This is a genomic window from Rhodococcus sp. KRD175 (assembly GCF_017168275.1).
Taxonomy (GTDB): domain Bacteria; phylum Actinomycetota; class Actinomycetes; order Mycobacteriales; family Mycobacteriaceae; genus Rhodococcoides; species Rhodococcoides fascians.
The window spans coordinates 57,672-105,977 of the sequence record NZ_JABFAQ010000025.1; the positions used below are offsets into that span (position 1 = coordinate 57,672).

At 66.5% G+C, this 48,306-nt stretch carries 8 protein-coding genes, 1 tRNA gene and 1 pseudogene (1 of these 10 cut by a window edge); 4 read left to right on the forward strand and 6 right to left on the reverse strand.

The features are described 5' to 3' along the window. Positions 1-4,383 (forward strand): annotated as a pseudogene (locus J1M81_RS27075) (amino acid adenylation domain-containing protein) (its annotated part extends 5,082 nt beyond the left edge of the window); the annotation flags it as partial. A 358-nt stretch (positions 4,384-4,741) separates the two neighbouring features. On the opposite strand, the gene J1M81_RS24135 reads toward J1M81_RS27075, so the two are convergent. Beyond that, positions 4,742-4,848 (reverse strand) — tRNA-OTHER (locus J1M81_RS24135). Between J1M81_RS24135 and J1M81_RS24140 the strand changes: the two genes are divergently transcribed. The 3 genes from J1M81_RS24140 to J1M81_RS24150 all read left to right on the forward strand — a co-directional run bounded on the left by J1M81_RS24140 (position 4,801) and on the right by J1M81_RS24150 (position 43,484). After that, positions 4,801-15,705, forward strand: coding sequence for a non-ribosomal peptide synthetase (locus J1M81_RS24140; RefSeq protein ID WP_283348281.1), 10,905 nt, complete (start codon positions 4,801-4,803; stop codon positions 15,703-15,705). The two genes, J1M81_RS24135 and J1M81_RS24140, sit on opposite strands and share 48 nt — an antisense overlap. Before the next feature lie 53 nt (positions 15,706-15,758). Further along, the gene (locus tag J1M81_RS24145) at positions 15,759-37,514 is read left to right on the forward strand and encodes a non-ribosomal peptide synthase/polyketide synthase (RefSeq protein ID WP_206499000.1); all 21,756 of its coding nucleotides are present in this window, start codon (positions 15,759-15,761) and stop codon (positions 37,512-37,514) included. A 111-nt stretch (positions 37,515-37,625) separates the two neighbouring features. Further along, positions 37,626-43,484 carry a non-ribosomal peptide synthetase gene (locus J1M81_RS24150; RefSeq protein WP_206499001.1) on the forward strand — a complete coding sequence of 1,953 codons (5,859 nt, stop codon included), beginning with the start codon at positions 37,626-37,628 and terminating at the stop codon, positions 43,482-43,484. Positions 43,485-43,554: 70 nt separating this feature from the next. Here J1M81_RS24150 and J1M81_RS24155 read toward each other — a convergent pair whose 3' ends face one another. The 5 genes from J1M81_RS24155 to J1M81_RS24175 form a co-directional block, all read right to left on the reverse strand. Further along, positions 43,555-44,490, reverse strand: a complete 936-nt coding sequence (locus tag J1M81_RS24155; protein WP_032365693.1) for a triacylglycerol lipase — start codon at positions 44,488-44,490, stop codon at positions 43,555-43,557. A gap of 148 nt (positions 44,491-44,638) precedes the next feature. Then, complete coding sequence (locus J1M81_RS24160) at positions 44,639-45,493, reverse strand: glycosyltransferase family 2 protein (RefSeq protein ID WP_176458062.1); 855 nt, start codon at positions 45,491-45,493, stop codon at positions 44,639-44,641. A gap of 81 nt (positions 45,494-45,574) precedes the next feature. Next, positions 45,575-46,429 carry an ABC transporter permease gene (locus J1M81_RS24165; protein ID WP_032365640.1) on the reverse strand — a complete coding sequence of 285 codons (855 nt, stop codon included), beginning with the start codon at positions 46,427-46,429 and terminating at the stop codon, positions 45,575-45,577. A 10-nt stretch (positions 46,430-46,439) separates the two neighbouring features. Continuing rightward, positions 46,440-47,297 (reverse strand): ABC transporter permease, encoded by an 858-nt coding sequence (locus J1M81_RS24170; RefSeq protein WP_032365639.1) that lies wholly within the window; start codon positions 47,295-47,297, stop codon positions 46,440-46,442. Continuing rightward, positions 47,294-48,265, reverse strand: coding sequence for a daunorubicin resistance protein DrrA family ABC transporter ATP-binding protein (locus tag J1M81_RS24175; RefSeq protein ID WP_027496305.1), 972 nt, complete (start codon positions 48,263-48,265; stop codon positions 47,294-47,296). The genes J1M81_RS24170 and J1M81_RS24175 overlap by 4 nt, the downstream gene beginning before the upstream one ends. Between the last annotated feature and the right edge of the window lie 41 nt (positions 48,266-48,306).

The following is a 48,306-nucleotide window of genomic DNA, read 5'->3' on the forward strand; positions in this document are numbered from 1 at the left end:
GACGACGTGTGGACGATGTTCCATTCCTACGCGTTCGACTTCTCGGTGTGGGAACTGTGGGGTCCGTTGCTGTACGGCGGCACTCTGGTGGTCGTCGACTACTTCACCTCGCGCTCACCCGAGGCGTTCCATCAGCTGCTCGTGGACGAACGAGTGACGGTGCTCAACCAGACTCCGTCGGCGTTCTACCAACTGTCCGAGGCCGATCGCACGGCGGCGTCGACCGGCACCGAGCTGTCTCTGCGCTACGTGATCTTCGGCGGCGAGGCCCTCGAACAGCGTCGATTGAGCGGCTGGTTCGAGCGGCACGGCGATCGTGCACCGCAGCTGATCAACATGTACGGCATCACCGAGACCACGGTGCACGTGTCGTATCAGGCGCTGGGCTCGGCGTCCGTCGCAACGACCGCATCGGTGGTCGGCAAGCCGATCGCAGGGCTGCGCGTCTTTGTTCTCGATACCCGGCTCCATCCGGTCCCGGTCGGGGTGCCCGGCGAGATGTACGTTGCCGGTGGACAATTGGCGCGCGGATACCTGGGACGCGCACCGCTCACCGCGGTGCGGTTCGTGGCCGATCCGTTCGCCTCCGGCTCCGATGCCGGGTCGTTGCTGTACCGCACCGGCGATCTGGCGCAGTGGAACGCGTCGGGCGAACTCGAATATCTGGGCCGCTCCGACGATCAGGTCAAAGTGCGCGGCTTCCGAATCGAGTTGGGCGAGGTCGAGGCCGCGGTCACCGCGCACCCCGCCGTCACCCAGGCCGCCGTCGTCGTCCGTGAGGATTCGCCCGGGGCGGCCCGGTTGGTCGCCTACGTGGTCTCGGCGGTGGCGAACGGTCGGCCGACCCTCGACCTCGAAGATCTGCGAACCGGTATCGCCGAACTGTTGCCGGAGTACATGGTTCCGTCGGCGTTCGTTGCGCTGGAGACGATTCCGCTGACGGTCAACGGAAAGCTGGACCGGCGCGCACTGCCTGCGCCGGTGTTCGAGGTGCGAGATTTCCGCGCACCGACGACACCGATCGAAGAGATCGTCGCCGACGTCTTCGCCGAGGTCCTCGGCGTCGAGCGGGTAGGACTGGACGACGACTTCTTCGAGCTCGGCGGTAACTCGCTGATCGCCACCCAGGTGGTCTCGCGGCTCGGAGTGGCGCTCGACGCCACCGTGCCGGTGCGCATGCTGTTCGAGGCGTCGACGGTTGCACTGCTCGCGGTGCGCGTCGAACAGGCGGCGGGGGAGGGCGGCCGGACTGCACTCGTCGCGACCGTCCGTCCGGAGCGCATCCCGTTGTCTCTTGCGCAGCAACGCATGTGGTTCCTCAACCGGTTCGACGTCGACTCCGCCGCATACAACATTCCGTTCGCGCTGAAGCTGACCGGCGACCTGGATGTCGCCGCGCTGCAGGTCGCCATCATGGATGTGATCGACCGGCACGAGTCGCTGCGCACCGTCTATCCGGACACCGCGCACGGACCGCAGCAGTCCATTCTCGACGCCGCTCAGACGGTGCCGAACCTGATGCCGATTCCGACCTCGGCAGCCGACATTCAGCGACAGGTCTTCGCGCTCGCGTCGACGACGTTCGACGTGACCGTCAACGTTCCGATCCAGGCGCGACTGTTCGAGATCGGCCCACGCGAACACGTGATCGCCATGGTGGTGCACCACATCTCGGCTGACGGCTGGTCGATGGGACCGCTGGCCCGAGACATCATGATCGCCTACGCCTCGCGCACCGCGTGGGAGAACCCGGCCTGGATGCCGTTGGAAGTGCAGTACGCCGACTACAGCCTGTGGCAGCGTTCGGTTCTGGGCTCCGAGGACGATCCGCAGTCGCTGATCTCCGGTCAGGTGAACTACTGGGCCGACATCCTCGCCGGCCTACCCGACCAGCTCGATCTGCCGACCGACCGGCCGCGCCCCAGTCGCCAGTCCTACCAGGGCTCCTCCATCGGATTCGACGTGCCTGCCGATGTGCACCAGGGCCTGTCCGCTCTGGCGCACACCCACAACGCATCGCTGTTCATGGTCGTCCACGCCGCACTGGCCGTGCTTCTGGCCCGACTGTCGGGCACCGAGGACATCGCCATCGGTACTCCGGTCGCCGGCCGCGGTGACGCAGCGCTCGACGACGTCGTCGGCATGTTCGTCAACACGCTCGTTCTGCGCACCGACATCGACTCCGGACGCACGTTCTCCGAACAGATCGGCCGCGCGCGCGAAGTCGCGCTCGGAGCCTTCGGCCACGCCGATCTACCGTTCGAGCGTCTGGTCGAGGTCCTCAACCCGTCGCGGTCGCAAGCTCGACACCCGCTGTTCCAGGTCATGCTCTCGTTCGAGAACCTCACCCGAACACACGTCGACCTGCCGGGCCTGTCGGTGGACAGCGTCGCCCTCGATGCCGAAATCGCCAAGTTCGACCTGCAGCTCACCGTGACCGAGTCGATCGGACTGGACGGCCGCGGACAGGGCATGGCCGCCGAACTGACCTACGCGACAGACCTTTTCGATGCCGAGACCGTTCGCGGGTTCGCCGACCGGTTCGTACGGATGCTCACGGCCGTGGTGGCCGATTCGTCGGTGGCCGTCGGCGACATCGATCTGCTCGACGACGGCGAGCACGACCGCGTGGTGGCCGAATGGAACGACACCGAACACGAGGTCCCCGCCGACATCACTCTGGTGGACCTGTTCGACCGACAGGTCGCCCTGACCCCGGACGCAACTGCGCTGGTCTTCGAGGGTGAGCGGCTGACGTACGCCGAGTTCGATGCACGCGTCAACCGTCTTGCGCGCCATCTGGTCTCGCTGGGCGTCGGGCCCGACACGTTGGTCGGCCTCGCGATCGCCCGCAGCCTCGACCTGTTCGTCGGCATGTACGCGATCGTCAAGGCCGGGGCCGGATACGTGCCGATCGACCCGACCCAACCGGCGGATCGCAACGACTACATCGTGGCCACCGCGGCACCGATCCGGGTGTTGTCCACCGTGCGCGATCACGTCGAATTCCCCGACGTCGACACGATCGACATCGACACGCTCGACACTTCGAACCTGTCCTCGGAACCGTTGCGCGACAGCGACCGATGCGCCCCACTGCGTTCGCTGAACCTCGCGTACGTCATCTTCACGTCGGGTTCGACGGGCCGTCCCAAGGGTGTCGGGGTGTCGCACGACGCGATCGTCAACCGACTGCTGTGGATGCAGGGCGAATACGCCCTGACTCCACGCGACGTGGTGCTGCAGAAGACGCCGTCCACTTTCGACGTGTCGGTGTGGGAGTTCTTCTGGGCGCTTCAGGTCGGTGCCTCGGTGGTGATCGCCGTTCCCGACGGTCACCGAGATCCCATCTACTTGCTCGATGTCATTGCACGCGAACGCGTTTCGGTGGTGCACTTCGTGCCGTCGATGATGTCGGTGTTCGTACCCGAAGTCGAGCGGCGTCGCAGCGCGGGAGCCTCGCTCCGGCTGATGTTCGCCTCCGGCGAGGCGCTACCACCGACCACCGCTCGCGCACTGCGGCGTGCGGTCGCGTCGGTGGAACTGCACAACCTGTACGGACCGACCGAGGCTGCCGTGGACGTGACGTACCACGCGGTCACGGATTCGGACTCCGACGTCATGCCGATCGGTGCTCCGGTGTGGAACACCGCTGTCTACGTACTGGATTCGCGACTGCATCCCACCCCGGTCGGTGTTGCAGGTGAGCTCTATCTCGCCGGCACCCAGCTCGCGCGCGGCTATGTGGGACGCCCCGACCTGACCGCGGACAGGTTCGTCGCTCACCCGTTCGCCGATGGCGGCGCGCGGCTGTACCGCACCGGCGACGTCGTGCGCTGGAATCGCGACGGCGAGCTCGAATACGTCGGACGTTCCGACTTCCAGGTCAAGTTGCGCGGCCTGCGCATCGAACTGGGTGAGATCGAAACGGCGCTGCTCGCGCAGCGGTCGGTCTCTCAAGCCGTAGTCGTGGTCCGCCGCGACCAACTCGTCGGATACGTGGTCCCTACGGGGGTGTCGGTCGACACCGGAGCCGTTCTGTCGGCGCTACGCGGCCGTCTGGCGGAGTACATGGTTCCGTCGACACTGATAGTGCTGCCCGAGTTCCCGCTCGGCGCCAGCGGAAAGCTCGACCGAAAGGCGTTGCCCGACCCCGCATTCGAGGTCACCGAGTACCGCGAACCGACCAACGACATCGAACGCACCGTCGCCGAGGTGTACGCCCAGGTGCTGGGCGTCGAGCGCGTGGGTCTCGACGACGACTTCTTCGAGCTGGGCGGAAACTCGCTCATCGCAACGCAACTCGTGTCCCGACTCGGCGTCGCGCTGGACACCCGGATCGCCGTTCGCGAACTGTTCGACGCGTCCTCGGTGGCCGACCTCGCAGCCAGACTGGGCACCCTGGTCGCCACCGGCAGCAGGCCGCCGCTGGTACCGCAGCAGCGTCCGCAGCACATTCCGCTGTCACTGGCGCAACAGCGGATGTGGTTCCTCAACAAGTTCGACGTCGAATCGGCGGCCAACAACATCCCGATCGCCGTCCGGTTGTCCGGTCTGCTCGACCGCCGGGCCATGCAGATCGCGGTCGCGGACGTCGTCGCCAGGCACGAGTCTCTACGGACGGTGTTCCCGGAGACCGACGGCACGGCTCATCAGGTGATCGTCGACGCGCAGACGGCCACACCGGAATTGACGCCGATCGAAATTTCCGCGCATCAGGTGGCCGATGCCATGCGCGAGCTGGCGACGACAGGATTCGACCTGTCGAAGGACCTCCCGTTCCGTACCCGGTTGTTCGAGGTGAGCCCCACCGAGCACCTGCTGGTGTTCGTGGTGCACCACATCGCCGCCGATGGTTTCTCGCTCGGCCCACTCACTCGCGACGTCATGAACGCCTATGCGGCGCGGTCGATGAACCAGGAGCCGTACTGGACTCCGCTTCCGGTCGACTACGCCGACTACAGCCTGTGGCAGCGCGAGGTGCTGGGCTCCGAGGACGACCCCACGTCCGTGGTCTCGCAGCAGATCGACTACTGGACGACGACGTTGGCCGGTCTGCCCGATCAGCTCGATGTGCCCTCCGACCGTCCCAGGCCGGCGGTGGCGTCGAACAGCGGTGCGCTGGTGCGTTTCTCGATCGACGGAGAACTGCATCGCGCTCTGATCGAGGCGTCCCGACGTGAGAACGCGTCGCTGTTCATGCTGGTGCACACCAGCCTCGCGGTACTGCTGTCGCGGCTGTCCGGCGAGACCGACATCGCGATCGGCACACCGGTCGCGGGCCGCGGTGAGGCGGCGCTCGACGACCTGATCGGCATGTTCGTCAACACCCTCGTGCTCCGAACGGAGATCGACACCGCGCGCAGGTTCGACCAGGTACTCGCCGATGCTCGCGAGACCGATCTGTCGGCGCTGGCACACGTGGACGTTCCGTTCGAGCGTCTGGTGGAGATCCTCAACCCGGTACGTTCCACGGCACGTCATCCCCTCGTGCAGGTGGTGCTCGCGTTCCAGAACCTGGGGCAGAAGGATCTCGAACTACCGGGACTGTCGGTCTCGGGCGTCGACTTCGAGACCCTGGTTGCACTGTTCGACCTGCAGTTCACGTTCGTCGAATCGTTCGGACCCAGTGGCGCGGCGCAGGGTATGACGTTCGAGGTCACCTACGCCACCGACCTGTTCGACGAGTCCACGGTGGTCACCCTGGGTGAGCGCCTGATCAAGGTCCTCGAATCCGTCGCCGACAACCTCTCGACCGTCGTGGGCGACATCGAACTGCTCGACGACGTCGAGTACAAGCGCGTGCTCGACGACTGGAACGACACCGACCACGACGTCGACCGGTCACAGACGCTGGCCTCCCTCGGGCGGTCGGTCGAATCCGACGGAACCGCACTGGTATTCGGTGACGAGTCGGTGTCCTACGGCGAGTTCGACGCACGGGTGGCTCGTCTTGCCCGGTACCTCGTCGATCGTGGTGTCGGGCCCGAGACCACCGTGGCGATCGCCGCCCGTCGTTCGGTGGAGCTCCTCGTCGGAATTCACGCGATCGTCGCGGCGGGCGGTGCCTACGTACCGATCGACCCGGATCAGCCTGCCGAGCGAATCGCGCACATCCTGCGCACCGCGGCACCGGTGTGCGTACTGAGCACGTCACGAGACTCGGTGGATGCCGACGGGCTCGACGTGATCGACATCGACGTTCTCGACCTGTCGGGCGTCTCCGATGCACCGATCACCGACGCGGACCGAATCGGTGCACTCGCCCCGACGAACACCGCATACGTCATCTTCACGTCCGGGTCGACCGGGCAGCCGAAGGGCGTGGCCGTCACACACGAGGCAATCGTCAACCGTCTGCTGTGGATGCAGTCGGAGTACGAGCTCGCCGCCGACGATGTCGTGTTGCAGAAGACCCCCGTCACGTTCGACGTGTCGGTGTGGGAACTGTTCTGGCCGTTGCAGATCGGGGCGACGCTGGTCATCGCGAAGCCGGACGGGCACCGAGACCCGCAGTACCTGCTCGAGACCATCGAGGCGCAGTCGGTTACGACCGCGCACTTCGTGCCGTCGTTGCTCGAGGTCTTCGTCTCCGTCGTCGCAGCCGAGTCGTCGTCCGCAGCCGCGTCGCTGCGGACTCTGTTCGCCTCCGGTGAGGCGCTGCCCGCCGAGGTCGGCGAACGCGTCCGACGCGTCCTGCCGGGCGTGGCGCTGCACAACCTCTACGGACCCACCGAAGCGGCTGTCGACGTCACCTATCACGAGGTGTCCGAGGCGGACGTCGACCTGGTTCCGATCGGTGTTCCGGTGTGGAACACCAGAACGTACGTCCTCGACTCCCGACTGTCCCCGGTTGCTCCCGGAGTCGCAGGTGAGCTCTATCTCGCCGGAGTCCAACTGGCCCGCGGCTACCTCGGCCGAGTGGATCTGACGGCAGATCGATTCCTGCCGGATCCGTTCGGCGAACCGGGTTCTCGCATGTACCGCACCGGCGATCTGGTGCGCTGGCGGGAGTCCTCGTCTCACACCGGGCGTCTGGAGTACTTGGGCCGCACCGACTTCCAGGTCAAGTTGCGTGGTTTGCGCATCGAACTCGGGGAGATCGAGACCGTGCTGCGCCGGCACCCGTCGGTGGAGTCGGCCGTGGTGCTGGTTCGGCAGACGGCCGTCGCCGGAGATCAACTGGTCGCCTATGTGGTCCCCGCCTCCGGTGCGACCGTCGACGTGGCCGACCTGACGGCGTTCGCCGCCCGCTCGCTCGCCGGGTACATGGTTCCGGCTGCGACCGTCGTGCTCGACGCACTTCCGCTGACCGCCAACGGCAAGCTCGACCGGCGCGCGCTCCCGGCACCGGATATCGAGCAGCGTGCCTTCCGCGCTCCGACGACCACGTCGGAAATCGTGGTGTCGCAGGTGTTCCGCGACGTGCTCGGCGTCGACGTCGTCGGAGCCGACGACGAGTTCTTCGCTCTCGGCGGTAACTCGCTCGTGGCGACCAGGGTGGCGTCGCGCATCGGTGCCGCGACAGACACCACGGTCAGTGTTCGGACCATCTTCGAGGCGTCGACGGTGGCGGCTCTCGCGGCGAAGCTGGACGAACTCTCGGGATCGGGACGAAAGATTCCTCTCGTGCGCACCGAGTTGCCGGACTTCGTTCCGCTGTCGCTCGCCCAGCGCCGGATGTGGTTCCTCAACCGTTTCGACGTCGATTCGGCAACGGAAAATCTGCCCGTCGCCATCGAACTGATCGGTGACCTCGACGTCGCCGCGCTGCGCTCTGCCGTGGCCGACGTCATCGAACGGCACGAATCGCTGCGCACCGTCTACCCCGAGGTGGACGGGGTGGCGTCTCAGGTCATCGTCCCCGCAGCGCAGGTAGCTCCGGAGCTGGCACCGACGAAGGTCACCGCCGACGACGTCACCGCCGCCCTGGCCGAGTTCTTCGTGCAGGGTTTCGACGTCACGGCCGCACCCCCACTCCGCGCCATCCTGCTCGAGCTCGACTCGAACCGGCATGTGCTGGCCTTGGCCACACATCACATTGCCGCAGACGGTTTCTCGATCGGACCGATGACTCGCGACCTCATGATCGCGTACGCGGCCCGGAGTGCAGGAAGCGAACCGGGTTGGGCACCGCTCGCGGTTCGCTACGCCGACTACACCCTGTGGCAGCAGACCGTGCTCGGTTCCGAGAGCGATCCCGATTCACCGGTGTCCGGCCAGATCCGACACTGGACGCGAACGCTGTCGGGACTGCCGGACGAGAGCACGTTCCCCGGCGACCGAGTGCGTCCCGATCGGTCGTCCTACCGCGGCGGCAACATTCGGCTGACTCTCGATGCGCAGACGCATGCGCGCCTCGGCGCGGTAGCCCGCGCCAATCAGAGCTCACTGTTCATGGTGTTGCACTCTGCTCTCGCGGTGTTGCTCTCCCGGTTGTCGGGCGAAACCGACATCGCCATCGGTACTCCGGTCGCCGGTCGCGGTGAGGCGGCACTCGACGACGTCATCGGTATGTTCGTCAACACCCTCGTGCTGCGCACCGAGATCGATCCCGGTGCTGCCTTCACCGATCTACTCGCCCGTACGCGCAACACCGATCTGTCGGCGTTCGCGCACGCGGAGGTGCCGTTCGAGCGACTCGTCGAGGTACTCGACCCACCGAGGTCGGCCGCGCGGCATCCGCTGATCCAGGTGATGCTCACCGTGCAGAACATGGAGCAGACCGAACTCGAGCTCCCGGGCCTGACCGTGCGCGGAGTCGATCTCGACGTCGAGACGGCGAAGTTCGACATCCAGTTCACGTTCACCGAGAACCAGGCGGACGGCAGCTCGGCCATCGACGTGACGTTCGCCCGTGATCTCTACGACGAGGACACAGCCCGCGCCTTCGGTGAGCGCCTGATCCGCGTGCTGGAGTCGGTCGGCACCGATGCCGAGCAGCCCGTCGGGGACATCCCGGTGATGGATACGGCCGAGCGCGATCACGTTCTCGCCCTTGCCCAGGACGCACCGGCGGTCGCGGATTCTGCCGACTCCATCGTCTCCCTGTTCGCGGCCAGGGTCGCGGAGAACCCGGACGCTGCCGCCGTCGTCTTCGACGGTCGGTCGCGCACGTACGGAGACATCGACACCGAGTCGACGGCACTGGCGAGAGTTCTTGTCGCACAGGGTGTCGGCCGCGAATCCGCGGTCGCAGTCGTACTGCCTCGCACGGCCGATCTCGTGGTGGCGCTGCTCGCGGTGCTCAAGGCCGGAGGTGCATACGTACCGATCGATCCGTCGTACCCGGCCGATCGCATCGAGTTCGTGCTCGCCGACTCGCGTCCCGCCGCGGTACTGACCTGGACCGGTGTCGAGGTCGCGCTACCGCCGGAACTGCCCAGGGTCGACATGGACACCCCAGCGGACGAGTCCCGGTTCGCAACGGACGTCCTTCCCGCGGTGACGGCCGCAGAAGCTGCGTACGTCATCTACACCTCGGGTTCGACCGGCACCCCCAAGGGCGTCGTCGTCCCGCACCGCAACGTCGTCCGCCTGCTGGCGAACACCCAGCGGCACTTCGATTTCGGTCCCGCCGACGTCTGGACTCTGTTCCACTCGTTCGCGTTCGACTTCTCCGTGTGGGAACTGTGGGGCCCGCTCACCACGGGTGGCACCGTCGTCGTGGTCGACTACTTCACGTCGAGGTCGCCGGAAGCGCTGCGCGAGTTGTTGATTCGCGAACGCGTGACCGTGCTCAACCAGACCCCGTCTGCTTTCTACCAGTTCGACCAGGCCGACCGCACGGCATCGGGTGCTGCCGAGTACGCGCTGCGCTACGTCGTCTTCGGCGGAGAAGCGTTGGAGCTGCGTCGATTGAGCGGTTGGTTCGATCGGCACGGCGATCGTTCCCCACAGTTGGTCAACATGTACGGCATCACCGAAACCACCGTCCACGTCTCGCATCGGGCGCTCGATGCGCAGGCTGCCGCGGAGGCATCGGGGTCACTGGTGGGTCGGGCGATCTCCGGGTTGTCCGTGTACGTGTTGGATGCGCGACTCGGCCTCGTGCCGGCGGGTGTCCCGGGAGAGATGTACGTCTCGGGCGGTCAGGTGGCGCGGGGATACCTGGGTCGGCCGGACCTGACGGCGACACGATTCGTGGCAGATCCCTTCGCAGGCGACGGTTCCGTGCTTTATCGCACCGGCGACGTCGCCCGGTGGTCGCCCACCGGCGAGCTCGAATTCGTCGGTCGCGCAGACGATCAGGTCAAGATCCGCGGCTTCCGCATCGAACTGGGCGAAGTCGAATCGTCGGTTCTGTCGGCTCCGGCCGTCGGACAGGCCGCGGTGATCGTGCGCGAGGACGCTCCCGGTGCCGCGCGCCTGGTCGCTTACCTGGTGCCCGCAACCGGTTCCACGATCGACGTCGACGCCGTCCGTGCGTCGGTGGCCGAGCAGCTCCCCGAGTACATGGTCCCGTCGGCGTTCGTGGTGCTCGACGCAATTCCGTTGACCACCAACGGAAAGCTGGACCGACGAGCCTTGCCCGAACCGGCCGCACGAACCCGTGAGTTCAGGCAACCGACGACTCCGATCGAGTCCATGGTCGCCGAGGTTTTCGCCGACGTCCTCGGTCTCGACCGGGTCGGTCTCGACGACGACTTCTTCGAACTCGGCGGCAACTCTTTGGTGGCCACCCAGGTGGTGTCCCGACTCGGTGCCTCCGCCGACACGACGGTCCCGGTCCGGGCACTGTTCGAGGCCCCGACGGTCGCGGCACTCGCCGCGAGGGTCGAGCAGGGCTCGGGCGCGCGGCCGGCGCTGGTGCCGGGGCCTCGTCCCGATCGAGTTCCACTGTCGCTCGCGCAGCAGCGGATGTGGTTCCTCAACCGGTTCGACTCGGACTCGACGGCGTACAACATCCCGTTCGCTCTGCGCCTGAGCGGCGATCTGAACGTCGGCGCGTTGCAGAGCGCGGTCACTGACGTCATCGAGCGGCACGAGACACTGCGATCGGTGTACCCGGATTCACCCGAGGGACCGCATCAGGTGGTCGTGCCGATGTCCCAGGTGCCGACGACTCTCGACGTGATCGACACCGACGCGGAATCGGTGACCGCCCGGGTGCTGGAACTGTTGGCGTCGACGTTCGACGTCACCGCAGAGGTTCCGTTGAAGACCTCGCTGTTCCGAGTCTCCGACACCGAGTTCGTACTGGCGATGGTGGTCCACCACATCAGCGCCGACGGTCTGTCGATGATGCCGTTGTCGACCGACGTCATGACGGCCTATGCCGCCCGTACCCGGAAGTCCGATCCCGCATGGGCACCGCTGCCGGTGCAGTACGCCGACTACGCGCTCTGGCAACGCGACGTTCTCGGCTCCGAGGACGACGCCGAATCGATTGCAGCGCAACAGATTCGACACTGGTCTGCCGCGCTGTCGGAGTTGCCCGAGCAGATCGAGCTACCTCTCGACCGCCCGCGTCCGGCCAGCCAGACGTTCCGCGGCAATCGCATCGATTTCCGAATCGACGTCGACGCGCACGCCCGGCTCGCAGAACTGGCCCGCGCGCACAACGCCACCGTCTTCATGGCCGTGCATGCGGCCTTCGCGGTACTGCTTTCGCGGATCTCGGGGTCCTCGGACATCGTCGTGGGTACACCCATCGCAGGTCGCGGCGAGGCCGAGATCGAGAACCTCGTCGGCATGTTCGTCAACACCCTGGTGTTGCGACTCGATGTTCCGGGCGAGGCGACCTTCGGTGATCTCCTCGACGCCGCGCGTGAAACCGATCTGCAGGCGTTCGCCAACTCGGACATCCCGTTCGAGCGGCTCGTCGACGTGGTCAACCCCACGCGCTCGACGGCTCGGCACCCGCTGTTCCAGGTCGGCTTCTCGTTCCAGAACTTCGCTCGCCGCGAGTTCGAGCTCGACGGGTTGGAAATCTCGGCGCTCGACACCGAGACCGGCAACTCCCAGTTCGATCTGCATCTGATCGTGTCCGATGCCCAGCAGGGCGACGGCGCGGCAGGTGGCTTCGATGCCCTGCTGACGTACGCGACGGATCTGTTCGACGAGAGCACCGCCCGTTCACTCGTGGCCCGCTTCGAGGCCGTGCTGGCCGCCGTCGTGGCGTCGCCGTCGACACCCATCGGCGATCTCGACGTGCTGCTGGACGGCGAGCGATCTGCGATCGTCGAGGACTGGAACGACACGGTTCACGATTTCGGTGTCGTGGAACACACGACCCTGCCCGATCTGTTCGGTGCAGCCGCCGAACGCGACCGCGCTGCAGTCGCACTCGTCCACGACGACGGCGTGGTGACGTACGGAGAGTTCGCCGAGCGGGTCTCGCAGCTCGCGCGGCACCTGATCGGCATGGGTGTCGGGCCGGAAGTGCCTGTCGGCCTTGCCATTCGACGCTCGGTCGATCTCCTCGTCGGCATGTACGCCATCTCGACGGCAGGCGGGGCGTACGTTCCGATCGATCCGGACCAGCCGGCCGAGCGCAACGCGTTGGTTCTCGAGACAGCCGCTCCTGCGTGCATTCTGATCTCCGGCGATGTGGGTGCCGAGATCACCGATGCTGCCCCGATCGTGGATCTGGCCCGGTTCGACGCCGATGCCTACTCGGGTGCTCCGGTTGGCGCGTCCGAACGCACCGGGGTGCTCACCGCAGCCAACACCGCGTACGTCATCTTCACGTCCGGATCGACCGGTCGTCCGAAGGGCGTTGCGGTCTCGCACGGTGCCGTCGTCAACCAGCTGAACTGGCTGCGTGCGGAGTACGCACTCGACGAGACCGACGCAGCGCTGCTCAAGACCGCAGCGACGTTCGACCTGTCGGTGTGGGAGTTCTGGTCGCAGCTGACCTCCGGCGGACGGCTCGTCGTGGCCGAGGCCGACGGTCATCGTGACCCCGACTACCTGCTGGAACTGATTCGCACGCAGTCGGTGACGACACTGCACCTGGTGCCGTCGATGCTGTCGATGCTCGGCACCGTCGCCGCGGGAGAGGTATCGCCGAGCCTGCGGCGGGTGCTGGCGATCGGTGAGGCACTGCCCGCTGCCGTCGCACAGGAGTTCCGCAAGCGGAACGGATCGACCGACCTGCACAACCTGTACGGGCCGACCGAGGCAGCGGTGTCGGTGACCGCGCACGCGGTGACGGACGCCGATACGACCGCGGTGCCGATCGGTGTTCCCGAGGCGAACACGACGGTGTTCGTGTTGGACTCGCGGTTGCATCCGGTGCCTGCGGGTGTCAGCGGCGAGCTCTACCTGGCCGGCGCGCAGCTGGCGCGCGGCTACTTCGGGCGCGCGGACCTGACGTCGGAGCGATTCGTCGCCAATCCGTTCGACGCGAACGGTTCTCGGATGTACCGCACCGGCGACCTGGTGCGCTGGCGGGTGCCCGTCGTCGACGGAACGCCGGCCCCGGCGCACCTCGAGTACATCGATCGGGCCGACTTCCAGGTGAAGATTCGCGGATTCCGCATCGAGCTCGGTGAGATCGAAGCGGCCCTGCGGTCGCAGCCGGCAGTGGCAGATTCGGCCGTCGTGGTGCACAGCGGCGAGTCCATGGGTGACCAGTTGGTGGCCTACGTCGTCGGCCGGGCCGGGGAGGTCGTCGATGTCGCGCACGTCGAATCCGAACTCTTGCATCTCGTTCCGTCGTACATGGTGCCTGCGGCATTCGTGGTGCTCGAAGCGCTACCGCTCAATGCCAACGGAAAGCTGGACCGAAAGGCGCTGCCCGCGCCGCACTTCGAGGCCACCGAGTTCCGCGCACCGGTCACCCCGATCGAGGAGATCGTCGCGACGACCGTTGCCGAACTGCTCGGGCTGGACCGCGCGGGGCTGGACGACGACTTCTTCGCCCTCGGCGGAAACTCGTTGATCGCAACTCAACTGGTCTCGCGCCTCGGCCAGGCTCTCGACGCGCAGATTCCCGTGCGATCGGTGTTCGCGGCGTCCACGGTGGCGGGCCTCGCTGCACACATCGCGCCGCTCGTCGGCGGCGGTGCCCGCCGGGAACTGACGGTGCGCGAGCGTCCCGATCGACTACCCCTGTCGATCGCCCAGGAACGGATGTGGACGATCAACCGCATCGACCCGGGCTCGTCCGCGTACAACATCCCCGTTGCGGTGCGGTTGACCGGTGCCCTCGACATTGCCTCGCTCCGCGGCGCGTTCGACGATGTGCTCGGTCGCCACGAGATTCTGCGGACGGCCTACCCCGATTCGGTCGACGGCCCGGTGCAGCAGATCGGTGGCGTCGCCGACGTCGGGGTGGATCTCGAACCCGAACAGGTGGCACCGGACGCCGTGGTGTCCCGCCTGACGGACGTCCTCGGTGCGGGATTCGACGTGACGAAGACCGTCCCGGTCCGGGCTGCGCTGCTGCAGGTCGGCGACGACGAACACGTCCTCGCCGTGGTGGCTCACCACATCGCCGCCGACGGGTTCTCGATGGGGCCGTTGATCCGCGATGTCATGGTCGCCTACACCGCTCGGGTGGCGGGGGAGATGCCGTCGTGGGCACCGCTGCCGGTGCAGTACGCCGATTTCGCGCTGTGGCAGCGTGATGTACTCGGCCGCGAGGACGACCCGGACAGTCCGCTGGCGAAGCAGCTGGCCTACTGGACCGCCGAGCTGGCGGGAGCGCCGGAACAACTGGCACTGCCGCTCGATCGCCCACGGCCACCTCGACCGACCATGGAAGGCGCGTCGTACGGCTTCACGTTCGGTTCCGACGTGGCGTCGGCCATAGAGAAGATCGCCCGCGAGCATGCGGCGACGACGTTCATGGTGGTGCACAGCGCGTTCGCGGTTCTGCTGGGCCGGTTGAGCAACTCGTCGGACATCAGCATCGGCACCCCGACCGCAGGACGCGGCGAGGAGCAACTGGACGACCTGGTGGGCATGTTCGTCAACACGTTGGTGCTGCGCACGCAGATCGATCCGAACGGCACGTTCCTGGACCTGGTACGTCAGGCGAAGGACAAGGACCTCGCGGCGTTCGGCCACGCGGACGTTCCGTTCGAGCGGCTGGTCGATGCGCTCGGCCGCGCTCGGTCGAGTGCCTACACACCGCTGTTCCAGGCGATGTTGACGTTCCAGAACCATGCGACGGGCACGTTCGAGTTGCCGGGCCTGCAGGTGCAGGCGCTGCCGGCAGGCGACGATCAGGCGAAGTTCGACCTTCAGCTGACCGCCGTCGAGAACTTCGACGAGACCGGAGCGCTGCAGGACATCGAGGCGACGTTCACCTACGCGACGTCGATCTTCGACGAATCGACGATAGCGACGTTCGCCGAGCGGCTGTCGAAGATTCTGCGGACGGTCGTCTCCGATCCCGAGGTGGTGCTGCGATCCATCGACATCCTCACGGACGAGGAGAAGGCCGAGTTCGCGCCGCGCGCCAAGCCGAAGACGGTCGACGACCTACCGCAGTTGATTGCCGACGCAGCGGCGACCGCGCCCGATGCGGTGGCACTCGAGCACGAATCGACGAGTGTCGATTTTGCGGCCCTGAACGCCAAACTGACGCAGATGTCGGCGACGATGGGCGCGGCGATGAAGCCGCAGGCTCTGGTGACGGTCACGCTGTCCGCACTGATTCCGGGCATCTTGCCCGCCCTCGGTGCAGAGGGGTTGTCGACCGCTCTGGCATCGTTGATCCAACGGGCGGAGTCGGTGATCGCGTCGTCGTGACGAAAGCCGAGCTCGCCGGTTGTGCACGTGGATCGATCAGGAGGAAAAGTTAGATGGCGGTTGGACGTCGACGCGAGGCAGCATTGACGGTCGAGGACCTTCCGCGCTTGGTTCGGAGCGTCGCTGCGGTCGAACCGGACCGCGTGGCGCTCGCGCACCTCGGCACGGAGTTGACCTACGCCCGGTTGGACGAGGAGATCACCACCCTCGACACGGCCATGGGTGGGGTTCTCGGCCCGGACGCGCTGGTCCCGGTCGTGCTGTCCAACACCGTTCCCGGCCTCATCGAGGCCACCGACGGTGGTCTCGACGCCGTGGTCTCGTCGGTGGTCTCCGATGCCGCGACGGTTCTCGGTGACGACGACTCGGCGTCGAGCCCGGCCGAACCCGAGGCAACCACCCTCTACACCCTGTTCGCCGATCAGGCCGAGCGCACACCGGACGCGCCCGCGCTCGTATTCGGCGGCGAGAGTCGGTCCTATTCCGAGTTCGCAGAGTCGGTCGAACGCCTCGCCCGGGTTCTGATCGAGCGGGGAGTCGGCCCGGATTCGACGGTGGGGCTGTCGATCCGCCGCTCGTTCGATCTGCTGGTGGGTATGTACGCCATCTCGGCAGCCGGTGGTGCCTACGTTCCGTTGGACCCCGAGCACCCGGTGGACCGACTCGCCTACGTCCTCGATACCGCGCGACCGGTTCTGGTGCTCACGACATCGGAGGACCTGCCGCAGTTGCCGGACGGCACGCAGACTCTGCTCGTCGATGCCGTCGACGTCTCCGGCGTGACTGCAGGGCGCATCATCGATGCGGACCGGCTCGGCACCCTCGGCGAAGACGACCTCGCGTACGTCATCTTCACGTCCGGTTCGACCGGGCGTCCGAAGGGCGTGGCGGTGGGCCACCGCGCGATCGTCGCCAATATTTCCTGGCGGCAGCGGGAATACACGATGACCCCGGCCGACGTCGTCGTGCAGAAGACGCCGTTCACGTTCGACGTGTCGGTCTGGGAGTTCTTCTGGCCGTTGCAGATCGGCGCGACACTGGTGATCGCCGAGCCCGACGGGCACCGCGACCCCGCCTATCTCGCCCGCGTCATCGCTGAACACGGCGTGACAGTGACCCACTTCGTACCGTCGATGCTGTCGGTCTACGTTGCCGAACCCACCGCAGCACAGGCCGATTCGCTTCGCATGGTGTTCGCCTCCGGTGAGGCGCTGCCGGCGCGAACCGTCAACGCGTTCCACGCGATCTCCGGTGCCGAGTTGCACAACCTGTACGGTCCCACCGAAGCAGCCGTCGACGTCACGTACTACCGAACCCAGCAGGTGGAGGACGGCTCGGTACCGATCGGCGCTGCCGTCGACGACACCGACCTCTACGTGCTCGACGAGGGTCTGCGGCGCTCACCCCGGGGAGTCGAGGGAGAGCTCTATCTCGCGGGCGTGCAGCTCGCTCGCGGATACCTCGGACGCACGGACCTGACGTCCGATCGATTCGTCGCCGACCCGTTCGGTGAGCCGGGGGGCCGGATGTACCGCACCGGCGACCTGGTGCGACGACGCGCCGACGGCCAGATCGAGTACATCGGCCGCACCGACTTCCAGGTCAAACTGCGTGGCCTTCGTATCGAACTCGGCGAGATCGAGCAAGCCCTGCTCGCCGAGCCGCAGGTGACCCAGGCTGCGGTGCTCGTTCACGCCGACCACTCGCAGGCGCAGTTGGGCGAGCAGCTCGTCGGCTATGTCGTGAGCACCGAGCCCGATATCGATCACGACGGCCTTGCGGATGCGGTGCGCCGGCGCATGCCCGAGTACATGGTGCCGTCGGTGTTCGTCGTGCTGGACGAATTCCCGCTGAACGCCAGCGGCAAGCTGGACCGAAAAGCCTTGCCTGCGCCCGATTTCGCCTCGCTCGTACGCGAATACCGAGCCCCGGGCACCGACACCGAGACGGCCCTGGTGGCAATTTTCGAGACGGTGCTCGGGATGGACCGTATCGGCGTGGACGATGACTTCTTCGTCCTCGGCGGAAACTCGCTCAACGCGACCCGCGTGATCGCGCGAGTCAACGCGGAACTGGGCACAGCAGTGGATGTGCGGTCGTTCTTCGACGCACCGACCGTCGCCGAACTCGCCGCGGCCGTCGATGCCGCAGGCTCGACGCACGCGCGACCTCCGTTGGTGGCGCAGCAGCGGCCCGAACGTGTGCCACTGTCGCTGGCCCAGCAACGGATGTGGTTCCTCAACCGATTCGAGCCGGACTCGGCTGTCAACAACATCCCGGTCGCCATCGCGTTGAGCGGCGAACTCGATTTCACCGCCCTGCAGGCGGCCTTGATCGACGTGTTGGACCGGCACGAGTCGCTGCGGACGGTCTACCCCGATCACGACGGCATCGGCTTCCAACAAGTACTCGAATCCGATTCGGTGGCAGTGGAATTGGAGCGCGCGACGGCAACCGATGCCGACGTTCCCGCCGTGCTGCTCGAGTTCGCGCTCAGGCCCTTCGATCTGGCGGTACAGCTGCCCTTCCGGGCGGTGCTTCTCGAGACGGCCGAGACCGAGCACGTGCTCGCGTTCGTGGTGCACCACATCGCGGCCGACGGATTCTCGATGGGCCCGCTGACCCGAGACGTGGTGGCCGCATACGTGGCGCGCACCAACGGGCAGCAACCACAGTGGACTCCGCTGGAGGTGCAGTACGCCGACTTCACGCTGTGGCAGAGGGCCGTCCTCGGCAGCGAGGACGATCCGGAATCTCTGATCTCGGCGCAGGAGAACTACTGGCGGCACCGACTCGGCGGCGCACCCGACCAGTTGGAGCTACCCACCGACCGTCCCCGCCCGGCGGTCGCCACGACCAACGGCGGCACGCACACGTTCGAGATCGACGCCGAACTGGTCCGCGCGCTGGAGAAGCTCGGAAGAGACCACAACGCAACGACATTCATGGTCGTGCACGCCGCGCTGGCCGTGCTGTTGGCCAAGCTCGCGGCCGCCGACGACATCAGTATCGGTACGCCGGTCGCCGGCCGTGGAGACGCGGCCCTCGACGACGTGGTCGGCATGTTCGTCAACACACTGGTGCTGCGCACCGAAGTCGATTCACGGACGTCGTTCGACGATCTGGTGCGCGAGATCCGGGAGGTGGACCTCGCTGCGTTCTCGCACGCCGACGTGCCCTTCGAGCGTCTGGTGGACGTGTTGGCCCCGGCGCGCTCGCAGGCACGCCACCCGCTGTTCCAGGTCATGTTGACGTTCCAGAACCTGGATCGAACCTCGGTCGAGCTCCCCGGCCTGACCATCGCAGCGGTCGACTACGAGGCAGACCTGGCGAAGTTCGATCTGCAAGTGACGCTGTGGGATTCGGCACCGGCCGGCTCCGAGCCCGCGGGCCTGACCGTCGCCCTGACCTATGCTGCGGACCTCTTCGACAAATCGACGATGGCTCGATTCGGAGAGCGGTTCGTTCGGGTTCTTCGTGCGATCACCGCAGCGCCCGCCGCAGCCGTCGGAGAGATCGACCTGCTCGACTCGGTCGAGCGGGAGTCGGTGCTGACGTTCGGTTCGGGACCGGCGCACGAGATCACCAGCGGAACAACGTTGGTAGGGCAGTTCGATGGTCGCGTCGAGCAGACCCCCGACGCGCAGGCCCTGGTGTTCGAGGACGTTCGGCTGACGTACGCCGAGCTCGATGCGCGCGCGAACCGCCTGGCGCGGTACCTGTTGTCGGTGGGTGTCGGGACCGATTCGACGGTCGGCCTCGCAGTCGGCCGCAGTATCGAGTTGTTCGTCGGTATGTACGCGATCGTCAAGGCCGGTGCTGCGTACGTACCCATCGATCCGGCTCAGCCGTCGGAGCGCAACGAGTACATCGTGAGCACGGCCTCGCCGGTACGGGTGCTCTCGAGCACCCGAGATCACGTCGAGTTCCCCGGCGTGGAGACGGTGGACATCGATACCGTGGACGTGTCGGAATTCTCGTCGGCGCCGGTGACCGATGCGGAGCGGACGGCACCGCTGCGGGCAGAGAACCTCGCATACGTCATCTTCACCTCGGGGTCGACGGGTCGGCCGAAGGGCGTCGGCGTATCGCACGCGGCGATCGTCAACCGGTTGTCGTGGATGCAGCACGAGTACCCCCTCGGTCCGCAGGACGTGGTGTTGCAGAAGACACCGGCTACGTTCGACGTGTCGGTGTGGGAGTTCTTCTGGGCCTTCCAGGTCGGCGCATCGGTGGTCGTCGCGGTTCCCGAGGGTCATCGGGATCCGTCGTACCTGCTCGATGTCATTGCACGCGAACATGTCTCGGTAGTGCACTTCGTGCCGTCGATGATGTCGGTGTTCACACCGGAGGCGCTGCGTAGGCCCGACGCGGGAGCGTCGCTGCGCACGGTGTTCGCCTCGGGGGAGGCGCTTGCGCCTGCTACTGCACATTCGCTGCGCCGCGCGCTCCCACAGGTGTCGGTGCACAACCTGTACGGCCCGACCGAAGCTGCTGTCGACGTGACCTATCACGCGGTCTCCGACGCGGACACAGCCGTGGTGCCGATCGGTTCACCGGTGTGGAACACCGATGTGCGCGTTCTGGATTCGTCGTTGCGGCCGGTTCCGGTCGGGGTGTCGGGAGAGCTCTATCTCTCGGGTGTCCAGCTCGCCAGGGGATACGTGAGCCGACCCGATCTGACCGCGGATCGCTTCGTTGCCGATCCGTTCGCGGTCGACGGTGCGCGGATGTACCGAACCGGCGACGTGGTGCGGTGGCTGCCCGCCGGTGAGTTGGAGTACGTGGGGCGGTCCGACTTCCAGGTGAAGTTGCGTGGTCTCCGTATCGAACTCGGCGAAATCGAATCGGCTCTGTTGGATCTTCCCGAGATCGCTCAGGCCGTGGTGCTCGTGCGACGGGAACAACTGGTTGCCTACGTCGTCCCCACCGAAGGCCCGGTCGATGTGGACCGGGTACGCACCGCGCTACGTGGACGTCTGGCCGAGTACATGGTGCCGACCACCGTCGTGGAATTGGCCGAGTTCCCGCTCGGCGGAAGTGGCAAGCTCGATCGAAAAGCGCTGCCCGATCCGGAATTCGAGGCAACGCCCTACCGAGCACCGTCCGATCCGGTCGAAGAGATCGTCGCGAACGTGTTCGGCGCGGTCCTCGGACTCGACCGAGTCGGTGTGGACGACGACTTCTTCGCGCTCGGCGGCAATTCGCTCGTCGCCACTCAGGTCGCCGCACGACTCGGTGCCGAGCTGGGCACGACGGTGCCCGTCCGAACGATGTTCGAGGCAGGCACGGTGGCAGCCTTGGCTGCTGCGTTGGAAAGCCACGTCGGCCACGGAGTCTCCGCGCCTCTGGTGCCGCAGGAACGCCCCGAACGGATTCCGCTCTCTCTCGCCCAGCAGCGGATGTGGTTCCTCAACCGATTCGAGCCCGAATCGGCGGTCAACAACATCCCCGTGGCGATCCGGCTCACCGGAGCACTCGACACTGCGGCCCTGAACGCAGCGGTCGTCGACGTTCTCGACCGGCACGAGGCACTCCGCACCGTCTACCCGAGTGTGGACGGAGCGGGGCATCAGGTGATCCTGCCTGCCGAATCGGTGGCACCGGACCTGACACCCACCACACCGTCCGCCGACGGTGCGGTGGCCGACCTGATCGCTTTCGCCTCCGAAGGATTCGACGTCACCCAGTCGATTCCCCTGCGCGCGAAACTGTTCCAGGTCACCGACGACGAGTACGTGCTGGTCGTCGTGGTTCATCACATCAGCGCAGACGGGTGGTCCATGGGACCGCTGACCCGCGACGTGATGACGGCTTACCTCGCTCGTGTGGCCGGCGACGCTCCGCAGTGGACGCCGCTGGCGGTGCAGTACGCGGACTTCGCGCTGTGGCAGCGCGCCGTGCTCGGCGACGACGCGGATCCGAGCAGCTTGATGGCAGCACAGGCGGACTACTGGCGTTCGGCCCTTGCGGACCTGCCCAGTGAGCTGACCCTGCCGTACGACCGGCCGCGTCCTGCGGTGCAGTCGTACTCGGGCGGGCGGTTCCAGTTCGACATCGATGCGGATCTGCGTGCCTCGCTCGACGATCTGGCCCGGTCGACCGGAACCACCCTGTTCATGGTGCTCCACGGCGCACTCGCGCTGTTCCTGGCTCGCATGTCCACCTCGGACGACGTTGCGGTGGGTACCGCCGTCGCAGGCCGCGGCGAGGCCGTCCTGGACGACGTCATCGGTATGTTCGTCAACACCCTGGTGCTCCGCACCTCGGTCGATCGAAGCAAGGGATTCACCGACCTCCTCGGCCACGTCCGGGACGTCGACCTCGATGCATTCGCACACGCGGACATCCCCTTCGAGCGGCTCGTCGATCTGCTCGAACCCGAGCGCACGACGGCCAGGCACCCGCTGTTCCAGGTCGCGATCGCGTTCGAGAACCTGCCGCCGAGCGAATTCCACCTACCCGATCTGACGGTCTCGGCGGTCGACGTCGAGGTCGACACCGCCAAGTTCGACCTGTCGCTGACGCTGCACGAGAAGTCCGACGGCACCGGTCTGTCCGCCGGTTTCCTCTACGCGCGAGACCTGTTCGACGAGAACACGATCGAGGTGTTCTCGCGTCGTTTCCGCTGGCTGCTCGAAGCGATCGTGGCGACACCGAACACCCCGGTGGGCGATCTGTCCATCCTCTACGACGACGAATACGACCGGCTCACCCACGTCCACGGTGACGACGTGTTGGCCGGCGGCACTCTGGCCGAGATCTTCGCTGCCGGAGCCGCACTCGACCCGTCGGCGACCGCGATTCGCTACGAGGGCCGCTCGATCTCGTACGCCGAACTCGATGCGACGTCCTCGCAGCTCGCCCGGGTGCTCATCGAGCGCGGGGCCGGCCCCGAATCCGTTGTGGCTCTGGGGTTCCAACGCTCCTACTTCATGGTGCTCGCGGTCTGGGCAGTGGCGAAATCGGGGGCCGCGCACCTACCCGTCGACCCGACGTATCCGCAGGATCGCATCGCCCACATGGTCTCGGACTCCGAGGCCGTACTGGGCCTGACCACCCGGGCGCACTCGGCTCGGCTCCCCGGCGGACAGCAGGACCTGACCTGGCTGAGCGTCGACGACGAGGAGTTCGTGGCCGAGGTCCGCACCCGCTCGGCCGAGCCGGTCACCGACGCGGACCGCCTGCGACCCGTCACGTTCCAGAACCCGGCCTACGTCATCTACACCTCGGGCTCGACCGGCAAGCCGAAGGGCGTCGTCGTCACGCACGCCGGACTCGGCGGCGTCCTCGACGCAGCAACCGATCTCTATCACCTGAAACCGGCCTCGAGGTTCCTGCACGTCTGCTCGCCCAACTTCGATCCGTCGGTTCTGGAGTGGATGGCGGCGTTCTCCGTCGGTGCGACGTTGGTCGTCGTACCGGCCTCGATTCTCGGCGGCACCGAATTGGCCGAACTGCTGAAGGCGGAGAGGGTCACTCATACGATCATCACGCCTGCGGTACTCGGCACGATGGATCCCTACGGGATCGATTCGCTCGAGGTCCTCTCGGTGGGCGGCGACGTGACCACTCCCGAACTGCTGGCCCGATGGGCAGGGGACCGGAAGTACTTCAACGGGTACGGACCGACCGAGACCACGATCATCTCCAGCTTCGCCGAGTTGACGCCGGGTGGGCCGATCACCATCGGTCGACCGATTCACGGCATGTCCGTGCTCATCCTCGATTCCCGACTCGAACCGGTCCCGACCGGTGTCGCAGGTGACCTGTATCTGTCGGGCGGTGCGCTCGCTCGCGGCTATCTCGGCAGGCCCGGTCTGTCCTCCGAGCGCTTCGTGGCCAACCCGTACGGCATCGACGGCGCACGGATGTACCGCACCGGCGACGTCGTGCGATGGACGGACGACCTGCAGCTGCAGTTCGTCGGCCGCACCGACTTCCAGGTCAAGGTGCGCGGGTTCCGTATCGAGCTCGGCGAGATCGACTCCGCGCTCACCGCTGTTCCCGAGGTCGACTTCGCCGTCACACTCGGACACGAACTGCCCTCGGGTGTCACCACTCTCGTGTCCTACGTGTTGCCGGCGCGTGGTTCGGTCGTCGACGTCGACGAGCTGACCGCCTTCGTCGGAAAATCATTGCCCGCCTATATGATCCCGTCGTCGATCATCGTTCTCGACACCGTTCCACTGACCCCGGTGGGCAAGTTGGATCGCGCCGCGCTTCCCGCGCCCGTGTTCGAGGCCCGGGAATTCCGCGCACCCACCACCGCGGTCGAAGAGATCGTCGCCGGAGTGTTCGCCGACGTCCTGCACCTCGAGCGAGTGGGACTGGACGACGACTTCTTCGCCCTGGGCGGTAACTCGTTGATCGCCACCCAGGTGGTCTCGCGGCTCGGCGCGGCACTGGACACGGTGGTCCCGGTGCGGGCGCTGTTCGAGAGCTCGACCGTGGCCGCACTGGTGGCGCACGTGGAGAGCGCTGTCGGTTCGGGGGGACGAGCTGCACTCGTGGCGGGTCCGCGTCCCGAGCACCCGCCGCTCTCGCCTGCGCAGCAGCGGTACTGGTTCCTCAACCAGTTCGACACGACGTCGTCGGTGGACAACATTCCGTTCGCCGTGCGGTTGTCGGGTGAGCTCGACGTCGCTGCGCTGCAGTCGGCGGTGCGCGATGTCGTCGAGCGCCACGAGTCTCTTCGTACCCGGTACCCGGACTCGGCACAGGGCCCGTTCCAGCAGGTGTTGTCGGCGTCCGAGGTACCGATGGACCTCGCCGTCCGAGACGTGGCCGGTGCGAACGTCGTCACCGCCGTGACCGAATTCTTCACGCGTGGCTTCGACGTCACCGTCGAGGTACCGGTCGACGCGCGCGTGTTCCGCGTCGACGAGAACGAGCACGTCCTGGCTTTCGTCGTCCACCACGTGTCGGCCGACGGCGCGTCGATGGGCCCGCTGGCCGTCGACGTCATGACCGCATACACCGCGAGATCTGCAGGGACGGCTCCGGACTGGGAGCCACTCGATGTGCAGTACGTCGATTTCGCGCTGTGGCAGCGAACCGTGCTCGGTACCGAGTCGGATCCCGATTCGGTTGCGGCGCAGCAGGTGTCGTTCTGGAAGGACACGCTCGCCGAGCTGCCGGATCAGCTGGTGCTGCCCACCGATCGCCCGCGCCCGCCTGCGCAGAGTTTCCGCGGCGATGCCGTACGGTTCACCGTCGACGCCGGCACGCACGCTGCTCTCGCCGAACTCGGACGTACCGAGCAGGCAACGTTGTTCATGGTGGTGCACTCGGCATTCGCGGTGTTGCTCGCACGCCTGTCCGGTTCCGAGGACATCGCGGTCGGAACGCCCATCGCCGGCCGCGGTGAGCGGGCTCTGGACTCGATGATCGGTATGTTCGTCAACACCCTGGTCTTCCGGTCGTCGGTCGAATCGTCGATGACCTTCCGCCAGTTGCTCGCTCAGGCCCGAGAGCGGGACCTGGCCGCGTTCGCGCACTCCGACGTTCCGTTCGAGCGTCTCGTGGAGGTGCTGAACCCGGTGCGGTCGACGGCACGCAACCCGTTGTTCCAGGTAGGCCTGTCCTTCCAGAACCTTGCCGAGTCGACGTTCGAGCTGCCGGGTCTGACGGTGAGTGCCGTCGAGGCGGATGCGGTGACCGCGAAAACCGATCTGCAACTGTCGATCTCGGATCGCTACGCCCCGGACGGCTCGCCCGCGGAACTGTCGGCCGAATTCAGTTATGCCACCGATCTTTTCGATCGCGCGACGGTCGAAGGTTTTGCCGACCGGTTCGTTCGCCTCCTCGCTGCCGTGGCCGCGGACCCGTCGGCCGTCGTCGGCGATCTCGAGCTGCTCTCGCCCGAGGAACGCACCCGGATCGTCCGCACGTGGAACGACACCGATCACGATGTCGATGCGTCGCAGTCGCTGGTATCGCTGTTCGATCGACAGGTGCAGGCGCAGCCCGACGCGGTCGCGGTGGTCCATGCCGGTCAGTCACTGTCGTACGGCGAGTTCGATCGTCGAATCAACCGGTTGGCCCGCGTCCTGATCGGTGCCGGTGTCGGCCCGCAGGTGACGGTTGCTCTGGCTATCAGGCGCTCGGTGGATCTGCTCGTCGCGATGTATGCCGTCGCCAAGGCGGGCGGGGCGTACGTGCCCATCGATCCGGATCAGCCGGCGGACCGCAATGCCTACATCCTGGAGGTAGCTGCTCCCGCTCTGGTCCTGAGTACTGCGCGGGACGGTGTCGATGTCGACTCGGTTCCGGTGCTGTTGGTCGACACCGATCCGCGAGTGCTCGACGCAGAGGTCTCGGACGCGCCCGTCACCGACAGTGAGCGCACCTCGCCGCTGCGGCCTGCGAACACCGCGTACGTCATCTTCACGTCCGGATCCACCGGCCGCCCCAAGGGTGTCGCGGTGAGTCATGCCGCCATCGTCAACCAATTGCTGTGGCAGAGCGCCCATTACGGACTGGGCAGCACCGACCGAGTACTGCTCAAGACCGCGGCCACCTTCGACCTGTCCGTGTGGGAGTTCTGGGTCGCCACCGTCTCCGGTGGTGCGATCGTCGTGGCCGACGCCGAGGGTCACCGCGATCCCGCCTACCTCGTCGAGCTGATGAACCGGGAATCGGTGACGACACTGCACACCGTGCCGTCCGTGCTCGACGCGCTGGTCACGGCGTCGGCGGGCACCCTGCCCGAACAACTGACGCGGATCCTGGCGATCGGCGAAGCGCTGCCGGTCGCCACGGCCGAGCGCGCGCTGCGCAGTTCTGCTGCGCGACTGGACAACCTGTACGGACCGACCGAGGCCGCGGTCTCGGTGACTTCGCATCGGGTGACGACCGTCGACGGCACCACGGTTCCGATCGGTGGCCCGGAGTGGAACACCCGTGTCTACGTGCTGGATTCGCGTCTGGCTCCCGTTCCGGTCGGCGTCGCAGGTGAGCTCTACCTCGCGGGGGCGCAGCTGGCCGACGGGTACTTCGCGCGGCCGGATCTGAGCGCCGATCGATTCGTCGCGGACCCGTTCACCCCCGGCGGCCGCCTGTACCGCACCGGTGACCTCGTATCCTGGCGCGCCGACGGCGAATTGGAGTACGTCGGGCGCACCGACTTCCAGGTGAAGATTCGCGGTTTCCGTATCGAGCTCGGCGACATCGATGCCGCTCTCGGATCGCTCGACGAGATTCGCGACGTCGCCGTGATCGCTCTCGCGGACACGGGATCAGGCGCGCGGCTCGCGGCCTACCTCGTGCCCGCCGATGGGGTGACGCTGGATCAGGACGGCATCCGTCGTGCACTCGCCGAACGTCTGCCGTCGTACATGATCCCGGCGGCCTTCGTCGTGCTCGAGGCTCTTCCTCGAGGCGTCAACGGAAAGCTGGATCGACAGGCGCTCCCCGAACCGCAGTTCGAGACAGCCGAATTCCGCGCGCCGACCAATCCGGTGGAAGAGGCCGTCGCGGCGGTCTTCGCCGAGGTACTCGCTGTGGAGCGCGTGGGTCTGGACGACGACTTCTTTGCGCTCGGCGGTAACTCGCTCATCGCCACTCAGGTGGTCTCCCGGCTGGGGGCAGCGCTCGATACTCAGGTACCTGTCCGCTCGATCTTCGAGTCTCCGACGGTGCAGTCGCTCGCAAATTCGATCGAGTCCGAGGTGGGTACCGGTGCGCGCCGGGCACTGACGGCTCGAACACGACCGGACTCGGTGCCGCTGTCGATGGCTCAGCAGCGCATGTGGTTCTTGAGCCAATTCGATCCGACCTCCGCCGTGAACAACATCCCGGTCGCAATTCGGTTGTCCGGCAGCATCGATGTCGATGCACTCACCAACGCCGTGCACGACGTGCTGGCACGGCACGAAATTCTGCGCACCGTGTACCCGGAGGTCGACGGACGAGGCCATCAGGTGGTACTCGGTACCGCGGAGGCCGGCGTGACGGTTGTCGTCGACGACGTCGACGAGAGTTCGATCGAGCAGGCCCTGCGCGACTTCGTGTCCGCGGGATTCGACGTGACCCGAGCTGTTCCGGTCCGAATCCGGATCCTGCGGGTCAGCGAGACCGAGCACGTACTGGCCTTCGTCGCCCACCACATCGCCGCGGACGGGTTCTCGATGGGACCCCTGACGCGCGACGTCATGGTGGCCTACACCGCCCGTGCCGCGGGGGAGAACCCGCAGTGGGCACCACTCCCGGTGCAGTACGCGGACTACGCGTTGTGGCAACGCGAGGTACTCGGTTCCGAGGACGACCCGGATTCGCCGTTGGCGAAGCAGCTCGCTTACTGGACGACGGCTCTGGCCGGTGCCCCGGCACAGCTCGACCTCGCGACCGACCGGCCGCGTCCGGCGGTGGCGTCGTATCGCGGTGCGGCATACAACTTCTCGATCGACGAGGCTCTGCAGTCGAACATCGCCCGCGCTGCCCGCGCCAACAACGCCACGAACTTCATGGTGGTCCACACCGCGCTCGCGGTGCTCCTCGGCGCGATGGCGGGTACCGACGACGTGACGATCGGAACCCCGGTCGCCGGCCGCGGTGACGCCGATCTGGACGAGCTCGTCGGCATGTTCGTCAACACGCTCGCCCTGCGTACCGCGGTGCACCCCGCGGCAACGTTGCGCGAGCAACTCGCCGCAGTTCGCGAGGCCGACCTCGGAGCCTTCGGGCACGCCGACGTGCCGTTCGAGCGGCTCGTCGACGAGCTGGCCCCGGACCGATCACAGGCTCGCCACCCGATCTTCCAGGTCATGCTGACGTTCCAGAACCTGAACCGCCAGACGTTGGCCCTGCCGGGGTTGAGTGTCGAGGGCATCGATCTGGGTAGCGCGTTCGCGAAATTCGACCTGCAGGTGACGCTCTGGGAGAACACGGACGACCGCGGTGCTCCCGCCGGAATCGACGTGCAGTTCGACTACGCCACAGATCTATTCGAAGAATCCAGCATGGCCTCCCTCGGGCGACGGCTCGTCCGGGTACTGCACGCGCTGACCGACGCACCGGACGGAGTCGTCGGCGACATCGACATCCTCGAGGAAGGCGAACGTACCCGCGTCCTCGAGGACTGGAACGCCACCGCGCACGAGGTGGATCCCGGTGCAACTCTGGTGTCGCTGTTCGAGTCCCGAGTTGCCGAGTCCCCGGACAACACCGCCACGAGCTTCCTCGACGATCGGGTGACGTACCGCGAATTCTCCGAGCGGGTCAACGCGCTCGCGCGTCTGCTCATCGCCGAGGGAGTCGGCCCGGAAACCGTGGTGGCGACGGCCATGCGCCGCTCCATCGACATGCTGGCGGGTATCTACGCCGTGCTCGCCGCCGGTGGTGCCTACGTTCCGGTCGACCCGGATCTACCGGCCGAACGAATCGGCTACATCCTGGACACGGCGGCACCCGTGGTGCTGCTCACGACCGAGCGCGACGGTACAGATCTCGTGACCGACGCCGCCAGAATCCTGGTCGACACCGTCGACACGACAGGTCTGTCCACGGCACCGGTGACCGATGCCGAGCGAACCGCACCGCTGCGACCGGCGGACACCGCGTACGTCATCTTCACCTCCGGCTCCACCGGTCGCCCCAAAGGCGTTGCGGTCAGCCACGAGGCCATCGTCAACCGTCTGCTGTGGATGCAGGCCGAATACCGTCTCGCCGAGCAGGACAAGGTGTTGCAGAAGACGCCGGTCACGTTCGACGTGTCGGTGTGGGAGCTGTTCTGGCCGTTGCAGATCGGTGCCGAACTAGTCATCGCGGTGCCCGACGGCCACCGAGATCCGGCATATCTGGTGAGCACCGTCGCCGAACGCGGCGTCACGGTCGCGCACTTCGTGCCGTCGTTGCTGGCCGTGTTCGCCGCTGCGGACGGTGTGTCGAACTGCACCGGCCTGCGTGCGGTGTTCGCCTCCGGTGAGGCACTGCCTGCATCGGTTGCCTCGGCCCTGCGCACTGCACTGCCCGCCACCGAGCTGCACAACCTCTACGGGCCGACCGAGGCCGCTGTCGACGTCACGTATCACCATGTCCTGCCGTCGGACACCGTGTCGGTTCCCATCGGTGCACCGGTGTGGAACACGAGGGTGACCGTGCTCGATGCGCGACTGCACCCCGTGCCCGTCGGGGTGCCCGGGGAGCTGTATCTTGCGGGGCGTCAACTGGCCCGCGGATACCTCGGCCGCCCGGACCTGACCGCCGACCGGTTCGTCGCCGACCCGCACGGCAGTGCCGGCTCGCGGATGTACCGCACCGGAGACCTGGTGCGGTGGAGGCGCGACGGTGAACTCGAGTACCTCGGCCGCACCGACTTCCAGGTCAAACTCCGAGGCCTGCGGATCGAGCTCGGCGAGATCGAAGCTGCGCTGACTGCAGATCCGTCGGTCGACCAAGCCGTCGTTCTCGTGCGCCGGACGCCGTCGGCAGGTGAACTACTGGTCGGCTACGTCGTTCCTGTCGCCGGGGAGACGATCGACACCACAGCGGTCACCGCCTCGGTTGCGACCCTGGTTCCGGAATACATGGTTCCGGCCGGGCTCATCGTGCTCGATGCCCTGCCACTCGGGCCGAACGGCAAGCTGGACCGCAGAGCACTACCCGAACCGGAATTCGGCAGCGATGCCGAATTCCGCACCGCGACAACCGACACCGAACGCATCATTGCCGAGGTCTTCGCAGACGTCCTCGGCCTCGACGCCGTCGGGGTCGACGATTCGTTCTTCGCGCTCGGCGGCGACAGCATCGTCTCGATTCAGCTCGTCTCTCGCGCCAAGGCCAGGGGAATTCAGTTCGGGCCGCGAGATGTGTTCGAGCGCAAGACCGTTGCCGGTCTCGCCGAGGTCGCCGTGATCGTCGGTGAGGGCAGCGACGCGGTCGTGCTCGAGGAACTCGACGGCGGCGGTGTCGGTTGGATGCCGCTGCCCCCGTTCGGTGTAGCGATGATCGAGCGCGGCGGCGGGTGGTCACGCTTCCATCAGGCCGTCACACTGGAGCTGCCGATCGGTATCGACCGAGCCGGGATTCTCGCCACGGTGACTGCAGTGGTCGACCGACACGACGTGCTGCGGTCCACCCTGGTGCACGACGACCGCGGCTGGGGCCTCGAGGTTGTGGGCACCGGAGCCGTCGATGTGGATGCACTGCTCACCCGGGCCAATACCGATTCGGCTGCAACAGTATTCGACGATGCGGTGGGAACGCTCGACCCCACGGCCGGTCGCATGCTCGCCCTCGTCTGGGTCGACCGAGGACCCGAGGTGCCGGGCACGCTGACCGTCGCGGCGCACCACCTCGTGATCGACGGAGTGTCGTGGCGAATCCTGGTCCCCGACTTCGTCTCCGCCTGGGCTCAGGTGTCCGGGGGAGTGACCCCGAGCCTCCCCGAGGTCGGGACCTCGATGCGGCGTTGGACCCATGCACTGGTCGACGCGGCAGCGAGCGAGGCGCGGCTGGCCGAATTGCCGCTGTGGCGTTCGATCGCCGACACCGAGGACCCGGTGCTGGGCAACCGCCCCTTCGATCCCGCGGTCGATGTCGTGGCGACGCTCGAACGGGTGAACATCGAACTGACACCCGACGTCACGCGCACGTTGCTGACCACCGTTCCGGAGATCTTCCGCGGCGGAGTGGGCGACGGGTTGCTGGCCGGGCTCGCCTTGGCCGTCACGAGACTGCGGTCCGAGCGCGGCATCACTGCACCGGCAACACTCGTGCAGCTCGAAGGCCACGGCCGCGAGGAAGCGGTGGTTCCCGGAGCTGATCTGGGACGGACCGTCGGCTGGCTGACCAGCCTGTTCCCCGCTCGCCTCGACCTGACCGGGATCGACGTCGATGCTGCGTTCGCGGGAGGGTCGCAGCTCGGCGATGCAGTGAAGGCAGTCAAGGAGCAGATGCTGGCGCTGCCCGATCGAGGCATGGGCTGGGGACTGCTCCGCTACCTGAACTCGGAGACCGCTGCGGAACTGGCCGAACTCGGCACCGGACAGATCAGCTTCAACTACCTGGGCCGGGTCGACGCCGGCGAGGTCCCGGACGAGATGAAGTCGCTCGGCTGGTTGCCGGCCGCCGACGGTGAGCTCTCCGCGCCCGGTGACGCCGACATGGCCGCGAACAAGACCGTCGACATCAACGCCATCGTGCTCGACACCGACGAGGGCGGGGTCCTGAGCGCCGGCTTCGCGTTCCCGACCGGAGCCGTGTCCGCGGACACGGTCGAGCGTCTCGCCGGGCTGTGGTCCGAGGCGTTGTCGGCGCTGGCCTCGTACGCCGAGGTACCCGGCTCGGGTGGCCTGACCCCGTCGGACGTGCCTCTGGTGGCGCTGTCGCAGGCCGACATCGCGTCGTTCGAGGCGCGTTACCCACAGCTGACCGACATCTGGTCGCTGTCACCGTTGCAGCAAGGACTGCTGTTCCACGCGTTGTTCGCCGACGCGTCGATCGACGTCTACACCATGCAGGTCGTACTCGACCTGGCCGGCGAGGTGGACGCCGAACGGTTGCATCACGCTGCCCAGACGCTGCTGGATCGGTACGACAATCTGCGTACCTCGTTCACCGCGACCGCCGACGGTGAGACGGTGCAGATCGTCCATCAGGACGTCCTCCTGCCCTGGACCACGATGGACCTGTCGCACCTCGACGAGCCGGAACGTGGCACAGCAGTCGCCGATGCCCTGGCGGCCGAGCAACGACGGCATTTCGACGTCTCCACTGCACCGCTGCTGCGTTTCGTCCTCGTGCGAATCACCCCGACCACCTACAAGCTCGCGATGACCAACCATCACGTGCTCCTCGACGGGTGGTCTCTGCCGCTGGTGATGAAGGAACTGTTGTACCTGTACGCCGCTCGTGGTTCCACCTCGTCGATGCCGAGGGTTCGCTCGTATCGCTCCTACCTGGCATGGCTGAACCGACAGGACCCGGCCGTGTCTCTCGGTGCGTGGACCACCGCGCTGGCCGGAGTCGAGGAGCCGACGTTCGTCGCACCGCCGAGTGTCGGACGAGAGATCTCCGCCCGCTCGGCAGAGACGGAGCGATTCGTCGATCCCGAGACCACCGCGTCGCTCGTGGCGCTCGGTGGCAGGCTCGGCGTCACCGTCAACACGCTGGTACAAGCGGCCTACGGCCTGCTGATCGCACACATCACCGGCCGCACCGATGTCGTGTTCGGTGCCACGGTCTCCGGCCGTCCCGCTGCTCTTCCAGGCGTCGAGTCGATGATCGGCCTGTTCATCAACACCATCCCGGTGCGCGTTCGATTCGATCCGGCCGACACTGTCGAGAACTACCTGGTCCGGATTCAGGGAGAACAAGCAGACCTGCTCGACCACCATCACATGGGACTCGTCGACATCCAACGGGCGATCGGAATGGGGAATCTGTTCGACACCCTCACCATCTTCGAGTCCTACCCGGTGGACGAAGCCGAACTGACGCAGCAAGCGGCAGCGATCGACGGAATGACCGTCGAGTCGGTGAGCTCGAACGACAACACTCACTACCCACTGACGTTGTTGGTCGTGGCCGAGGATCGAATCTCGTTCACGCTCAAGTACATCAGCGATCTGTTCGACGCTACGTACGTCGAGTCCATCCTGTCCCGGCTCGTCGGTGTTCTCGAAACCTTCGTCTCCGACACCACGACGGCGGTCGGCGATATCGATCTGCTCGGCTCGGAAGAACGAACCCGAGTGATCGACACCTGGAACGACACCGCGCACGAGGTCGACGCGGGCATCATGCTGACCGCGCCGTTCAGGGCTCGGGTTGCGGCGAACCCGGACGCCACGGCCGTGCTCTACGAGGGCACCGCAGTGACCTACGCCGAGTTCTCGGAGCGGGTCAATCGTCTTGCCCGACACCTGATCTCGCTCGGCGTCGGCCCGCAGTCACTCGTCGCTCTCGGCATGAGGCGAGGCATCGATCTGATGGTCGGCATGTACGCCGTCCTCGAAGCCGGCGGCGCATACGTACCCATCGATCCGGACCACCCGGCCGAGCGCATCGAGTACATCCTCGACACCGCGGTGCCGGTCGCCGTTCTCTCGACCAGCCACGATCGGACGGGACTGCCGGACCGGTTCCCGATTCTCGAACTGGACACCCTCGATCTCGCGTCCTACCCGGCAGACGCCGTGGCCGACGCCGACCGACTGGCACCGGTACGCCCGGAGAACACCGCCTACGTCATCTTCACGTCCGGGTCGACCGGGCGACCCAAGGGCGTCGCGGTGCCGCACCGCGCGATCGTCAACGAGATGGCGTGGATGATCGACCAGTACTCGCTCGACGAGAACGACGTCTACCTGCAGAAGACGGCGACGACGTTCGACGTGTCACTGTGGGGCTTCTTCCTCCCACTCCAGGTCGGTGCGAGCGTCGTTCTCGCGACCCCCGACGGCCACCGCGACCCGGCGTACGTCGCGGAGCGCATCGCCCGGCACGGCGTCACCGTCACGGACTTCGTGCCGTCGATGCTCACGGTGTTCGCCGCGTACGCCACCGAGGAGCAGTGCCGGTCGTTGCGACACGTCTACGTGGTGGGTGAGGCACTGCCGCCGGAGACGGTGACGGACTTCCGCGCGATCACCTCTGCCAGAATCCACAACCTGTACGGCCCCACCGAAGCCGCAGTGAGTGTGACGTACTGGGAGACGTCTGCCGACGAGGGCGCGACCGTCCCGATCGGTGCGCCGGAATGGAACACCCAGGCCTACGTTCTCGACGGCAGGCTGCATCCGGTTGCCGCAGGGACCGCGGGTGAGCTGTATCTGGCGGGGACGCAGCTCGCCGACGGATACCTCGGGCGGGTCGACCTGACGATGGACCGCTTCGTCGCGAACCCGTTCTCGGCTGCCGGCGAGCGCATGTATCGCACCGGAGACCTCGTCCGATGGCGATCGGGGCCGGGCGCTGCAGGAGTCCTGGAGTACATCGGGCGCACCGACTTCCAGGTCAAGTTCCGTGGCCAGCGGATCGAGCTCGGTGAGATCGAGACCGCACTGCTGGCCCATCACGACGTCAACCAGGCCACGGCCGTGGTGGCGACCACCGGTGCCGGCGACCAGCTCGTCGGATACGTGGTGCCTGCGCCGGGTAGAACGCTGGACCCGGCCGAGGTTCGCACCTTCGTCGGCGGCGCGCTGCCGAAGTACATGGTGCCGGCGACGGTGATGGTGCTCGCGGAATTCCCGCTGAACACCAGCGGCAAGCTGGATCGAAAAGCACTGCCGGAGCCGGTGTTCGAGGTTCGCGAGTTCCGAGCTCCCGCAACGCCGGTCGAGGAGATCGTGGCGGAGATCTACGCGGAGCTGCTCGGCGTGCAGCGGGTCGGATCGGACAACGACTTCTTCGATCTCGGTGGTAACTCGCTGATCGCCACGCGAGTGGCGGCACGGGTGTCGGCTGCGCTCGGGAAGAAGGTCGGCGTCCGAGACCTGTTCGAGGCCTCGACGGTCTCGGCACTCGCCGCGCGCGCCGAATCACGCATCGACGACGCGAACGGTGTGCCGCTGCGTCGCCGACCGGCCGGCCAGACCGTTCCGTTGTCGCTCGCGCAACAGCGCATGTGGGTACTGAACCGACTCGACCCCGAGTCGGGGGCCTACAACATGCCGCTGGCGCTCCGTCTGCGAGGCGAGCTGGATGTCGCGGCACTGCAGAGCGCCGTGTCCAGCACCGTGGAACGCCACGAGGCACTGCGCACGCGCTACCCGGAAGATGCGAACGGTTCGCCGTACCAGGAGTTCGTCGACGCCGGATCGGTCGTACCCGATCTGACTCCGATCGACGCGACCGACGACTCCGACACCGCCGAACGGATTCGCGCACTCGTCTACGAGGGCTTCGACGTCACCGTCGCACCCCCGGTCCGGGGAGCACTGTTCCGCTTCGGCCCGGACGAGTACGTCTTCGTCATCGTGATGCACCACATCAGCGGAGACGGCGCATCGATGGCACCACTGGCCCGTGACGTCATGACTGCGTACCTCGCTGCCGCGTCGGGGACCGACTACACGCCCGAACCGCTGACGGTGCAGTACGCGGACTTTGCGGTATGGCAGCGGCAGGTGTTGGGCTCGGACAGCGACCCCACGTCGATTCTGTCGCAGCAGTTGGCCTTCTGGTCGGACGAGCTCAGCGGGATCACCCCGGTCGTGTCGTTGCCGTGGGATCGGCCGCGAGCGGCTACCGCGAACCTGCGTGGAGCCAGTGTGAGTGTCGAGCTGGACGAGTCGGTACACACCGGGCTCGCCGCGATCGCGCGCGAGAACAACGCGACCCTGTTCATGGTGTTGCACGCCGTCCTCGGGGTGCTGTTGTCGCGGATGAGCGGCTCCCGCAGCTTCGCCGTCGGCACGCCCATCGCCGGGCGCGGGCACGAGGCGCTCGACGGACTGGTGGGCATGTTCGTCAACACGTTGGCGCTGCGCACGGACGTGGACCCGGATGCGACGTTCGCAGAGCTGCTGACCGCTCTACGCGAGACCGACCTGCGGGCCTTCGCGAATTCGGACGTCCCGTTCGAGCGGGTCGTCGACACCATCGCACCGGACCGGAACGCCGGGTACACCCCGCTGTTCCAGACGGTTCTGTCGGTGGAGCCCCACGGCGAGGCGCGCTTCGAGCTGCCGAACCTGGTGGTCGAACCCGTCAGCGGCTTCGAGCCGACGGCGAAATTCGACCTGCAGGTCACGGTGGAGACCCAGCACGCCGACGGGAACAGCGGCACCGGAACCCTGAACGTCGAATGGGTGTATGCCGCCGATCTGTTCGACGAGTCCACGGTCGCGTCGCTGGCGGAACGATTCGCACGCATCGCCGGTGCAGTGGCGGCAACACCAGCGGTCGTCGTCGGCGACATCGACGTGCTCGACGCCGCCGAGCGGGCGGCACTGACCGAGACCCCGCAGACCGCCGACTCCACTGCGGCACCGGTTCGGTCGGACCTGACCTTGCCGCAGGTACTCACCTCGACGGTGGACGCAGATCCCGACGCGCCCGCATTGTCGTCGGACGGTGTCGAGACCACCTACCGTCAGCTCGACGAGCAGTCCTCACGTATGGCTCGGGTACTGATCGAACGTGGCGTCCGAACCGGAGTCGTCGTCGCCGTCTTCGTCAGCGACACTGTTGCGGCAGCCGTGACGCAGTGGGCGGTGGCCAAGGCAGGCGGAGCCGTGGCTCCGGTCGCCCCGTCGAACTCCTCCGACGTTCTGGAGCGGGCAGGCGCATCCGTCCTCGTCCTGGACGGTGACGACGCGCCGAGCTGGGCCGGGTCCGTCACGACCATCCACCTCGGGCATCCGGACGTCGTCGACGCCATTGCCGCGAGTTCTGGGCGGCCGGTCACGTATTCGGACAGAACGGCGGTTCTGGGACCCGACAGCCCAGCGTTGGTGGTGGTCGAAAACGGCATTGCGATCGACCACGGAACACTCGCTGCACTGGCGACGGGCGCAGTGGCGGAGTGGGCCGTGGCCTTCGATTCACGGCTGGCCGTCCCCACCCGGTTCGATTCCGGTGCAGCAGTTCTGGCCGGTGTGGTCGCCGTGACGGCAGGTGCAGCCCTGGTGACCGATCGGGCGGAGTCCGCCGAGGACGCTGCCGACATCGTGTCCGCAGAATGGGTCACCCATGCGTTCCTTGCCTCAGCAGATGCTGCCGCGGTCGATCGACTGCAACCCGAGGACATCGAGGACCTCGTTGCGATCGTGTCGGTCGACGGTGACGGTGCCGAGATGAGCGGTGTCGACATTCCGGTGCATCGTCTGCCCGGGTCGATAGGAACCGCCGCCCGATAAGGTGAGGCGAACTGCAACGCTCGCCGCGTCGTGGACGATGAACGGTCGGATCGGCCGACGCGTCGTCCACGACCGAGCGCGGGGCAACACTGGTGAGGAGTCATAGTTCAGATGAGTTCGGATGGATCGACCGGCACACCGTCCGAGTCGGGCGGCCGAGTGGGTGGACGGTCGAGCCGCCCCAGGCCTACCCGTGCACGACCCACCCGACAGCGACCGGCCCGTACGGTCGCGCTGCCGACTCTGCTCGCCGCGGCGGTGGAAAAGAACCCGGACGGTATAGCGGTGGAGTGCGGCACCCGGTCGCTCACCTATCGGGAGATCGACTCCCGGTCGTCCGGGCTGGCCCGGCTGCTCATCGAACGCGGGGTCGGCCCCGAGGATTTCGTGGCACTGGCACTGACCCGTTCGATCGAATCTGTCACGGCCGTGTGGGCCGTGGCGAAGACCGGTGCTGCATTCGTGCCCATCGACCCCAACTACCCAGCCGCCCGCATCACGCACATGGTGAACGACTCCGGCGTGCGAATGGGTGTCACTGCAACACAATTCGAAGAATCGATGCCGACGTCGGTGTCGTGGATCAGCCTCGACTCGTCCGACACCGAAGGTGCACTCCAGGGGTTGTCCGACGATCCCGTCGTGGCGGACGACCGACGGGCACCGATTCGCCCGTCCACGCTCGCGTACGTCATCTACACCTCCGGCTCGACCGGTCTGCCGAAGGGCGTCGCCGTCTCCCACGCCGGGCTGGCACCGCTGACCTCCACTCAGGTCGAGATCTACGGGCTGGACTCCTATTCGCGCACACTGCATTTCGCGTCCCCCAGCTTCGATGCGTCCGTGCTGGAGCTACTGATGGCTGTGGGCGCAGGTTCGACGATGGTCATCGTCCCGCCCGGCGTCTACGGCGGTTCCGATCTGGGTGACATGCTCCGCAGCCACCGCGTCAGCCATGCGTTCATCACCCCGGCGGCGCTGGCCTCACTCGATCCGGCAGAGGTGCCCGACATGCGAGTGCTCGCGATCGGCGGCGAGGCCTTCACCTCGGAACTGATGTCGAAGTGGGCACCGGGCAGACGTTTTCACAACGTCTACGGCCCCACCGAAGCGTCGATGGTGTGCAACATCTCGCCGCCCTTGAACGCGGGCGAAGCCGTGCTGCTCGGGCCGTCCACCAAGGACATGGGCTACCACGTGCTCGACGACCGTTTGCGGCAGGTGCCCGCCGGGGTGCCGGGGGAGCTGTATCTGACCGGTGCCGGCCTTGCGCGGGGATACCATCGACGATTCGCGCTGACCGCAGCGCGTTTTGTCGCCAATCCGTATGCAACCGAGGGTAACTCGGAGCAGAGCCGACTGTACCGCACCGGTGACCTGGTGCGCTGGCGGGAAGTGGCGTCCGGACGGGCCATCGAATACCTGGGCCGCAACGACTTTCAGGTCCAGATCCGAGGCTTCAGAATCGAACTCGGTGAAATCGACGCCGTTCTCACCGCGCAGGACGGGGTCGATTTCGCGGTGACCCTCGGTCACCGCAGTCCCACCGGCGCAACCGTTCTCGCAGCGTACGTACTGCCGGTGGCAGGGACCGACGTCGACCCGGACCGGGTGCTGGACGAGGCCGGGCGGAGTCTGCCTGCGCACATGGTGCCTTCGGTGATCACAAGGATCGATTCGATCCCGCTGACTCCCACCGGCAAGCTGGACCGAGACGCACTGCCGGAACCGGTGTTCGAGGCCGCGGAGTTCCGGTCCCCGTCGACCCCTACGGAACATGTGGTGGCCGATATCTTCGTCGAGCTGCTCGGGGTCGAACGGGTCGGCCTGGACGACGACTTCTTCGCGCTCGGGGGTAACTCCCTGATCGCCACACAGCTTGCGGCTCGATTGGGTTCGGCTCTGGGCGTCCATGTTCCGGCGCGCTCGGTGTTCGAGTCCTCCACCGTCGAGGCCTTGGCGCAGGCCGCCGATTCGGCGGACGGTCCGGTTCGAGCTGCGCTCGACACGTCGAGGCAGCGGCCCGAGCGCATCCCGCTCTCGTCCGCACAGCAGCGCATGTGGTTTCTCAACCGCCTCGACACCGACTCCGCCCTCAACAACGTGCCGGTCGCTCTGTTGCTGCGCGGAGAACTCGATGTCGACGCGCTGCAGGCTGCCGTGGGGGACGTGGTCGGTCGACACGAATCGTTGCGCACCGTGTACCCGGAGATCGACGGTGTCGGGTACCAACAGGTGCGGGACGAGGCCGAGACGCACGTCGGGATGGACGTGGTCCGCATCGCTCGTGACGACGCGCTCGCTGCGGTCACACAGTTCTTCACCCGGGGATTCGACGTCACCGTCGAGATCCCGTTTCGTGTCCGGCTGTTCCACATCACGGACCCCGCCGGTGCAGCACCGGAGTACGTGCTGGCCTTCGTTGCACACCACATCTCGGCGGACGGGCTCTCGATGGCCCCGCTGTCCCGCGACGTCATGACTGCGTACCTCGCGCGGCACGGCGGATCGGCACCGCAGTGGGCACCGCTGCCGGTCCAGTACGTCGACTACACACTCTGGCAACTCGACATGCTCGGCTCCGAATCGGATCCGAAGTCGGTGGCCCGCAAGCAGATCGACTATTGGCGTCGCACGCTCGACGGCCTCCCCGAGCAGTTGGATCTGCCCTCCGACCGGCCGCGCCCGCGGGTCGCAACGGGACAGGGGGCGGTGACGGCGTTCGAGATCGACGCTGCACTGCACACCCGCGTACTCGAGTGTGCACGCGAGCACGACGCCACCGCGTTCATGGTGGTGCACGCAGCGTTGGCGGTGCTGCTGGCCACGTTGTCCGGGACGTCCGACATCGCCGTGGGAGCACCGGTGGGTGGTCGCGGCGACGCACGGTTGGACGACCTGGTGGGCATGTTCGTCAACACGGTGGTCCTGCGAACGCAGATCGCTCGAGACGCCTCGTTCGGTGCGGTACTCGATGCCGTACGTACCTCCGACCTGGAGGCATTCGACAATGTGGACGTACCCTTCGAGCGTCTTGTCGAGGTACTCGATCCGGTGCGTTCACAAGGGCGGCATCCGCTGGTCCAGGTAGCGCTGTTCTTCCAGAACTTCTCCCAGGGATCGTTCGAGCTCCCCGATCTGGGCGTCGAGGCATTCGGGTCCGGGGCGGCGTCGGCAAAGTTCGATCTCCAGGTGACGCTCACCGAACTCAACGACGGCGCAGGTCTGGCCGGCGAGCTGATGTCCGCGACGGATCTGTTCGACGAGTCGACGGTGGCGTCGTTCGGGCGACGGTTGGTGGCTGTACTCGAAGCGGTGACCGCGCGTCCGGATGTCGTGGTCGGTGATATCGACGTTCTCGATTCGGCCGAGCGTGAACGAATCATGGTGCGCGGCAACGGCGGCGAGGTGGCCATCGAATCCGCCGAGGTGTTGTTGGACGGCTTCGATCGCGTGGTGGCCGACACGCCCGACGCGGTTGCGGTGGTGTTCGGCGAACGGTCGCTGACGTATCGGGAGTTCTCGGCTCGGGTGGACGCGACTGCGCAGCTGTTGCAGGAGCACGGTGCCGGGCCAGGGGTTCTGGTGGGGCTCGCGATGCGGCGGTCCGTCGAGTTGGTCGTCGGCATGTATGCGGTGCTGCGATCGGGGGCGGCATACGTTCCGGTGGATCCGGATCAGCCGACCGAACGTAACGACTACATTCTCGACACGGCCGCTCCGGTGGTCGTGTTGTCGACGGCCAGAGATGGTTTCGTCACGGCGACCGCTGTTCCGGTCGTCGACATCACCGATCCGCCTGAGCCGTCCGGGTCGGTGGTGTTTCCGCGCGCCGCCGGGGACGACCTGGCGTACGTGTTGTTCACGTCCGGGTCGACCGGTCGTCCGAAGGGCGTGGCGATCGAACACCGGGCCATCGTCAACCAGATGGCTTGGATGGCGCAGGAATACGGTCTCGATGCGTCGGATGTGTACTTGCAGAAGACGGCGACGACGTTCGATGTCTCGCTGTGGGGTTTCTTCCTGCCGCTGCGAACCGGCGGTCGGTTGATCGTTGCGGCCCCGGGCGCGCAGCGTGACGTCGAGGCGGTCGCCGCCGATATCGCGCGGCACGGGGTGACCGTGACGGACTTCGTGCCGTCGATGCTGACGGTGTTCGTCGAAGCGGTGGCGGCGCAGTCGATCGCGTCGCTGCGGCATGTTTTCGTCATCGGTGAGGCTCTGCCCGCGGGTACCGTCGATGCCTGGCGGGCAGTGTCGGATGCGCGGGTGCACAACCTGTACGGGCCTACCGAGGCGGCGGTCAGCGTCACTTATCGCGATGTCTCCGAGGACGGGGCGGGGTCCGGATCGGCGTCCATCGGTGTGCCCGAGTGGAACACCTCGGTGCACGTGCTGGATTCGCGTCTGCATCCGGTACCGGCGGGCGTTCCGGGGGAGTTGTACTTGGCGGGTGTGCAGTTGGCGCGGGGTTACGTTGCGCGGCCGGACCTGTCGGCGGAGCGGTTCGTGGCGAACCCGTTCGACGGCGTGGGGACGCGGATGTACCGGACCGGTGATCTGGTGCGGTGGTCGATGGATGCCGATCGGCTCGAGTACATCGGTCGCACCGATTTTCAGGTCAAGTTCCGTGGGCAGCGAATCGAGTTGGGAGAGATCGAGACTGCGCTGACGGCGCGGTCGTCGGTGAGTCAGGCTGTCGTCGTGGTGTCGCACTCGGCGGTCGGTGAGTCGTTGGTGGCGTACCTGGTTCCTACTCCCGGTACCGACATCGATGTCGAGCTCGTTCGGGCGGAGGCAATTTCTGCGCTGCCGTCCTACATGGTTCCGTCGGCCTTCGTGGTGCTCGACGCTCTACCGCTCAACGCTGCGGGAAAGCTGGATCGTCGGGCGCTGCCGAGTCCGGAGTTCGAGACCCGCGAGTTCAGGTCGCCGCAGACACCGGTGGAGGAAGCTGTTGCCGGTGTGTTCGCGGACGTTCTGGGAGTCGAACGCGTGGGACTCGACGACGACTTCTTCTCGCTCGGCGGCAACTCGCTGCTGGCCGTCAAGTTGGTCTCCGCGCTGAAGGGGGCCCTCGGTGGTCGGCCTGTTCCTCTGAACTGGTTGTTCGTGGACGCGTCCGTTGCCTCCCTTGCGGCACGGATCACTGCTGCCACGGCATCGGGAGTCGACGGAGCGGAAGCAAGCGGGCTCGAGGTCCTGGTACCTCTACGGGTAGGCGGTTCTTCGGCCCCGCTGTTCTGTATCCACCCCATCGTGGGTCTGTCCTGGGCCTTCGGTGCCCTGGCGTCACACATCGGCGACGACCGTCCGATCTACGGATTGCAGTCGCCCGCGCTGTCCGGTGCAGAACCTGTGCCGCAGTCGATAGAACAGTGGGCTGCGGTATTCGTGGACAAGATTCGCGCCGTGCAACCGTCGGGCCCGTATCACTTGCTGGGGTGGTCCATGGGCGGACTGATCGCGCATGCGATGGCCGTGCAACTGCAACGTGAGGGCCACGAGGTCTCGACGTTGGCCATGATGGACTCGTTCGTTGCGGGTGGGTCGGACCACCTCGTCGACAGGCCGGTATCGGCGGACGAGATTCTCGGCGGGCTGGGTGTCGGTGCGGACAACCACCTCGAGATCGCTGAACTCACGGTCGACTCCGTGGCCGAACTGTTGAAGTCGATGCCGGCACCTTTCGACTCGATTTCCCGCGAACGGGTCGCCGGGATCCTCGACGGGATCGCACAATCGGCAGAGCTCATCGAAACCTATGTGCCACAGACCTTCACAGGACGAGCGCTGCTGTTCGCATCGGTCACCGACGATCCCACGGGCAACGTGGCGGCGGCGACGTGGCGCGGTGCGCTGAGCGAGGGCGTGACGGTCGTCCCGGTCCATTCGACCCACTGGCAGATGGCGTCGTCGCCGGCATCGACCGAGATCGGGCCTGTGCTGGACGCGGAATTGCACCGGTAGTCCGTTCGGCAACGACGAAGGCCTCACGACATCGTGTCGTGAGGCCTTCGTCGTTGCGTGTGGAGAATGTTCAGCAGGGTGCGGGCGTGGTGGTTGCGTAATCGGGATCGAGTGCGGTCTTCACCATGTACAGGGGAGCGGGATCGGCGACGAGACCGACGTGGGACGTCGTCGCCGTGGGGCACACGTCCTGAACCCAGACGTTGTGCACCATCGCAGGGTCGCCGGACTTGAGGAAGGTGTTCGCGGGCGGTGTCGAGACGGTGTCGTTGCGCGTGGCGATGACGGTGTACTCGACCCCTGGTTCGACGTCTCCGCCTTCGTTCAAGCTCGTCAGCGTCGTCGAACCGACGAGTTGCTGGGCACCCGCCATGTTGTATGTCAGGGGGGTGAGTGCGTCGCCGGGCAGGCCGAGCGAGGTGAGCAGTTCGGAGAGCTGCTGCAAACCGCCGAAGGTCGTGCCGTGGTTGGTGGCACCCAGTGTGACCAGTGTGTGCACCTTGTTGCGGGCGGGGTCCTGCGCATCGGTGCCGCCATCGAACTTCATGTACTGCCGAGTGGCGGTGCCACCCTGCGAATGGCCGACCATGTCGACTTGCTCGGCACCGGTCGCCGCGAGTACTTCGTCGACGAAACGGCCGATCTGACGGCCCGACTCAGCGATGTCGCCGGAGCCCCAGATGGTCGTGCCCGGGTCGAGCAGCAGCGATACTCCGCCGTAGTTGGGTGCGAAGACGCAGTAACCCTCGCTCTTCAGCTGCGGTGCCAGGATCTTCCACGTGGACGCATCCATCTTGGTTCCGTGGACGAGCACGACCGGACGGGGATGGGCCGCGCTGGGAACACAGCCGAAGTCGTTGGCACCCTCGAGGGTAGGCGTGGCAGAAACCGAGGTTCCGGTGGGCGAGGGCGCAGCGACCGCCGTGCCCGTCCCGGTGAAGGACAGGGCACCGGCCACCGCGACAGCAATCGCCGTGGGCAATACTCTCGTGAACTTCTTCGGCATGGCCTCTATCTCGTCCGGGGCGTGGGAATCCGCCGCTGTCACCTGCATCTGCGTCACCGACCGTAACAGCCGGACACACAGGCGTAACAGGCGTGCAGGTCAAGGGTGCCGGTCGGGCAGGCCGGTCGGCGAGCCCGTGTGGTGGACATCACCAACCGATGGCTCCGTATCTGATTCCTGCGCGAAGCTCGCCGACCCGGATGACGAACGCACGCAGCCAATGGCCGCGTGACATCCCGGTCAGCGACGTCGGCAGCAGGGGATTGCGCAGCAGCAGCGCCATCCACCAGGACGCGACTCGGCGCACTTTCAGTGCCGGGCACCCCTGAGGCCGGTAGATTCCGCGAAGCTTGGCGAAGCCGAACCCGAGGCGGAAAGACTGGCGCAGGAGAGGGCGTAGCTCGTCACGCAGTCGATACGCCACTACTGCCTCGGTACTGAACCCCAAGGTGTAACCCGCCAGTTGCGCCCGCCAACTGAACTCGACATCCTGGCTTGCTCGGTAGCGGTTGTCCATGCCGCCGAGATCGCTGTAGACCGATGCCCAGCAGGCCATACTCGCGCCGATCGCGAACGGCAGGAAGTCGGTGCGGCCCTGGTTCTCCGGCGCTGTCGTGGGCGTCCACGACAGCGCCCGGACGCTGTTCAGCGTGTCGGTTTCGACCGCAGTACCGACAACATCGAACGACGACGCCTCCTGTACGAGCGTGGTGAGCCACGACGAGTGCACGACATCGTCCGAGTCGCAGAACGCCAACAGATCGCCGGACGCCTCTCGGGCACCGCAGTTGCGTGCGTAACCCGCTCCGGTCTCGCGGGAAGCATCGACCGACCTGAGCCGCAGCCGCTCTCGCAAAGGATGAGTGAGTACGTATTCGCCGAGGTCCCCGCCTCGCGTGTTGTCCGCAACGAGCACCTCGAACGGAAACCCGACATCCTGATCGGCCAGAGCCTGCAACTGTGCGTCCAAGTGCGGATCGAGGCCACCGACAGGAATGATCACCGATACCGACGGATGCTCAGGTCGTGCCCGGTCGACCACAACGAATCCCCCAACGTAGAAATGTCGGCCCGGGCGACGCGATCAGCCCGACGCAGATGCCTTCTTGTACCCCCGAATCGCAGGGTAGAGGAAGATCACGACCATTCCCAGAGACCACGCGAGAGTTTGGAGAATCGGAGTCATGACGGGCCCTCCGAGTGCCAGCGCGCGCATCGCGGAGACCGCAACCGACATCGGCTGCGCTGCAACCACCGGCTGCAGCCAGAGCGGATACGCGAGGACGGGGACGAACCCCGCATTGAAGAACATCAACAACGTGCAGAAGATCGACACCACTTCGACCAGTGGTGCGTCGCCGGCCACCGTGGCGAGGAACGTGACCATGACTGCGAACCCGATACCGAACACGACAGGAATCAGCAGCAACAAGATGCCGGCCTGAATTCCCTGGGTGAACCTGAACCCCAGCGCTACACCGGCACAGATGATGACCACGGTGGTCACGAGCACCCGAACTGCTTCGGCAATCATCCTGCCCAGGAGGCCGGCCGCACGGTGAGTGGGCGTTGTCCAGAACCGAGCCAACAGACCCGACTTTCGTTCGCCCTTGAGGCCGACAGCGCTGACGATGGAACCGAACATGGCTCCGACCAGAGCGATCATCGGCACCTGGCCGTAGATCGCCGGCGATCCGGTGGCCGCGGAGATCGAGTTCCCGAGCACGACACGGAACATGACCAGCATCAACGCGGGGTACAGCAATGCCTGAATCATCGTCGACGGATCGCGCATCCACCGCATCAAAAGTCGTTTGGCCTGGATCAGGCTGTGTGTCCCGAGCGCACGAATCGACCCTTCTCGCAGGGCCATGTTGGGTTCGGGAAAGGTCAGGTTGGATACGCGTGCAGCGTTCACCGACGCTTCTGTCATCGTCATCTCGGACTCGTCATTCTGGTCTCGAGCTCGCCCAGATGGCGAGCGGGACGAAGAACAGGAGCAGGCCGGCCACCCAGGCGAGGGATGGCCACAACACCTGGAAGCTGACTCCGCCCTCGGCCATGTCGCGCATAGCGAACGAGAACTGCGAAATCGGTTGATTGCGAACGAACGGTCGGATGAGTTCCGGGAAGCCGCTTTCGGGAACGAATCCGCACGAGGCCATGCCGAGGATGAGCTGGGGCAGGGTCAACACCTGGCTGGTCGCTTCGGGGCTCTTCGACAGCGTTCCGATTGCGTCGGCACCGATCGACAACGTGGTGCTGATCAGCATGGCGAGCGCGCAGAACAACAGGGCCTGACCGAATCCTGCAGAGAAGCGAAAGCCGATGACGTAGCCGAAACCGAGTGCGGATACGAGCGATACCAGTGAACGGACGACACCGCTCGAGATTCGCGACACCAGCGGGACGCCGCGTACGACGGGCATCGTCTTCAACCGAGAGTTGAGTCCACTCATCGCCTCCGTCGATGCCCTCTGCGCGGCGGAGATGGCGGTGAACGCCATTGCCTGCAGCACGATGATCGGCATCAGAAACTGTGCGTAGTCGATGCCCTGCAGGCCCATCACGAACTTGAGCGGAAGGTAGAAGCCGATTGTGAAGATCAGCGGAGCGATCACCGCGATCAGCAGCTCACCCTGGGTGAGCATCGTCCACAGTGCACGCCCGGTCAGTGCCTGCCACTGCACGAAGCCGGACGGCCGCGTTCGTGACCGGCGTTTGGGCTGTTGCGTCGTCGACCCGGTGGTTGTCCGGGGAGCGGTGACCGCACGCGTATTCGAGACGCCTCGCGTCGTGGCCGTCACGGCGTGGGGCTCGCTTGCGAATGGCCGGTGAGGGTGAGGAAGACGTCGTCGAGCGAGGGGCGGCGCAACGCGATGTCGGCCAGCACGATGCCACGGGCGTCGATACGGCGGAGGATCTCGGACAAGGTTGCGGCACCGTCGGGGGCCGGCACGGACAGGCGGTCGGACGCGGCAGTGATCTCGGCGTGCACCGCCGGAGGGACCATCTCACCCAGCGCCTCGGCCGCTGCTCGTAGCTGACCCGGATCGAGAGGCACCACTTCGCAGTAGCTACCGCCGGTCATGGCCTTGAGCTGATCGGACGTACCTTCGGCGATGACCGTCCCCTTGTCGATGACGATGATGTTGTCGCTCAGTACGTCTGCCTCTTCGAGGTATTGCGTCGTCAGCAACACGGTGATGCCCTGGGCCTTCAGTGCCTCGACCAACGACCACACACCCTGTCGGCTCCGAGGGTCGAGTCCGGTGGTCGGCTCGTCCAGGAACACGACTTCGGGACGCACGACCAGGCCACATGCGATGTCGATACGACGGCGCATGCCACCGGAGTAGCCGCGGACCGGACGCTTGCCGGTATCGGACAGGTCGAATTCGTCGAGCAGGGCCTTGGCGCGAGCCTTGGCAGCCTTCTTGTCCAGACCCATGAGGCGGCCGAACAATTCGATGTTCTCGCGCCCCGAAAGAGTGTCGTCGAGGGCGGCGTACTGACCCGTCATCATGATCGACCGCCGCACCGCGGGAGCGTCGGCAGCAACATCGTGGCCGGCGACGAAGGCCCGGCCGCTGTCGGGCGCGATCAGCGTCGACAGCACTTTCACAGTCGTGGTCTTGCCCGCACCGTTGGGGCCGAGGATGCCGAGTACGGTTCCCCGCTCGGCCGAGAAGCTGATGCCGCGCAGCGCATGCACATCGCCGAAGGACTTGTGCACGTCCTCCACGTGTACGGCTGCGTGCTGAGCTGACGACATCGGATCTCCGAGCTGTGGGGTGAATGGGGCCGGGGCAGTGC

Coding starts and splice junctions, on each gene's coding strand:
- J1M81_RS24145 (WP_206499000.1), top strand. CDS start 15,759: ATGGCGGTTGGACGTCGACGCGAGGCAGCATTGACGGTCGAGGACCTT.
- J1M81_RS24150 (WP_206499001.1), top strand. CDS start 37,626: ATGAGTTCGGATGGATCGACCGGCACACCGTCCGAGTCGGGCGGCCGA.
- J1M81_RS24155 (WP_032365693.1), bottom strand. CDS start 44,490: ATGCCGAAGAAGTTCACGAGAGTATTGCCCACGGCGATTGCTGTCGCG.
- J1M81_RS24165 (WP_032365640.1), bottom strand. CDS start 46,429: ATGACGATGACAGAAGCGTCGGTGAACGCTGCACGCGTATCCAACCTG.
- J1M81_RS24175 (WP_027496305.1), bottom strand. CDS start 48,265: ATGTCGTCAGCTCAGCACGCAGCCGTACACGTGGAGGACGTGCACAAG.